Annotated in this window: 41 protein-coding genes and 2 pseudogenes; 7 read left to right on the top strand and 36 right to left on the bottom strand. The window is 41.1% G+C overall.

Features of this window, described 5'->3' with window-relative positions:
* The coding region (locus ABD010_RS05630; RefSeq protein WP_343811026.1) for a hypothetical protein at positions 1-191 on the top strand (191 nt) is incomplete at its 5' end.
* A 40-nt stretch (positions 192-231) separates the two neighbouring features.
* Here ABD010_RS05630 and ABD010_RS05625 read toward each other — a convergent pair.
* Together ABD010_RS05625 and ABD010_RS05620 are read right to left on the bottom strand one after the other, a co-directional pair.
* Positions 232-906, bottom strand: a complete 675-nt coding sequence (locus ABD010_RS05625) for a VOC family protein (RefSeq protein ID WP_343811024.1) — start codon at positions 904-906, stop codon at positions 232-234.
* A gap of 183 nt (positions 907-1,089) precedes the next feature.
* Entirely contained in the window at positions 1,090-2,055 is a 966-nt protein-coding gene (locus ABD010_RS05620) for an HECT domain-containing protein (RefSeq protein WP_343811022.1), read from the bottom strand.
* 402 nt (positions 2,056-2,457) lie between these two features.
* Here ABD010_RS05620 and ABD010_RS05615 point away from each other — a divergent pair, with 402 nt between their 5' ends.
* On the top strand, positions 2,458-2,667 hold the full coding sequence (locus tag ABD010_RS05615; protein ID WP_174615282.1) for a hypothetical protein: 210 nt from the start codon (positions 2,458-2,460) through the stop codon (positions 2,665-2,667).
* Between the two features lie 380 nt (positions 2,668-3,047).
* On the opposite strand, the gene ABD010_RS05610 is transcribed toward ABD010_RS05615, so the two are convergent.
* The 4 genes from ABD010_RS05610 to ABD010_RS05595 all read right to left on the bottom strand — a co-directional run bounded on the left by ABD010_RS05610 (position 3,048) and on the right by ABD010_RS05595 (position 8,745).
* Positions 3,048-4,409 (bottom strand): GntP family permease, encoded by a 1,362-nt coding sequence (locus tag ABD010_RS05610; RefSeq protein ID WP_343811020.1) that lies wholly within the window; start codon positions 4,407-4,409, stop codon positions 3,048-3,050.
* A gap of 7 nt (positions 4,410-4,416) precedes the next feature.
* Entirely contained in the window at positions 4,417-5,547 is a 1,131-nt protein-coding gene (locus ABD010_RS05605; RefSeq protein WP_343811018.1) for a glycerate kinase, read from the bottom strand.
* Positions 5,548-5,790: 243 nt separating this feature from the next.
* Positions 5,791-7,464, bottom strand: coding sequence for a transglutaminase domain-containing protein (locus tag ABD010_RS05600; RefSeq protein ID WP_343811016.1), 1,674 nt, complete (start codon positions 7,462-7,464; stop codon positions 5,791-5,793).
* A 69-nt stretch (positions 7,465-7,533) separates the two neighbouring features.
* A complete protein-coding gene (locus ABD010_RS05595) occupies positions 7,534-8,745 on the bottom strand; it encodes an alanyl-tRNA editing protein (RefSeq protein ID WP_343811014.1) in 1,212 nt (403 codons plus the stop codon).
* Positions 8,746-9,054: 309 nt separating this feature from the next.
* Here ABD010_RS05595 and ABD010_RS05590 point away from each other — a divergent pair, with 309 nt between their 5' ends.
* Positions 9,055-9,702, top strand: a complete 648-nt coding sequence (locus tag ABD010_RS05590; RefSeq protein ID WP_343811012.1) for a GntR family transcriptional regulator — start codon at positions 9,055-9,057, stop codon at positions 9,700-9,702.
* 83 nt (positions 9,703-9,785) lie between these two features.
* Here ABD010_RS05590 and brnQ read toward each other — a convergent pair whose 3' ends face one another.
* The 4 genes from brnQ to ABD010_RS05570 all read right to left on the bottom strand — a co-directional run bounded on the left by brnQ (position 9,786) and on the right by ABD010_RS05570 (position 13,055).
* A complete protein-coding gene (gene brnQ / locus ABD010_RS05585) occupies positions 9,786-11,144 on the bottom strand; it encodes a branched-chain amino acid transport system II carrier protein (RefSeq protein ID WP_343811010.1) in 1,359 nt (452 codons plus the stop codon).
* 271 nt (positions 11,145-11,415) lie between these two features.
* Positions 11,416-11,790 (bottom strand): DoxX family protein, encoded by a 375-nt coding sequence (locus tag ABD010_RS05580; RefSeq protein ID WP_343811008.1) that lies wholly within the window; start codon positions 11,788-11,790, stop codon positions 11,416-11,418.
* Between the two features lie 58 nt (positions 11,791-11,848).
* The gene (locus ABD010_RS05575) at positions 11,849-12,442 is read right to left on the bottom strand and encodes a YdeI/OmpD-associated family protein (protein ID WP_343811006.1); all 594 of its coding nucleotides are present in this window, start codon (positions 12,440-12,442) and stop codon (positions 11,849-11,851) included.
* 133 nt (positions 12,443-12,575) lie between these two features.
* Positions 12,576-13,055, bottom strand: a complete 480-nt coding sequence (locus tag ABD010_RS05570; protein ID WP_343811004.1) for a GNAT family N-acetyltransferase — start codon at positions 13,053-13,055, stop codon at positions 12,576-12,578.
* A gap of 346 nt (positions 13,056-13,401) precedes the next feature.
* On the opposite strand from ABD010_RS05570, the pseudogene ABD010_RS05565 reads away from it, so the two are divergent.
* Positions 13,402-13,641: pseudogene (locus ABD010_RS05565) on the top strand (FMN-binding negative transcriptional regulator); the annotation flags it as partial.
* Here ABD010_RS05565 and ABD010_RS05560 read toward each other — a convergent pair.
* Complete coding sequence (locus ABD010_RS05560) at positions 13,616-14,068, bottom strand: hypothetical protein (RefSeq protein WP_343811002.1); 453 nt, start codon at positions 14,066-14,068, stop codon at positions 13,616-13,618. The pseudogene ABD010_RS05565 and the gene ABD010_RS05560 sit on opposite strands and share 26 nt — an antisense overlap.
* Before the next feature lie 158 nt (positions 14,069-14,226).
* Positions 14,227-14,433 carry a zinc ribbon domain-containing protein gene (locus ABD010_RS05555; protein WP_343811000.1) on the bottom strand — a complete coding sequence of 69 codons (207 nt, stop codon included), beginning with the start codon at positions 14,431-14,433 and terminating at the stop codon, positions 14,227-14,229.
* 429 nt (positions 14,434-14,862) lie between these two features.
* Between ABD010_RS05555 and ABD010_RS05550 the strand changes: the two genes are divergently transcribed.
* Complete coding sequence (locus tag ABD010_RS05550) at positions 14,863-16,056, top strand: Bcr/CflA family efflux MFS transporter (protein WP_343811057.1); 1,194 nt, start codon at positions 14,863-14,865, stop codon at positions 16,054-16,056.
* Positions 16,057-16,244: 188 nt separating this feature from the next.
* Here the strand turns inward: ABD010_RS05550 and ABD010_RS05545 are convergent, their stop codons facing one another.
* From ABD010_RS05545 to ABD010_RS05460, 18 genes and pseudogenes are all read right to left on the bottom strand, one after another.
* Positions 16,245-16,742 carry a GNAT family N-acetyltransferase gene (locus ABD010_RS05545; RefSeq protein WP_343810999.1) on the bottom strand — a complete coding sequence of 166 codons (498 nt, stop codon included), beginning with the start codon at positions 16,740-16,742 and terminating at the stop codon, positions 16,245-16,247.
* Positions 16,743-17,095: 353 nt separating this feature from the next.
* On the bottom strand, positions 17,096-17,938 hold the full coding sequence (locus ABD010_RS05540) for a GNAT family N-acetyltransferase (protein ID WP_343811055.1): 843 nt from the start codon (positions 17,936-17,938) through the stop codon (positions 17,096-17,098).
* An 82-nt stretch (positions 17,939-18,020) separates the two neighbouring features.
* Positions 18,021-18,515 (bottom strand): phosphoribosylanthranilate isomerase, encoded by a 495-nt coding sequence (locus tag ABD010_RS05535; protein ID WP_343810997.1) that lies wholly within the window; start codon positions 18,513-18,515, stop codon positions 18,021-18,023.
* Between the two features lie 294 nt (positions 18,516-18,809).
* A complete protein-coding gene (locus ABD010_RS05530) occupies positions 18,810-19,352 on the bottom strand; it encodes a GNAT family N-acetyltransferase (RefSeq protein ID WP_343810995.1) in 543 nt (180 codons plus the stop codon).
* A gap of 110 nt (positions 19,353-19,462) precedes the next feature.
* Positions 19,463-20,047 carry a GDSL-type esterase/lipase family protein gene (locus ABD010_RS05525; RefSeq protein ID WP_343810993.1) on the bottom strand — a complete coding sequence of 195 codons (585 nt, stop codon included), beginning with the start codon at positions 20,045-20,047 and terminating at the stop codon, positions 19,463-19,465.
* Positions 20,048-20,780: 733 nt separating this feature from the next.
* A complete protein-coding gene (locus tag ABD010_RS05520; RefSeq protein ID WP_343810991.1) occupies positions 20,781-21,380 on the bottom strand; it encodes a GrpB family protein in 600 nt (199 codons plus the stop codon).
* 154 nt (positions 21,381-21,534) lie between these two features.
* A complete protein-coding gene (locus tag ABD010_RS05515) occupies positions 21,535-22,383 on the bottom strand; it encodes a sugar nucleotide-binding protein (RefSeq protein WP_343810990.1) in 849 nt (282 codons plus the stop codon).
* Between the two features lie 156 nt (positions 22,384-22,539).
* On the bottom strand, positions 22,540-23,394 hold the full coding sequence (locus tag ABD010_RS05510) for an alpha/beta fold hydrolase (RefSeq protein ID WP_343810989.1): 855 nt from the start codon (positions 23,392-23,394) through the stop codon (positions 22,540-22,542).
* A gap of 38 nt (positions 23,395-23,432) precedes the next feature.
* On the bottom strand, positions 23,433-23,834 hold the full coding sequence (locus ABD010_RS05505) for an HIT family protein (RefSeq protein WP_343810988.1): 402 nt from the start codon (positions 23,832-23,834) through the stop codon (positions 23,433-23,435).
* Between the two features lie 16 nt (positions 23,835-23,850).
* Positions 23,851-24,012, bottom strand: coding sequence for a hypothetical protein (locus tag ABD010_RS05500; RefSeq protein WP_343810987.1), 162 nt, complete (start codon positions 24,010-24,012; stop codon positions 23,851-23,853).
* Positions 23,999-24,934, bottom strand: coding sequence for a hypothetical protein (locus ABD010_RS05495; protein ID WP_343810986.1), 936 nt, complete (start codon positions 24,932-24,934; stop codon positions 23,999-24,001). The genes ABD010_RS05500 and ABD010_RS05495 overlap by 14 nt, the downstream gene beginning before the upstream one ends.
* Before the next feature lie 5 nt (positions 24,935-24,939).
* Positions 24,940-25,387, bottom strand: a pseudogene (locus tag ABD010_RS05490) (NUDIX hydrolase).
* Between the two features lie 26 nt (positions 25,388-25,413).
* On the bottom strand, positions 25,414-26,139 hold the full coding sequence (locus ABD010_RS05485) for a GNAT family N-acetyltransferase (protein WP_343811053.1): 726 nt from the start codon (positions 26,137-26,139) through the stop codon (positions 25,414-25,416).
* Positions 26,140-26,208: 69 nt separating this feature from the next.
* The gene (locus tag ABD010_RS05480; RefSeq protein WP_390351186.1) at positions 26,209-27,414 is read right to left on the bottom strand and encodes an MFS transporter; all 1,206 of its coding nucleotides are present in this window, start codon (positions 27,412-27,414) and stop codon (positions 26,209-26,211) included.
* A gap of 652 nt (positions 27,415-28,066) precedes the next feature.
* On the bottom strand, positions 28,067-31,786 hold the full coding sequence (gene addA, locus ABD010_RS05475) for a helicase-exonuclease AddAB subunit AddA (protein ID WP_343810984.1): 3,720 nt from the start codon (positions 31,784-31,786) through the stop codon (positions 28,067-28,069).
* Positions 31,786-35,286, bottom strand: coding sequence for a helicase-exonuclease AddAB subunit AddB (gene addB, locus ABD010_RS05470; RefSeq protein ID WP_343810983.1), 3,501 nt, complete (start codon positions 35,284-35,286; stop codon positions 31,786-31,788). The genes addA and addB overlap by 1 nt, the downstream gene beginning before the upstream one ends.
* A gap of 296 nt (positions 35,287-35,582) precedes the next feature.
* Complete coding sequence (gene lepB / locus ABD010_RS05465) at positions 35,583-36,134, bottom strand: signal peptidase I (RefSeq protein WP_343810982.1); 552 nt, start codon at positions 36,132-36,134, stop codon at positions 35,583-35,585.
* A gap of 56 nt (positions 36,135-36,190) precedes the next feature.
* Positions 36,191-36,841: a TVP38/TMEM64 family protein gene (locus ABD010_RS05460; protein ID WP_343810981.1), complete on the bottom strand. Its 651-nt coding sequence runs from the start codon at positions 36,839-36,841 to the stop codon at positions 36,191-36,193.
* A 202-nt stretch (positions 36,842-37,043) separates the two neighbouring features.
* On the opposite strand from ABD010_RS05460, the gene ABD010_RS05455 reads away from it, so the two are divergent.
* Positions 37,044-37,433, top strand: a complete 390-nt coding sequence (locus ABD010_RS05455; RefSeq protein WP_343810980.1) for a YhjD family protein — start codon at positions 37,044-37,046, stop codon at positions 37,431-37,433.
* Here the strand turns inward: ABD010_RS05455 and ABD010_RS05450 are convergent.
* From ABD010_RS05450 to ABD010_RS05425, 6 genes are all read right to left on the bottom strand, one after another.
* Positions 37,381-37,914: a competence protein ComK gene (locus ABD010_RS05450; RefSeq protein ID WP_343810979.1), complete on the bottom strand. Its 534-nt coding sequence runs from the start codon at positions 37,912-37,914 to the stop codon at positions 37,381-37,383. The genes ABD010_RS05455 and ABD010_RS05450 overlap by 53 nt on opposite strands.
* 131 nt (positions 37,915-38,045) lie before the next feature.
* Positions 38,046-38,186, bottom strand: a complete 141-nt coding sequence (locus tag ABD010_RS05445; RefSeq protein ID WP_343810977.1) for a hypothetical protein — start codon at positions 38,184-38,186, stop codon at positions 38,046-38,048.
* Positions 38,187-38,371: 185 nt separating this feature from the next.
* Complete coding sequence (locus ABD010_RS05440) at positions 38,372-39,910, bottom strand: fatty acid--CoA ligase family protein (RefSeq protein ID WP_343810975.1); 1,539 nt, start codon at positions 39,908-39,910, stop codon at positions 38,372-38,374.
* Positions 39,911-40,040: 130 nt separating this feature from the next.
* Entirely contained in the window at positions 40,041-40,250 is a 210-nt protein-coding gene (locus ABD010_RS05435) for a hypothetical protein (RefSeq protein ID WP_343810973.1), read from the bottom strand.
* A 46-nt stretch (positions 40,251-40,296) separates the two neighbouring features.
* On the bottom strand, positions 40,297-41,292 hold the full coding sequence (lplA, locus tag ABD010_RS05430; protein WP_343810971.1) for a lipoate--protein ligase: 996 nt from the start codon (positions 41,290-41,292) through the stop codon (positions 40,297-40,299).
* A gap of 166 nt (positions 41,293-41,458) precedes the next feature.
* Entirely contained in the window at positions 41,459-42,190 is a 732-nt protein-coding gene (locus tag ABD010_RS05425) for an MBL fold metallo-hydrolase (RefSeq protein WP_343810969.1), read from the bottom strand.
* Between the two features lie 110 nt (positions 42,191-42,300).
* On the opposite strand from ABD010_RS05425, the gene yhfH reads away from it, so the two are divergent.
* Positions 42,301-42,429 (top strand): protein YhfH, encoded by a 129-nt coding sequence (yhfH, locus tag ABD010_RS05420; protein ID WP_343810967.1) that lies wholly within the window; start codon positions 42,301-42,303, stop codon positions 42,427-42,429.
* Positions 42,430-42,467 lie beyond the last annotated feature (38 nt).

Here is a 42,467-nt window from a genome sequence, read left to right as displayed (position 1 = left end):
TCCCGCTAATAAAGCACTTACAAACAAAACCATTACAAAAAGAAATATTCTTTTCATTGGTTATATCCCCCGATTCAAAACCTTTTGTAATGTTAAACGAATTGGATTCATTATACAATATGGCTCTTATATGCGGTATGGCACTAATCCTTATTAGGGAAAAGCGCCCGTTTGAGGAACAATTTTTATAAAGCAGTAGATCCACTACACTAAAATCCGATAACTTAACAATTATTGAATTACTAATTCATTTTTATCGTTTAAAGTGATTTGATCACCACTTGCTAGTATGATTTCGAGAGGACAGACAACGGAATCTTTATTTGAAAATATCCACCTCCTACCTGGCTGAATTAACAATATAAAGACACCAGTCGTACTATCTCCCATAAAGTTAAGAGAAGTAGCACTTAAAGGCTCATTGTCACGTTCATGTATCCCCAGTTCAATTAACTGTTGTCCAGCTTTTATTACATCGTCAACCGTTAGGCTAATTTCACTGATGTTTAAAATACTTTTTGGTGAAAAATGTCCCTCTCCTGCTTTAGATATAGAATGTCTTGATATAAACTCTACAATATTACCAGACGGGTCATAAAAATAGAGGGAGTGAGCTGGTAAATGTGAAAAATCAGCTTCATCTTCTCCATCCTCAAGATTCAAACTAACCCTTTCTTTAACCCATGACTTAGCTTCATCAAACTTATTACTTTCAATATTAAAAGCAAAGTGATAATAGGGATTTCCTTTTACATCTCTAGTTGTAAACTCCAATTGACTCGTACCTACCGAGACGCAAAATTTCTCTTCATTTTCGTCAATTAATGATAACCCGAGTGTATTCGTATAAAAGTATTTCATTTCCCGTAAATTATTAGTTTGCAACGTGACTCTCTTTATTTCCAATTGTAATCCCCCTCGTTTGGTTGAAGTGTTATTTTCGCAATCTTATTTTACTATTCTATATCAATTGGTTCAGGTGGATGGTGAATTTTGTTCCGGATTCGCGCCCTTTACTGGAAGACTTATTTTAGAAGGTGCCCTACTGCTTATTGGAAAAGAACCTATAATGATTGGGTAAACCAATAATTAAGATTCCTCATCAAAATCTTCCTTTTCAACCACCCTCAATATAAGGGATGATTTTAACAATTGAAACAGTTTCAGGATATCTGTTTGCCCAATACTATCGTAATCATGGAAACCATGAGCAATTGAGTTTCGGTTCAATTCTGTGTTGAGTTCTTCAGGAATTTTTGTGAATGTATTTTGATGAATTCTAAAAACTGACTGTGCGAAAACTTTTAAGAACTCCCTTTGCTCTTCTGCATTTTCAGTGAAAGGTTCTATTTTCTCTAATCTTCTTCTCACATTTGGCTTAGCATGTACAGATATTTCCTCTTTCTTGATGTTGCCAACATACCACGAAGAGATAAGGTGTTCGAAAATGGAAAATAGAGAGTACGTACACAGCTTATAAAATCCGCTCTTATATGCTTCTAAAGTTTCCCATAACAAAGATTTGTGAATGCTAAACATTGGTTCTTGTAGCAATTCTTCTACATATTCATCTAAGTTTTCGTGAACATAGGTGACCAATTTATCGTTTGAGATTTCTTCCCCCTCAAAAGCATCAAGAATATCGGCATCTAAACACCATAACTCTTCTTCAAAACTTTTAAGTTCTTCAACAGTTTCTTTTATTTTCTCTGCTATCGCCTGATCAATTAAATCCCAGTTAATGTTTTGCAATGGAACCGAGATCTTTTCAAACGTTCTTATCATATCAGTTATGGGTTTTGTTATCTCTTCAAAACGCTCAAAAGCCTGTATGGCAGGTTGAAGGGAAGCGGTTATTTGAGCTTGGGCTTTAATAATGGGTTCGAGTTTTTGATAAGCCTCGGCTTGCATTTTTAGCGCTTGCTTTAAATGAGGGGGTATTTGCGGTTCACTTGTTTTTGAGATATGTATTTTAGAGACACCCCCGTCTCCTTTATCGTTTTGTTCAGTTTGTTTATGCTTATTTTCTTGTTCTTGGTTATGTTTTTCATCCATATAATCACTTCCTATTAATTGAGTGAATAATCTAACATCATTGCCATAATAAATAAAGTTACCATATAACAGTATCAATTATTCCAAAATTACATTAACTACTCAAAGCTATCTACAAACTCAATTTTATTCTATTATATCGAACTCAAGTATTCCATAATCCTGCCCTACAATGGCAAATGGAGTACTACCATTATTCCAGAAGTGCGCCCTTTTGATGAAAATTACAAACCATTTTAGATGTGCAATTGCAGGCTTTCTTTAAGATGTTGATAATGGACAAAGGTCCAAAACCAAGATAAATAGTAATAAAATATCATTTTCAAAAAATACCATGAAACCTTAAATTAACTATGTCATAATTATACAAAGTGGAATATTTCATAGAAAGGTGTGTTTTATATGGATAAAATCAAATTAAACAAGCGAGAAGTTTTTCAATATATAGCCTACGGAATAGTAATGCTCACACTTGTTTCAAAGCTGATTTTAAGTTTTGTTCGGGTGACCGAAAAAATGCCTGCGTCGATTTATTACGCTTATGAACCAGTAGGCCTTACTATCGGACTAATTTTTTTAGGCATATCATTCTTGTTTCCAAAACAGAAATAAATTTGCAAAATAACATCGTTAGTAAACCAAGATTTTTTAATCTTAATCCTCCCCTTTGCCAACGTTATTTCCAATAATAACACAATTGCAAATGTAGGAAACGCCCACATTACAATCCTTATTTATTCCATTAACTGGCCCTTTAACGGAATAACTCAACACAGCAATTGTATCAAACTTTTTTATAAGTTATCAGACTTTATTATAAATTATCAAATCTAATTTTAAAGCCGCAATTGCCACCAACAAATGAGCCAATTTAAAATTCTATTGTATACATTTTCCTAAACACATTATGAACCCGCTCCTTCATACTGAAACGGGTTCATAATAACTCTCTAATTCTATACAATAAGACTCCCCACGAAAGAAAGGAAAATTTAAACCAGCAACACCCAAAGGATGAACGTTACCACAATTGCCACAATTCCTTGCAATAATGTACCTGCAGTTTGCGCTTTATATGCCTGTGTTACCGACATGCCGCTAAATTCCTTTACGACCCAAAAGTAGCTGTCATTTACATGTGAAACAACCATTGCTCCGGCACCCACTGACATGACAACTAATGCAAGTGGCAATGCGCCTGAGATGCCTAACTCGGGAAGCAGCGGCGCAATTAATGTTGATGTGATGACTAGCGCCGCTGTGGACGATCCCTGTGCAGATTTTAAGGCAGCAGCAATCAAAAACGGTATAAATACAAACATTGCACCAGTGAAAAATGCACTCTCACCAAAACTCTGAATGAAATCCACTACAGGGGTTGTTTTAATCACAGTCCCAAATGCTCCTCCCGAGCCAGTGATCAACAGTATTGGGGCTGATTCCTTAATACCGATTCCGACCCATTCAGTTAACGTTTCCTCATTATAATCAGGCATCAGAAGAAATGCGAATAGAACACCAATCAGCAACGCCACTACCGGGGAACCCAGGAACAGGAATATATCAAAAAATGTTCCCGTCCATCCGGCAAATGTAATGACGGAACTGAACCCAATTAACAAAATCGGCACAACAATTGGCGCAAATGATTTTACTGTTGACGGCATTTCACCAAATTCGTTTAAAATCGTATCATAATCGTACGCATTTTCTTCATCATCTTCACCATCTACTTTAATTTTGGTACCTACTTTCATCGCCCAAATATAGCCAGCAATAATTACCGGGATGGATACTATAATACCGATTAAAATAATAGTTCCAAGATAATCTTCGGCACCAATGTTACCTGCTGCAGCAATCGGCCCGGGAGTCGGCGGTACAAGAGTATGGGTTGCGAACAGGCCGGTCGACAAGGCAATCGCCATCGATGCAACCGCAACTTTAGCCTTCTTGGCAAGCGCCTTTTTCAATGAGGATAAAATAACATATCCGGAGTCACAGAATACTGGAATACTGACAATTGCTCCAATCAGACTCATTGCCATTTGTGGACGTTTCTCCCCTACGATTCGCAAAACCACTTCAGCCATCCGAAGTGCTGCTCCTGACTTTTCCAAAATCACCCCGATGATTGTACCGAAAACAATGACAAGACCAATACCTCCCATCAGCCCGCCGAATCCGCCATTTACTGCTTCGACTACATCGGGTAACGGTAATCCTGCAAAAATCCCGATTCCAAATGCGGCCAGTAACAATGACAAAAATGGGTGCAATTTCAGTTTAGCAGTAGCAAAAATTACAAATAATACCCCAACAACAATCAATAAAATAAGACCTATACCTTCCATTCTCTCTTCACCCCTTCATTATATTTTGCAGCAAATGTATTACCTGTTTTGTCTGTTCATAAAGTAATTCATCAGCATTTTCCATACAGGCTTCAAGTGTTAACGGTTTGTTTACAATCGAAAAATACCCCGTAAATCGTTCCCTTAATTTATCCAAGTCACCATCAAGGCTTCCTGAAAGTAATACTACCGGGACATGATGTTTTTGTGCCAGTGACGCAATATAGCCTGGTGCTTTTCCATAAAGAGTTTGCTCATCACTCTGTCCTTCCCCGGTTAACACGAGATCAGCACCTTTAATCGCCGACTCCACATTCATTGCTTCAGCTAACAGTTCTGCACCTGAAACGAGGTCCGCTCCTAGGGTCATTAAAGCAAAACCCAATCCTCCCGCTGCACCTGCTCCAGGGATGTTTTGATAATACCTGCCATGAACGCCTTCCAGCACATCTCCGTACTTGTTTAAGGCAATGTCATATTGTTCTAACTGCTTATCAGTCGCCCCCTTTTGTGGCCCATAGACTTTAGTTGCCCCCCTTTCTCCACAAAGCGGGTTATCCACATCGCACGCAACCTGTATATCCGTGTTCAGCAGCCTTGAATCAATCTTGGAAAAATCAACCATTTCCACACGATGAACGTCTTTTCCAAATGGCCCGACCTTATTTCCATTTTCATCCCATGCCCTCATTCCTAAAGCAATTAACATGCCCAGACCACCATCATTGGTAGCACTTCCTCCAAGTCCAAAAACAAATGATGTACATCCTTTATCCAGTGCATCAATCATGATTTCACCAAGACCGAATGTTGTCGTCAAATCAGGATTTCTTTTCGTATGCGGTACCTGAACCAAACCTGCAACACTGGCACACTCAATGATTGCTGTACTTGAATTAACGATAGCGTAGGCAGTGTCTATTTCATCTCCTAAAGGACCTGTACATGTTATCGGGATTTGCTGTCCTTCTGTTGATAGCAGCAGCGAATGAAGTGTCCCCTCTCCGCCGTCTGCCATTGGCTTTAATGTCACCTCATATGTTGAATCAATGCTTCTAATGGCTTTTTTCATTATTTCTGAAGCTTCAATTGATGTTAGACTACCTTTAAAAGAATCGGGTGCAACGACGATGTTCATAATATACTCCTTTACATTCAATATTTTTGTTTTTATTTAACCTAACTTTGACAGCGTCTTCTAATAAATTAATATGTTTCATAGTCCGATATTATTTTTGTCAAATAAGTGCAAATATCTAATTGAACAGTATAGCATATTTTCAGATAATTAATGCAGCGGCTCAAAATAAACCCCACTCTCAAAAGCCTGCGAACAAAAAAGCCCACCCTATAAAAACAAGGTGGACCAACTTCACACATATCAATAAACAACCTCTTGACGTGTATGTGTCTTTTTAAAATCTTCCATATTCGGGTCGAAATATTTGTCAGTGTAACGGGGGACGAATTTTCCATCCTGCACATAACCGGCACCCCATGTTGGATCCATAAGCAGCCATTCCCCGTTTATGTCTGCTTCCACCCAGGCATGGCGCGCTAGACTCGCACGACCGCCAATATAGTGTGATTCGATACCAGTTGCACGCAACAGGGCAACAGTCAAAAAGGCATAATCCTGACAAACGCCACTCTTTGTTTGGAGCGTTTTTAGTGCGCTGTCACTCAGTTTGAACAAGTCTTTTTCCAGTTTCTCCACATCATAAGAGATATTTTTTGCCACGTATTCATAAATTGCCTTTGCCTTTTTCCGCTCGCCGTTTACCCCTTTTGTCAGGTTGGCAGCCAGATCCTCTATTTTTTGCGAATCAGACTGAATTCCCCGGGACGGCAATAAATTACGTTTATCCTTTGCATCACTTTTGACCGTAAATCTTGCAATGCCGGAATACTTAAAATAGGATTTGTATGCGCCTGGGTCGGTCGGAATATTAACCGTTACGTCATATTTACCGGGACCAAACCGGAGACGAAATTCCCCTTCAAATGTACCATCATTTGCCGGAACGAGGTAACTGGCTTCCAAATCACTCTTTTTCGTTGTTACGATCAATTGTTCAATTTTTTTATTGTCCGACACACTCGGGTCATACGTACCGGCAATGCGAAACGTATTCCCGTCAGCTTTTAACCCCCCTGCTTTCGGGTAATCAAGTTGAAATTCGTGTTCATTATAGTCCTTGTAAAAGTTAATCGGGTCTGTTTTTGCTGTTGATGTATTGTTGACGAAAAATTTAGCAGCTTCCAAATAATAATTTTTCCGGTCCGAATCAGGTACCATGACCGTTACATGATGCTTTCCCCCACCGTAGTGTAAAGGAAATTCTGTTTCGAACTTGCCATTTTTGACAGGTATGATAACTTTCCATGATTCTGAACCTTTCTCACCTTTAACCATAAGATTCCTGCCGTTATACTTGTCGTCGATTGTTCCTGCAAGGTGTAAAAATCCGTCTGCTTCCGTAAACCCGCTGGCAGGCTGGCTTATGGTCAGGCCATTTTCAAGTGCTTTACGCCCCAGAAATATATCACGGGTCTTTTCTGTACTTTCATTTGTTACTTCAAGGGAAGCCATCTCATAAAAATGATTGTCCTGTTCTTTATCCGGCAAGCGAACGGTAATGTTATAGTCTCCTTTTCCTTCAAACAGCATTATTTCCTCACTGAATTTTCCGTCCTGAAGCGGTATATAATACGTAAACTCTCCCCCTTTTGGACCGGATAGTTCCACCCAGATAAAGCGGCCATCCAATCCAGACGTATCATCGATTTGTCCTTCCAGCATAAACGATGACTGAACAGAGAACTCCTTACTTCCCGGACTTGATAGCGTTGCGCCGATTTCTTTGGCATAAGAAGACAATTCAAGCGGCTGACTGGTCTCCGTCTTTGTTTGCTTGGGTTTCGGCTCTTCCGATTCCTCTGCTTCGTTATTTTGACCATCCTGATCAGTAGACCCTTCCGAATCATCAGAACAGCCATTTAATAAAATTACCCCAGATAGTGATATCAACATCAAGCAAAGCAATTTTTTCATTAAAATTTCCCCAATCCGATAAGATATAAAGCAGCTGAATGATAGTTCAGATGCAAAGGTCGCATTTGCTTATCCGGTAAGCAGATCGTCGGCAACACGAACCATTTCGACGATTAATTTTTCCGGAGAAAGCATTTTGTCTCCTCCCCCCTGCGCTATCGTTTTACTGCCGCCACCTTTACCATTTATCATAGGCAGTATTTGCGTGATGAATTCTTTCATATTAATATCAACATCGTTACTTCTCGCACAAACCACCTGAAGTTTGGTTTCACTTTCATTGACAAACAACGTCAGCGTTTTATTAGTGCTTTGCGTGACATTGACTGCCAACTGCTGAAGCTTTTTCACAGGTCTATCCCTGCAGGTTTTCTTTACCAGCTTATATGTATCCTTTACAACTGCCTGCTCGATTAAATTCTGTGCCTCGTACACCAGAAGTTCGGCTTGTAACTGTTCATTTGTTTTTTCAAGATTTTTCTGTTGCTCCAAAATATGACTGGCGCTGGCTTCCAAGTCTTGCTGGGGAGCATTTAGAAACGTGATCAAACCCTGGATGACTCGATGCTTATCCTGCAGTTGCTTCAGTACTCTGCTCCCGCATACAAAATGAACGCGAATATTTTTCTTTTGCCGTTCCCAATGAAGAAGTTTAATAGAGCCCACTTGCCCTGTTTTATTCGGATGGGTCCCACCACAACCATTGTGGTCAAAATCAGGAATAATGACGAGGCGGATGTTTTCTGAAACAGATACTTCCTTTCTTAAAGGGAACTTATGGAGCTCTTCTTCTGTCACCCAACGTATTTGAATGGGACGATTTTCTAAAATAACATCGTTTGCCTTCTCCTCTACCCGGCTGACTTCTTCCTCATGAATCCCCGAAACTTCGAGGTCAATTGTGCAAGTTTCTGTGCCCAGATGAAAACTAACTGTCCTGTACCCGTACATGTTTTCAAATGCTGCTGAGAGGATATGCTGTCCGGCATGCTGCTGCATATGATCAAATCTTCGTTCCCAGTCAATTTCCCCTGTACAATGTTCCGCTTCCAAAAACGTATCAGTATAATGGCGAATCTCACCGTTTTTTTCCTCGACATTATATACACGCACATCATTAAGTGTGCCTGTATCATGCGGCTGTCCTCCGCCTGTCGGATAAAATACTGTTTTATCAAGCACAACGTAAAATCGTCCGTGGTCATCCTGTTCACTGTGAAGAATCTGCGCAGAAAAAGAACGGATGGTTGAATCCTGATAATATAATTTTTCTGTAATCACGCTCTACACGTCCTTTAATAAAACTTTTTCTTTTATTCATAATAGCACAATTGCGTTATATAAAAGAACCTCCACATAGCTAGTGCTACGAAGATGTCCTTCTATTCTAAATAGATTTAACAAACTTTGGCACCAATTTACCAACTATCGGATTTACAACAAGCGTTACCAATAAGATAACAGAAACCAAACAAACGGAATTTCAAGACGAACGCTCTGATGCTTTTTGTTGAATCGATATATTGCATATTCCCACACGGGATATTTTCATGTATACTATATTCATACGAAATGAAAGGCGGGTTTCCCATGCCAATACCTTCAAACCATTCAAAACCTGTTCGTTTGTCTGCTAAGGAAAATGCGTTTAACCAGCTTCAACAGTGGATTATTGATGGCACGCTGCTGCCCGGAGAAAAATTAAATGACACCGAATTGGCCGATGCGTTAGGAATCAGCAGAACACCCATCCGTGAATCACTGCAGCTGCTGGAAGCTCGAGGGTTTGTTAAAATGTATCCCGGTAAAGCAACACAAGTTACTGAAATTGAAAGGGACGCAATTAAAGATCTTCTCCCGCCATTGGCAGCATTGCAATCACTTTCCGCAGAACTGGCAATTGATCATTTAACGGAGGATCACCTTACACAGCTCAGCACCATCAACAACCGCTTTGCAGAAGCAATTCAGTCCAATAACGACTATGCCGCATTGAAAGTGGATGAGGAATTCCACCAGGTGATTGTTGACATCACGGAAAATACTTATATTCAGGGGATAGTTGAATCGTTACAGGCACACGTTCGCAGGCATTTTTTTCATAATTCCATTGTCTTAACCGAAAAATCAATTGATGATCACGAGACCATCATCACTTCCATGAAACATGGCAACAAAGAAAAAGCGGTAGCCGTCATGAAAGAAAACTGGCTGCGTACACTCCAAAAATTTCAATAAAAACAGCAGAAATTATTTATACATTTATAACGCCAAAAAGCCGGCCCTTCAAGGAAAGAAGGCGCCGGCTTATTATATGCAGGTTATGATGCATGAACAGCAGCTGTTTTTTGAAAATGGCTGATGGTACCGGTTGCTGCAATTACAACGACAGCCGGAAGCAGCCAACCGAGTCCCTGACTGTACAAAGGTAACGTTCCTTCATAGAAGGTGATTATAGGCTGCATCCAGTTAAAATACTCAATTCCCAGTGATTCACAAAGCGCCTTGAGTCCATCAAAAATACTGATTAAAAATGTAACAGCAATCGTCGAACTGTAAACCAGGCGAGCATGATTAAACAATGGAGACAAAAATGTCAGCAGCATCAGCACAATCGCCAGTGGATATAACAACATCAAAACTGGTACAGAATAAGTAATGATATTTGACAATCCAAAATTTGCAATAATAAAAGTTAATGTTGCAAAGAAAACAACCAATTTTTTATAACTGAACTGCGGAAAGAGCGTATGGAAATATTCCGCATTGGCGGTCGTCAATCCGATTGCAGTGGTCAAGCATGCCAATATAATGGCAATTGCCAGCAGAATGGATCCAAAGGTGCCAAAATAATACGATGCAGCATTACTTAATACCGGCCCTCCTGTTTTAAAGATTCCAAAAACTTCTGTGCTTGTCGCTCCCAAATAGGCAATGCCAACATAAATCATTCCAAGCAGCAATATCGCAATACTGCCTGCCTTAACGGTTGTTTTGAGAATATCCGTACTGGATGTTACACCCATTGCCCGAATCGCATTAATAACAATAATCCCAAATACCAGCGATGCAAGTGCATCCATTGTATTATAGCCTTCCAGAAAACCGGTTATAAATGCCCCGCTTTCATAGGATTCCTGCGGTGTTTCCATCGCCCCCAGCGGGTTAATAATTGCAGTAATAAGAAGAACTGCAAGCAGAACAACCAGTCCAGGTGCCAACAGTTTTCCAACATTATCCACAAGCTTGGCAGGATTTAATGAAAACCAGAGTACCACAGCGAAAAACAGTAATGTAAAAATAAATAACCCTAATTGTTGTGAAGACTCATTTATAAAAGGCGATATACCAATTTCAAATGCAACGGTTCCTGTACGCGGAGACGCAAAAAAGGGACCGATTGTCAAATAAAGGATCGACGTAAAAAACACTGCATAAACCGGATGCACACGGCTGGACAATTCCTGCAAATTGCGACTTCCCGAAAAACTCATCGCAATAATTCCAAACAGCGGCAGCCCCACTCCTGTAAATAAAAATCCTGTAACTGCCGGCAGAAGGTTCGTACCAGCGTTTTGACCTAGCTGTGCCGGAAAAATCAGATTCCCTGCCCCAAAAAATAATGCAAACAACATGGCGCCAATTGCTGCGTAAGAAGAAAAAGACAGTCTGCCTTTCATGATAGGTTCCTCCAGTAATCTCTGTATTTTTTCTGATATGCAATATATCGATAGCATCAATCATACTATCTGCTGCTGCGAAATGCAATATATTACATGAAGTTTTTTGACGATTTTCAGAAATAAAAAATACCAGCCAATGATTTACATGAAACCATCGGCTGGCATTGCTATATTTGGTTGGTTCTTCTTTCCACCTTCACGCCTGTTCAGCATTCAAGCAGCGAACAATTTCCCCTTTCTTAAGGGTTATGTGGCGCAAAGTTTATGCCTATTCATTTTCTTTCCTCCCAAGCACTAACGCGCCAACAATCAGTGGAAGCTGCAAAGGCAACCGCATCCATAGGACCCATGGATTTGCTTGTTTCCCCGGCCGGAATGATATTCTTTTTGCAGCCATGTACACATTTGCCGGAAAAACAGCCATCATAAAAAATGCCAGGAGTTTCCCAGTGATTTGCTGCCCTTTTTTCACCCAGAGCAGGCCGGAAAAGATAATTTCAAAAACACCCGAAACCAATACAATAGTTCGTCTTAATGGAAGTGTTTTCGGGACAATTCTGCGGAAGCTTTTTTCATGGACAAAATGCAAGACCCCGGCCCCAAATAAGAGAATGGAATAAAGTGTTCGGAAAAACAATTTCATATGTATTCACCCTTTTTTACAATCTGTTTTCCGCGCAATTTCGTGGTTTTCAACATCGCTAATCATTTAACCCCTTTCCATCGAGAATCTTCTGCGTATATTTCTCCACTCTTGAGGTGCGTGTTTTGGATTGTTTGGCTTTGGAAATAAAAATAATGTATGCCCGCTGCCGCCCTGGAGTCAATTTTTCGAAAGCAGTTTTCAAATCAGGTGTCTCATCGAATTTATTTTTCAGTTCTTCCGGGATGACGAGTTCTTTATTTTTCTTAAACGGCACTTCCAAACCCGCTTTTTCAACCTCAATTGCTTCATTAATATAGGCTTTCAAGCTGGTTTTCATTTCTTCTATTTCCTGAACATTCGTGAACCGGATCTGGCGCTGCGCCTGCGAATTCTCCCCGGGTTTTACCAGAACTTCATTGGGGTCCTTCAATAACGATCCCTTGAAAAACATAAGTGCAACGTATTTTTTAAATCCCTGAATGATTGCAATGTTGTTATTCTGAAACGTGTAGCACGGCTTCTTCCATTTCAATTCTTCAGTCAACCCGCAATCAAGAATACTATTTCTCAATTCCTCCATTTCTTCCTGCCATTTTTCAACGTTCCTTAAATATGCCTCAACCTTGGAATTTGTTCTGCTGTTTGCCATGTAGATCACCCACCTTCATTTTGATACACCGACAATTAAGAACGATTTCGCTGCCTTCTTATGAATGTTTTTAGATTGCGTTGCACATGATAGGACCACCCCTATTAAAGATAAGTCCCCCTTTAAGCGATAATTAGTCCAAATCCCCTTTAATCATCGTTATGAAATCAACAGAACCAGCCGCAAATTTATCCCCTTCTTCAAAACCCAGCTTTTCATATAATCGGATGGCCCGTTTATTAAACGTTGCAACCGACAGTCTCATGGGAATTCCTTTATTATTTTCTCTTATGTAATTAATAATAAAGGAACAAAAGTCGTAACCATATCCATTTCCCGCATAATTAGGATTCATCCCAAGACCTATATCTACAAAATTTTCATTATAAACACCATATTTATTCCCAATTGGAATCCGAGCTGTTTCTCCCGTACACAAGAAACCAAATACTTTTCCTTTTTCATCAAGCAAGACTTGATAAGAACCATCAAGTCTCTCTTTAATTCCTTCGTTGTTTACTTCATTATTATAAAAATCATAGGGGCTTTCATATTTCCAACTTAGAATCTGTTTGGCTAGATCTTCATTCATACTTCTGATAGTTAAATTCATTTTTCTCCTCTTCTCTATAAAGAATATCACAAAGATCGATTGAAACCCTGCTGCAAGCTGATTATATGCCATTAAGGTTGTATTGCGGCTTATTTGAAGCTAATCAGTAAGCTGCCGAAGAGAGGACAGTTGTTCATCAGCTTTCACATTGCCTTGTTCTATAAAGGATTTAAATTGCTTGTAAATTTGTATATATTTGGGAGTGCTGTCGTTTAAGCAAAAAGATAATTTTTCATATCCCCCTCTGACATGCTTATATATTTTCAAGTATATCTTTCTAAATGTCAGTTTATATCATACTATATTTTATATAAGCGATGAAATATTATGATGAGGAGTGCTGATAATGTATATTCCCAAACACTTTGAAATCAAAGACAAAGCAGTAATCTATAAGATTATTGATGAAAATAGCTTTGCTACACTATTTTCCCAACATCAGGGTCATCCGTATGCGACCCACCTTCCTTTGGTTTTGGACAACGAAAAAAGATATTTGTACGGCCACTTTGCAAAGCCGAATAACCAGTGGAAAGATATAGATGGGCAGGAGGTACTTGCTACTTTTCAGGGACCGCACTGTTACACAATAGATCATTTGCCCATGATGAATAGTAACAGATAGCCGGTGCAGGTGAGTTTTCCGGTATTGCCTCCGATTTTGGATTGCAATCGGTTGATGTTTGCTCCCGTGCGGTTGATGTTCTCCCGCTTGCGGTTGATGTTTGCTCCCGTGCGGTTGATGTTTCCCTGCTTGCGGTCGATGTTCGGGCACGTGCGGTTGATGTTCTCCCGCTTGCGGTTGATGTTTGCTCCCGTGTGGTTGATGTTTCCCTGCTTGCGGTCGATGTTCGGGCACGTGCGGTTGATGTTCTTCCGCTTGCGGTCGATGTTTGCTCCCGTGCGGTTGATGTTTCCCTGCTTACGGTCGATGTTCGGGCACGTGCGGTTGATGTTCTCCCGCTTGCGGTCGATGTTTGACCCGTGCGGTTGATGTTACTAATGATCACCATGAAAAATAATCCCTCATGCATTATAGCAGGTAGCTGAGGGATCATTTTCTTCAACTGCCAACCTCTCTTGTCACAGGTTCGTCAGGCAACATCGAATATAATACTAATCAAAATTACTTCTCATCCATTTACGCATTCTCTAATTTAATTTCTTCTTATTATCCGAAGAAGAAGTCAAAAACATTGCTCCCTGTTGAACTATTCCTATTATAAAACTCCGAATATCCACAGTTTTTACAGAAAACAACAGTAAACTGATTGTTCTGAACATCGAACATTTTAGATAGGCCGGTCCCAGACATTGCTACATCCTTTTTGTCTGCATCTGTACTTCCACATTTAATACATCCCTTACTGTTTTCCATGACACTTCATCCCTTTCTTTGTTAGTTAGTCGAAAATTACTTGGTACAGTACATTTCTCTACTTGAAAATTATGCCTAGCATCCATAGTTATCTCCCATTTCAGTAGATCATTACAATTTCTATTTTACTCTTCTTACTTATAAAGTTACAACAGACAGTAATGTTATTATTATACACTCCGGAAAAATTCCCATTCGTATTAATAGGATGCCGCTCCCCTTTTACACTTTCATCTTCTTAATACTGAATTTGAACGTGGTACTCTCCCTAACTTTAGGGGCCATTTGAACCAATGTAGAATGCAAGCTTATACATATGGATCACTTTCTTCAAATCCATTTTACTTAACAATATACGGCAACCTACTTATAATGAATGAAGTTAGGGGGGTGTGTCGTATCAATCAACAAGAACAAAAACAAGAATCCATACTTCATAACCCAACAGGAAAAAAGCGTTTCGGGCTTGCTTTGCTGCTGGGTTTGCTCGCCATTATGGGGCCGCTTAACATTGACATGTATTTGCCGAGCTTTCCTGGAATTGCTAAAGATTTAGGGACGAGCCCTTCACTTGTACAAGTCAGCCTGACAGCTTGTTTGCTTGGACTTGCTATTGGCCAGGTAATTATTGGCCCCATCAGTGATGCTCGCGGCAGAAAAAAGCCCTTATTAATATCTATTTCGCTATTTGTCGCATCATCACTTTTCTGTGCAATCGCACCAAACATCACTGTCCTGATTGCAGCACGGTTTTTGCAGGGATTCACTGCTTCAGCGGGGGTTGTTCTTTCCCGTGCAGTTGTACGTGATGTGTTCAGCGGCAGGGAACTAACAAAATTCTTTTCACTTTTAATGGTTATCAATGCAGTGGCACCAATGATTGCACCAATGTCAGGTGGAGCAATCTTGCTTCTGCCTTTTGCAAGCTGGCATACGATTTTCTTTTTCTTAAGTATCCTGGGAATCCTGATTGTTATGATTGTTGCTGTAAGACTTAAGGAAACCTTACCACCCGGCGAGCGTATTCCAAGTTCGATAGGAGCTTCCGTCCAGACAATGGGAAGCTTACTGAAAGACCGATCGTTTATTGGCTATGCAGTAATCGTCGGATTTGTACATGGCGGGAGTTTTGCATATGTATCCGGCACCCCATTTATTTATCAGGAAATCTATGGGGTCTCCCCTCAAGTTTTCAGTGTATTATTTGGTATGAACGGACTGGCGATTATTACAGGCAGTTTCATCATTGGACGTTTTGGTGGCATTATCCAAGAAAAAAGTTTACTGAAGGCAGCGGTCATTATTGCAGTAAGTGCAACATCCATACTGCTAATCATGACCATTATAGAAGGTCCATTAGCCATCATTGTAATACTAATCTTCATTTACATGACCACCATAGGAATGACCATAACAAGTACCTTTACTCTTGGGATGGAGCAACAGGGACGTCGCGCGGGGAGCGCCAGTGCTGTCCTGGGTATGCTGCCGCTATTGCTCGGAGCATTATTCTCCCCGCTTGCCGGCATTAATGAAGCATCTGCCGTCCCAATGGGCGTCATATTATTCAGCACTTCCCTGACCGGTTGTATAGCTTTTTTTAAGCTTACCAAATCGGCTTAAAAAGACAGCAAATGAAGCTCTCATGATTCTAATAAATTATGATGTTGCCCATTGTTTCCAAGAACTCATTAGACCCAATGTTCGGCATGGTTTCTAATTAAAGAAATCATGCTGCTCATAGACGGGATTCGGTCTATTGCGGCTGATCCATGTAGCAGCATGGGCAGGTGAAACTATGTAGTTATTAGTTATCCAACATCCCGTCTATATTTTAATGACACCTGCGTTTCCCCTGAAGCGACCTCCGTCATCTGCTCTCCCTGAAGCACAAAACCACGTGCCTTATAAAATGGAATGCCATGCCAGTTGTCTTTCTCAACCGAAACCCACTGTTCCAGTGCTCCTTCAGCAATCTGCTTATCAGTGAGTGCCCCGAGCAACCGGCGGCCAATCCCTTGGTAACGATACGCTTCATCGACATATAACACATACACATCACCACGTTCAGGCCCAGTCATCGCCCCGCCAATTGTGCCAACAACCTTTGAATCAATTAGTGCCACATGTGAATAATTTCCAGAATCAATATCGCTGCGCACCTTGTCATGATTATACCAATACGCCACATTCTTATCTTGATACGCCTTACTTAGCCTGCCCTCAACCGTTTGTCTCCATCCTGCAGCACAAATCTGAGCAATTTCGGTAATATGTTGGTGGCTAGGCTTTTCTATGACGATATCCAATCGAATCCCTCCTGAAAAATGTTCAGTTCTAATCCCAATAATAAACATTAATTAAAAAATCAACCATTGACTCAGTTGCAATAGCCTGCACGTTGTTACGCAGCGGCATCTGTTAATTCAACAAACCCTGAAGCATAACATCCATCCGCTTCACCATCCTCTCTCTTAAATTATTTTATTTACCTAAATTTCTATTTCCCGCACAAAAATTCCTGCTGGATTCAATAATAGGCAGTATACCGCGAAGGAGAATTGCCATTTTTCTGTTATTAAAGGATATAATGGACGTACTGCATGTTATAAAACCAATTGCCATTTCTATTCATTTTTACACGCTAAAGATCAGTTTTTTCTTAAGCTGAAGGAATGACAACTGCATTACATGCTTTTTCATAAAACTCAATCGGGCCAGCTCCTCCGATAATTGCATATTCGTAACCAATTTCCTTCATATCCTTTAGACAATGATGGAGTAATGAATAGCCAATTCCACTAATTCTATTTGGCTCGGATACGCCCATAGGACCAAAATAACATTTTTTGTTTTTATATACGTCAAAAGCAGCAAAACCAATGATTTCTTCTTCGTTGTTCAAAGCAATGTACATTGAAGGATTTCTTGATTTAAAACCATCTTTTATGGTTTGAGACCATTCGTATGAAAAATTGCGCTCGACATATTTTACTAGTTCATCAACCTGGTTATGTTTAACCTTATGAACACCTTGAAAACTTATAGTTGGAAATATGTAATGACCAAGATGTGTAATCATATCCCGGGATGTTGTGCCAAGTGTTGCTATAATTTCCTTATTGTAATCCGTTAAAAATTCATCAATAAAATTAGCTTTAATTAACGATTTCAGGACATGACCTTCATTTAGGTATACCTGGTTATATCTATTCATAATACCAATGGCAACCTCAAAAACATTTATTACCTCTTCTGTTACACTAACGTTAAATAGGGGACTTTCGGCAATGTTCTGGTTTGAATTATATTTCGTATCCTCCACCTTAGCCCTTAAAGAAGCTGCATCCAAGGAGCATTTTAACGAAACCTCCCCAAGTGCACCTGTTTTTTCATAAAAGCAAGCTATCAATAAATGAATCGGTTTCAAAATTTTATTTGTTGATTGTTGAGCCTCACTTTCCGCATTCCTCATTATTCTTGACAACCTATCCGTGACCTTCATGTTATCCAATTTCACTCCTCCCAATTAGTCATATTACTAATACTTCTTATTCCAGAAAAGCACCGTAATATTGTAATAGAGATCATGCTTTTGCTTTTAAATATTCGATTTTATGAAAATCCTTATAATTATTATTTTCCGCCCGATAACTATCCTTAAACGAGGCTTCATATACATGCAAATATTGATTCAGTGTTAATAGGTAAAAATTTACGTCTTTCTTTTTATGTATTTCTAAATCCTCTAACAATACTCCCGCGAAAGACGGTAAAGTATCAATGATACCAAACTCGACTGATAATCCACTTTTAATAAATTGATGTTCATGTAAATCTACTAAACGATATTTGAGGGAATTCATAATCGCCACAACACAATTCCACTCAGAAATAGCCTTTTCCGCAGGTGCTTTCCATCCCCTTTCATCACCAGGTACATGGATATCCAAATCCTGCGCATCCCAGTTCTCTCCTGTGACAATTTCCAAACCAACTGACCCCATTAGCAATGGTGTAATTTGAATCTCATTTAATCTTCTTGCTATTTTTAAAAACTCACTAAATTTATGATTGTTCATTTCTACTCCCTTATCAACACAGTATCTTATTCCAGAATGGCCATTTTATTATCCGGGATTGACATAACTGTAATAATATTAATGACATAAATAGCCAGCCAAGTCAGTCAATCGTTGTTCAATTCTTGTCTTGTTCCCTTAATATTCTTAACAGTTGCAAACCATCAGAAGGAAAACCACCTAAACCTCCCATCTAATGGGAGATAAGGTACTGGAATTATTGTTACAATGAATTCTCTTTCGTTTCATTAACCCATCTACCCGATACTGCCAAATGTTAGTCCGTTCCTGCCCCTATTTATTTGCCTTATAATTTCTTTTTAAAAGCCCCATAAAAACAACATCATGCCAAGCTCCGTGTCGATATAGTTGTTCCTTTAATTTTCCTTCCTCATGAAAGCCAAGTTTTTGATATAATCTTATCGCACGTTCATTGAAAGAAAATACTCTTAAATACACCTTATGCAAATTTAACTCATTGAAAGCAAAATCCAATAAAAGCGATAAAGCCTCCCGTCCAAACCCCTTATTCCAGTAATCTTTATCCCCAATATCAATGATACATTCGGCGTTACGGTTTCCAAAATCAATGTTAATAAGCGATGTGAGGCCAATTGGCTTATCAGTTTTAACTTCCTCAATCATGTAGCCCTTTGAATTATGGGATTCTGTTATATTTTTGACGAAGTTTTCTGTGTCAGCATATGTAAACACATCTAATGATGGATTGGTAAATTGCATAACCTCTATGTCATTTCTCCACTTATGGTAAGTAGAAACATCGTCATCCTCACTGGACATTTTCCTTAAGCGAATTATTTCCCCATTAAAAAACATTGCATTGCCCCTTTCCTTTTGTTATTCATTTTTTCACCTCTTTACTATCAAAAAATCTTTTCAATCACCTCAGTTGGTTAAAAACGCACACGTCACCCTTTAACGGAAGATCACACGTGACCATTATTTAAGGTTAATTCGTCAATTTTATCCGCTATCAACTGGGAAAGAAATTCGTAGCCTGATTCCCCTATGTGCAACCCATCATTTTTCTGACCCCTTAACAATTCTCGATAATCATTTCTTACAATCATTTTTGAAAATAAGTCTATATGATGGCTTCCTGAATCAAAAGATACCTCTTTTACCTTTTTCGCATATTCATATAATTTCCCATTAGTTCTTGCAAATTGAATATTTTCATCAACTGGGGCAGGAGTAATTAATATTGTCTTTCTTGCTTCTACGCTGTCCGTAATCTGTAAGAGGTTCTCTTTAAACGTATGAAGATCGACCATTTTATGGAAAGCAGCATCATTCGCACCAAATAACACAGTTACGAGGTTAGGATTGTGATTTAAAACATCCGATTCGATTCTATTAAGTGCATCAGATGTGGTCTCTCCTGAAACACCCGAATTAATCACGGTAAAACCATTTAGTTTCGAGGAAAGCTTTGAAGTTAACATAGGTTCTCGATGGCCTTCTGTTCTTGCAGTAATACTATCACCAAAACAAACTAATTTTTTGGACATTCAATCCTTTTAACTCCTTCCCCTTGATGGTATCTTATTCTATATTCAAACAATCCCCCCCCGAAGTTCAGCTCAATAATATGGTCATTTCCCGTAAGATAGGGCGATATCTTTTGTTCCATATAAGCTCCCCGTTGTGGAACAATGCTCTATATTATGTGTTGTTGTTTAAAAAAACAAAAAGTTAGTAATTGCAGTATAAATGATAGCAATATGTTATAATAAAAACAATAGATTGGCTTCGCATGAGGGGTTTAGCAGCACTGTCGCTCGTCGGTAGTCTTCGGTGGGAGACTTCCCGGGGAGGGAGGTGTAGCCTATGGACACTGTTAGTGCGCTAACGCTTATGATATCCTTCTGGATGTTAGTAGCGTTTATCGTTTCTGATAATAACCATAAAAAATAACCCCTCCTATGCGTTTTGCGGGCGCTGAGGGATTATTTTTCCAATAAGCTGCCAGCCCCTCTTGATGGGGTTCAGTCTATTGTGACTGTCCATGCACTAGCATGGGCGGTCTTTATTAGTGTATGAACTTATTATCTTTCTATGTTAATTATACCACGAAATCAATGTTTGTACACATTTTACCTTTTGTTATCAAAAAAATCTTTTCTAATTATGTAAAAAGTATATCCGCTTCTTTAAAATAGTATAATTTGAATCATTTTTATAAAACACTAAGAATCCTTCTCCTAAAAAATTTTCGTTTTTTTTATATAAATAAACGTAATGTCAAACATTCTTCTCATCTGCATTTGCTCGATCCATGATTTCTTGAACTATCGAATCTTTGGCATCAGCGTAATGTTGCACGTGTCGCCATTCACGCTTTGCCAGGCTGCGCTTGACGCGTGCATATTTGTCCCGATCAGAATTGTTTGTACGTAACCAGTCACGAAAACGCAACATACGATCCACCTGTGATGCCCCTTTGCTGAATACGTGCAGATTGATGTCTGTATCAGGCCCCTTGAACATGCGGTGTTCAAACCACTCGGGTTCCCGAATACGTAGTGTGTAACCAGCTTCCTCCAAGTTTGGGACAAAGCTCGATTCATCACCAGAATCTGTTACAACTAAAAGAATATCAATAATTGGCTTAGCACAAAGTCCTGGTACTGAGGTTGATCCTACATGTTCCACTTGCAATGCCCTGTCCCCCAGTTCTGAACATATTCGCTCAGATTCTCTATCAAATAGTTTGGGCCAGCGTGAATCATATTCCAATAGAGTAATGGTGTCATTGTGGGGTTTACGCTCCCCAACCGTAACATTTTGAAGTTCTTCATCACTTGTAGATGTTGAATTTGAAACGTCATCCTTTGGTGGCAATTAATTCATCCCCCTTATCCCGTCTTTTTGTTTAGCACATGAATATAGCACATTTTTGTTGGGACTACAACAGTCCATTTTCTATACCTTTGTTCCTTTTTTTCCATAACTTTATACAATACGCCTCCATTATTAATTCATATGTAAAAGGTTTTTAGTCTGATAAATAGTCAATAAGCTGATCATGGTCGATTTGCAAATGTTTAGGTAAAGTTTTGTTCGATTGCAGTGCAAAATAAAACGTTTCGGGAACAGTGGAAGAAAACGTTTCTTGTTTAGCATCTTCAAACTTTGGATAAGAGTATCCCCATTTATGGATCAACTTTTTTGTAAATTCCGAGTGATTCATAATATCGTTTGTTACCAGGTGAAAAATGCCCGCATAACCCGCATTCATCAGATATTTGATTTGCTTTGCTAGCATGTTGTCCGAATTCCTTGCACCATACAAATTTGTGTAAAGTTTTATAAACTTATCCTCTTCCAAATTTTTTCGGAGCGCTTTAATTCTTGGGGTGTTTCGACCCAATATAGTTGGAATTCTAACAATCGTTAGCTTATCGCCTAAACTTTTCATCATTGTTGTTTCGCATTGAATTTTAAAACGACCATATTCACTTTCGGACATTGGGGTGTCATTTTCATCGTGAGGAGAGTCTGTCAAAGCATCAAACACATTCGTTGTCGAACAGAAAAACATGCGTCCTCCACTGTCCTTCAAAAATTCAGCCACCTTACTATGAAATGTTAACTGTGTTTGAAAGTCTCCGCGCAACGCCATAACCACAAAATCCGGATCAATTTTAGACAAAACTTGGTCTAGTAATTCAGGTTTTTCAATCGGAAGTTTTATTGTATTCTTGGAAGGTAGATTAATTGGTCTTTGATGATTGAAGGTTCCAAAAACCTCATAATCTTCTTTCAACAGCGCTTCTGCCAAAGCACTACCAATGGTACCACTGGCTCCGAAAATTATTACTTTCTTTTTCGTAACTTGTGTCATGTATTTTCCTCCTTTGATCCAAACCCTTTTCCATAAATATAATCGAAGCATCCAGTACTTCATGAAATGCATGACTAATTTTTCGTGTACTGGCAGTATTGATAATATATCCTGATTCTTCAGTATCACAAAAGCTGCCAAGATTTTTTATTTCAGTCAACAATTCACCCCTTCCTTTAAAAACTCCTTATATTCCGCTGCAAACCGCCCCTCCTCTTCCAGAAATGGATAATGGTTACTTCGGTCAAAAACAGCCAATGTCGAATGGGGAATATGCTGATGCATCTCCTCAGAGTACATAACCGGACATTGAACATCATACCGTCCACACATAATCAGTGTTGGAACCGTAACAAGCCGTAATTTTCTGGTAACATCAAACACATGCAATTCCCTGCTGAAAAAATTCAGTCTGACTGCGGATATTTGTTTATGAATTCCCGCATTAAAATAGTCATCATGCTTTGCGGGCTCGTACAATGACAATTTTGTACGTTCCGCTTTCAATTTTTTACGGTTTTCGGCTGACAAATCACCGCGTTTCAAAGCCTCCATCAATTGCTGCATGCGATTAAAATTGGGATGCTTCTCGTTATAAATGCAATCTTTGGAAAAGGTCATATACTCCCTTGCTGCCGCTCCCACAATCACATTAAACTTTAAGCTTGCTGAAAAATAAATTCCGTACATAATGCCCAGCATTCCGCCAGTGGAGTGTCCGGCAAAACCCCATTGATCATATCCCAGTGCTTCACGGATTGCTTCCAGATCAAGTACCGTCTCCAGCATGCTGAGCTGGTATGGATCATACGCTTTCGGTGAGTCACCTGCTTCCCGCAAATTCACAAGATAGATTGTATTTGTCTTCGTGAAAGCTTCAGCAAAATAATCGCCCGTTTCATTAAAAACAGAATAATGATGTGTCACACAAAGGGGCTCACCTTTTCCTTTTACAAACATTTCGAAGGTACCACGCGCTGTCTCAATTAAGCTTCTTTTCCATTTTTGCATAGGACTTTCCTTTCAATAATTAAATAGATAATAATCACCTAATCCATTTGATTGTTTTCGGAACTCTTAAACATATACCGAATTCCTCTGCCTGCCATTGGTTCATCACCATGTCTGGGTAAAACGTGAAGATGGGCATGAAAAATATGCTGTCCGCCAACCTCCCCGCAATTCCAGCCTAGATTATATCCCTGTGGATTATATTGTTGATCTAAATACTGTTTTACTTCCTGCACAAGTGTGTACGTTGCAGTCCACTCTTCAGGTGTTAAATCAAAAACAGTTTCACGGTGTTCTTTTGGAACGATCAGTCCCGCTCCTTCAAGTGTACTCCCTTTGACTCTCGCTTCCCTCATTTGCACAAACATACAATCCTCATTTTGAAAAAGAACTTCCTGCTCCGGTTCCAAATCAGGATGACAAAAAACGCAATTATTCATAAGTCGTTATTCCCTTCTAAAAAAATTCATACAATCCCTGCTCAAAAAACAGAAACTCTTTTATGGATATCCGATTCCAGGTATATCCTTCATAAAAGACTTCCAAATCATCCTCATGCTGCACAAAGTCTCGTATCGCAAGTGACTCGTCATAGCGTTTACCTTCATAAACATCCAAATGACTGAAGCAGCTTATACCTGTCCACAGCCAGTATTCCTTTCCATTGCTGTCTGGCAACCGCATACGCTTCCGGATAGCTTCCCCAGTTCCACGAAATATCCCATATGCCGTCGTCAGATAATTGATCAACATAAAATTGCAGATTGTGTTCCACCAACTTACTAAATTTTTCACACAGCGGATGCTCTGGACCATCAATGAAATCGAGCGGAAGCGGTTTATAACCGATTGACCATTCGGAAACATCTTTTTCAATACAATCCGCTGCAAGTAACATGACCTTTTCCGCAACATTTGCAAATGAGTAATTGAGTTTCCTGTTAAATGATTGCTCGTATGGTTTCATGATTTTCACCAGCTGCTGAAAATTATTGATCTCGTGACTGTCCATTGTTTGGCTGTTCATGAGATGGTTGACGGCATATTCCAAAACCTCCCAACCTATTCTGGAATTTTCGTTTTCTTGGGGCAACCAGTGCACAAGGAATGCGGCCAACTCTACACTGGGATTGTACATCCAGTTCTCCTGTACTCCCTCTTCCCAGTGCCACCATGGCGCATGCGGATAATCATTGGTTTTCGGATGCACCGTTTTCCAGAGACCTGCTTCAAGATCATAAGAGTTTGCCAAATAGGAAAGCAGCGACTGCACAATCTTTTCCTGACTGCTCGCACCGATTTCCATTAAAATTTGTCCAGCTGACCATGTTGCGATGGCTGATGAATGGGGCAGCCAAAAGTCGGGTTCCAGGCCATGTCCAAATCCCCCATCTTCGTTTTGAAACGCAGACAAATAGTGGATTACCTTACCAGCTGAGCCGTTTTCAAAAAAATATTCCCACCTCGCAGTCTCAAGCGGGCGCGCATTACGCTTCATCCACGCAGCGGTTTTTTGAAATGTTTCGTTTGGGATTTTCATTAGGACTACCTCTCCATTCTATTAAAGTAAGAATTTATGTATCGTCTATATTCTTCAGTCAAACCATTTGGCAGTTCATCGTAGTGAAAATACTTTACATCAACAGACTCATCACCAATTTGTTTGCTGCCGTTAATGTCTTTTGATAGATAAACAGCAGTTACTGAGTATAATTCATCCCCATTGGAAACTTGAAAAGTAATCCTGACCTGAAAAAACATCCAGAAGTTCCAACCTGCCAATTTCCAGTCCGGTTTCTTCCTTTACTTCTCTTCTCGCAGTTTCTTCAAGGCTTTCTCCTAACTCCATCAGACCACCCGGTAACCCCCATCCTCCATCCGTTCTTTGCTGCAATAGCAATTCGTCATGCTCATTAACTGCGATAACAACGGATCCGGTTAAAATCAATGGTCGGTGTCCAACTAATTTTCTTAAATTTTTAACATAATCCATCTGGAACCCCCTTTGTATAACGTATTTTACATTTTCCTTTTATAAACTTTATTCCGTTCCAAAACCCTACACCCGTTACGCTCAAAGGTTTTCAACATTGGCTTGTTATTATGACTTGTACTGCCAATATAGTAAGATGCATCAAACTGATTTTTTAAAGAAGCCAATGCCTGTTGATGAAGCGGTTTGCTCTTCCCTTTCCCTCTTTCTTCTGGGATTAGGCCAAAATAAAATATCCTGCCTTCCTCTTTGGTGCCTGGTTCTATATGGGGCATGATGACACCTATTGGATTCTCACCTTCATATGCAACGATGCAGGAATCTTTGTAACCTGGCCCCAGTTCAACTTCTACACTTCGCATCTGCTCATCAATATTTAAAGAGGAGGGGGCATTCAGGGATCCTTCCATCGACTTTTGCCATATAGTCTTAAATTCATTTTCCCGTAACTCATTTAACGTTTTTAGTGGATAAAATTGTTCCACTGTAATATGGGTGTCTAATTCTTTCCGGACGGTGACATTTTCATCGTGTAATTTGAAGCCATTTTGCCGCAACTCTGAATCTACCTGCTCGCTGAATTTACTTTCAACCAGGATATTTATATTCTTCGTATTTTTGACATCTGACTGATTCATTAAATCGTTTATAAGTCGAATGAGTTCATATTCAGCCAGGTTCTTGCTATCCTCAATCGTTACAAAGTTTTCGCCTTTGACAACTTTTATTTTTTTATAAAGGTCAGTTTTCATTTTCACAAACCTCACCTGCTTCAATTAGTATCATGGGAAGAGGACCTTACCAAGAAGGCCCTCTACTAATTATTTACCGATGTTCCGGACAAAAAGTTCTCTGTTTTTGAATACGATTACACAGACCAATGCCAACAGCAATCCTGACAGACCGAAAACCAGCCTGACTCCAACTAAATCTGCTAGAATCCCCATGATGAGCGATCCAATCCCGAAAAATCCAGTTCCAATTGCACCCAGAGATGTATAAACGGTGGAAAGTTTTTCTTTTGGAACACTGGTTTGTATCACGGTTTGCTGTGGGATGTTTTTGATTTGGCCGAATATCCCAACCAATATCGACAGGATCAATGCGATAATCGGAATATTCGTTACACTGAATAGTAATGTAGCAATTACTACGGCCAAACTTCCTGCAAAAATGTATGCACCCGTTTTCTTTTCAATGGTGGAAGAATATGTTATACAATAAACACTGCCGATGATAAGTCCTAGGAAAAAGGAGCCGTTTATAAAGCCCCACCATTTCTCACCGACATTCAGTGCATCACTGACAAATGCGTACAATATAGCCGCTATCCAAACTGTATCAGCGAACGTTTCCAACATTTCCATCCAGGCCATTTTTCGCAGCACCGGGGTGGCTTTTAACGTTTTCCAGCCGGCTTTCATTTGGGCGGCATTTCCTTCCTTTTTGTCAGGCGTTTCCTTCATATTTTCCAAAAAGCATAGCAGACTGCTTGCCACAGCAAACAGGACCGTAACCAGCCAGATTAGCTGCTCCTGTCCCATCATTACCAGCAAAAGACTTCCCGTAAACCACATCGCTGTCTGAATGACCTGTGTTACTGTTTCCGCAAAACTGTTTGCCCGAAGCAGACTATCAGGTTCTACATAATACGGAATCAATGTCTGCCTGATTGGATTGGCACATCCATCCAAACAGGCAATCAGCCCGATCAGAACAAATATAAGATAATAGTTCGATGCAGTTATACCACTTAGCATGAACCCAAGCCCTGTCAGCAAAATGGTTTTTCCCATTTGTGATGCTGTCAGAAGCCATTTTAAATTCACCTTCCCGATCAAAACCGGTGTCAGCAGACTCGACATGAACATGGAAGTTGTTATGGTAAATGGAACAAATGATGCTGCTGTTGCCGAACCTGACAATCCATAAATCACACTGATAATGCTTACGATATACAGGACATCACCTATATTTGCAAGTGACTGCCCCGCAAGCAATAAACGAAAATTACTATTCAATTTTATCCCCCATTAGTTGAAATTTCTTTATTTCAATTAACGGGAATTTTTAAATTGGACAGTTCACCGTTGTTGTCTCCTTTGACTTTCAGATAAACCATGGGGGAAACTGGTTTACCCTCTGTTCTTAAAATATCTGTTTTCATTTTAACACAAATATTCAGAATAGTAATCACGAAAAAAACCGGCTAATCGGCGCGCGGCTTGTCGATCTTTTATGCTATTGATATTCCGAATGGTGCCAATACTTTTTCCGTTCGGCACTTTGCTTTCACTTGCGGGTATTGTTGTTCTATTGATTTTTCTCTTTTCTCCCGTTATATCCGCCGTTCTCCCGTTAAATTCATTCTTCTCCCGATATATCCACTGTTCTCCCTGTTTCGCCTTTTGGTGCAAAAATTATCATTTGAAAAAACTGCGTAGACCGGAATAATGACACCAACCATCAGAAACATCGGGATAAGTGCAATCATCGGTGTCAAAAAGCGTACATCGTCCCATGGCGTTTGAATCCCCCACTCAATTCAGTATAAAAAAGCAGCCAAATCACTTATCACATAAGCGTTTGACTGCCTTTTGTATTAATTATTGTTTGTAATCGTTTTGTCATTCTTTCGGATCAAGTTGCTGGAATCGATTGTCCCTCTAAATATCAGCCTTAAACTTTTACTACCAGCTGACGGGAAAAGAAATACAAATACGTTTGAGTAACTGGTTCGTTCCAGATATGTTCAATCGCATGCCGATACAGATCCATTTGTGTTTCATACCTTTTGACAAGACTTTCCTTGACCTGGTCATCCACTTCCTGATGAATTGCATCTGTTTTATAATCTAAAATGATCCAGCCATCATCAGCAGGAATAACACAGTCAATGACACCCTGAACAAGCACCTGTTCATCCGTATCGCTCGACCAGTTGGCATAAACATCTTTGGCGGACAGTGCCAGGCTGAATGGTACTTCCCGGTGAATCATCGGTGCATCCATGATTGTTTTGGCAATCACCGTTTGAAAAAACTCCTCGATTGTGTCCGTGTCAATGGCTTCTGCTTCCTCAGGGCCCAGAACTTCTTGCGCCACCAGCTTTTCAACAAACTCCTCAATTTCCGCTGCACTCATAGGACTACTCATCGGAATATGCTGCATGACTGTGTGCATGGCGGTGCCGCGTTCTGCCGCTGTTATCGTCCGCTGTTTCTGCATAAATGCCGGCCGTCTGGCTATCGGCGCCCGGAATGGCTGCATAAGCTGGTCTGAACTGTATTCGTCCTTCAGTTCACGCTGTCGTTTAATTTCAGTAACTGTCTGCTTGGCACGTGATGTGGCCGCTTCATGATATGGATAGCTGTATGAAAGCCGTTTATCGACCGCTTCGTCCAGTTCCGGATTATCCAGTTCCATCGGCCGCCATTCGGTGATGTTTTCTTTCCGCTCCAGATCTGCTTCCACATCCGATTCATCCAGATTAGCCAAGGAGCTGCCATGGATAATTTTTACATTCCACTCAGAAGGATCAACGCGAATCGCTTCCAGTACCTTATCTTTCAATTCCTCGCTCCGTAATGCCTGATTGGATTGATGGCGGATTAAGGCGGGCCCGACCCAATCGAGATACGTTTTTGATTCAATCCGGTAGTGAGCCGGCAAAATCCAACCGGAGTGGTCCAATATCTTCTGCCATTTTTCCTGTTTTTTCTCAAATGATGCGACATTCCCGACCATCACCAGTTTTTCCTTCGCACGGGTCATCGCAACATACAACACGCGCATTTCCTCGGCAAGCATTTCACGAAGCTTTTCCTTCTGCAGTGCATGATAATATAATGTCGGATAGGTGACGCGTTTCACCGGATCAATATACTTGCTGGCAAATCCGAGATCTTTATGAAGCAAATAGCGCTGACGCAGATCCTGTAAGTTAAACTGCTTATCCATTGCACCCAAAATAACCGCTGGAAATTCCAGCCCCTTACTTTTATGAATCGTCATAATCCGGACAACGTCTTCCTGTTCACTTAATGCCCGGGCAGCGCCAAGATCATCACCCCGCTCCTCCATCCGCTCGATGAACCGAAGAAAACGGAATAAGCCACGGAATGAGGTCGTTTCATATCCCCGGGCGCGATCGTACAACGCTCTTAGATTAGCCTGACGCTGCCGACCGCCTGGCATACCACCGACAAAATCGTAGTAGCCGGTTTCCCGGAAAATTTGCCAGATTAACTCGGACAATGCACCCTGTCTTGCCGCGAGCCGGAAACGTTCCACCTGTTCCAAAAAACGGCTGATTTTTTCTGCTGTATCATTATGATGTTGCTTGTGATAGGCCTGCAATGCATTAAAATAATTCCCGTGCTTGTCAGCCAGCCTGACTGATGCCAATTGTTCTTCATCCAGACCGACAACCGGTGACTTCAGCACCGAGGCCAGCGGAATATCCTGCCTTGGATTATCGATTACCTTGAGCACATTAATCATGACTTTTACTTCAATGGCTTCAAAATAACCGGTGGAAAGTTCAGCATAAACCGGAATCCCCTGGCGCTTCAATTCATCTACAATCGTCGGCGCCCAGGTCATCGAGCGCATCAGGACGACAATGTCACGGTATTGGACTTCACGCTGTGAGTCGGTGTTTTTATCATAAACCTGCAGCGGCTCTGCACCTTCCCGCCCAATCCAGCCTTTAATTTTTTCCGCATAGACTCGCGCTTCAAGCTGGGCTTTCTCCAGATCCTGATAATTCTCTTCTTCTGGAGCTATATCTTCTTTTTCCTCGGGTGATTCCCGGTCAATTACAATCAATTCCGGCTCTGGTTCAGTATGTTGCAGTGTATCATACATTTTATTCGCATAAATCAGTTCAGCATCTTGATCATACGCAATCTCACCAAGTTCCTCATCAAGAATCTGCCGGAAAATATAATTGGTACCGGTCAGCACTTGTTCACGGCTCCGGAAATTACTGGCCAGGTCAATCCGCTCGGCTGGACTGTCATAGCCGGCAAAACGCTTATATTTATCAATAAACAGCGATGGTTCAGCATGACGAAAACGGTAAATGCTCTGTTTCACGTCACCGACCATGAACATATTGCCGGATCCGGTCTGGTCACTGATTAACGTTAAAATTGTTTCCTGTACAAGATTGGTATCCTGATATTCATCCACAAGCAGTTCAGTGAACTGTTCTTTCAATGCAGCTGCCACACGGGACGGGATAATATGTTCAGGCTCGGAAGTTTCGTCGCATAAAAGTTTCAGACAGTAATGTTCCAAATCGGAAAAGTCAACAATACCCCGTTCCCGTTTTTGCTCGGTAAACTGCTCCTTGAACTGTTTGACCAGTTCAGTCAGCTGTTTGATGACGGGAGCAAGTTCCTGCATATCCGCCACATGCCCTGCCAAATTGCGGCTGAACCAATTATCCTTCATGTCGTTCCAGCGTTTTTTATAACTGTTACGCAGATTTTTTACCTGGTCCTTTTTCGCTTCATCACAGTCCACTCGTTTGCCCGATAATTTCGCGAAGGAACTTCCCACAAAATGATTCTGCAGTTCATTCCACGAATCCACCTTGGCACGTGCTTCCTGCATATTCAGTGCATCAGATTCAATCGCATCCGCATAATGATAGGGGCCATCATTCTCTTTAGTAAGTTCCATGGCCAGATTGATTTCCTCCTGCATTGCCGCCAGCTGGTTCCGCACTTCCCGTTTGATAATGGAAAGCCACGATAATTCCGATTCCTGCCAGTCTGTCGGGATATCATATACATCAGCAAGGTCCTCCAGCCACCGCTCCGGCCACGGATTCTGCATGGCAAATGTATACAAATCAAGGACAAGACTCTCGACATCCGTATCGCTGCGATCACTGGAAAAACGATCGACCACCGCAAAAAACTGCTCCTGCTCCGGTCCCTCTGCGCCGTACCAGTCTTCAAACAAGTCATCCATTACTTCCTGCTTGATCAGGTCTGCTTCCATATCATTGGCAATCCGGAATGCAGGATCGATGTCCAACAGGTATGCATACTGTTTGACCACATCCAGACAGAACGAATGAAGCGTGGAAATGGATGCACGCTGCAATAGGGACAGTTGCTTTTTCAAATGATTGGAAGCCGGGTCCTGGGCCAGTGCTTCCTCAAGTGCCTGCCCGACCCGATTCCGCATTTCCTGTGCGGCCGCATTCGTAAAAGTAACGACCAGCAACGAATCGATATCGACCGGATTTTGTTGATGAAGCAGTTTTTGAATAATCCGTTCCACCAGTACGGCTGTTTTTCCGGATCCGGCTGCCGCAGCCACAAGTATGTCTCTGCCATCCGTGTATATCGCCTGTTCCTGTTCTTTTGTCCACTTAGCCATTACATCTCCCCCTTATGCCGGAGTTTTTCCAGTATTTCATCGTCTTTCATATCGGTCAGCTTACGGTAGTTATTTTCCTCAAGAATCGGATCAAATTGACAGACTGACAGAAACGGACAATAGGTACATGCCGTGTTCTGTTTATGCTGAAATGGGTTTAAATGTACTCCGCCGGATGTCATATCAATCCCCGCCTGCATCATCAAATGATGAATATGATTTTGCAGACTGCTGAATGTTTCATTATCCGCAACTTTTGAATGGCTGTAGAAGCCGCCCTTCCGCTTTACGCCGGCGGGAACAATTCTGCTTGTTCCTGAATCAAGTGATGTATCCATTAATTTAACAATTTCCTCATCCGATAATAATAAACCTTGCATTTTATATTTCTTGAATATTTCTTTTTCAATTTCATCATCCGACATTTTCACTTTGCCGGAAACCATTGGATTGTGAACGTGAAAATAGAGCACTCCTGCTGGTGACGCTTTTACTCCGAGCCACTTCTCGGAATGGGACAGGACGACATCCAGATATGTCAGCATTTGCAAAGCCAAGCCATAATAGACGTCCAGCAGATTGAGTCCTTTTGCACTTGATTTATAGTCAATAATCCTCAAGAAAAGATTGTCCTGGTTCAGCGCCTTGTCAACCCGGTCAATCCGGCCGCGCAGCATCAATTCGAACCCGTTATCAAGCGACAGGGTTACCGGTGGAAGTCCGTCCTTGGTATCATCAAAACCAAAGCCAAGCTCCAGTCCGACCGGCGAAAATTCACTTTGCCTTGATTGTTCACTCAGGATATACGTCGCTCGTGTGATAACTTCCTGCAGCTTTTGTTGAATATATTTGTACCGGTTCGAACTGTGCAAAATCTGATGCTGTAAAATCGGTGCAAGATTATCAACCGCTTTTTTAGCATATCCCGCACTGTCCTGTTTCGTAATTTTAGAAAAGTCTCTGCCCTCATCCTGAATCCATTCGGTAATTTTTTTCAATGCTTCATGAAACAGCTGGCCGATATCCGGTGCATCCAGTTTATACGTTTTCCGCTCATCAAGCTTCAGGCTGTATTTGGCAAAATGCTGATACGAACAGCGGTAATACGTCTCCAATCTTGAGACACTCGCCTTCACCTGTTTCGGATAAAGCTCTTCGGTTGTCTCTTTTGTTAAATTAACCGGCCGATTTCGGTAATACAGACTCTGCAGGATCGTATAGGTCGTACTATACTTTGGATGATTGTTCATATACCAATTCAGCACATGCCACCAGACAGGCCTAACCGGGTATCCTTTCCGGCTGCGGGCCAATTGTGCTGTCAGAGCACCTCTTGTTTTTACAGGCGTCGTAATAAATCGGTCCGCCTCCATCAGTTCATCGGGATCCTGCAATAACAGGTGATTACCTGTTGCAGGAAACAAATCTTCCATCCGTTTAATCAGCTGGGATGGCATTTTCGATTTCCCTTCCTCATCACTTAACGGATAGCTGATCCATAAATAATCGCTCGCTGCGGTAAAGGCTATATACATATAAAACCAATCATCAAGCAGCTGCCGCGTACTTGATTCCGCCAACTGCACTCCATGCCCAGCAAGCAGCTCTCGTTCCTGTTCATTAATAATCCCGTCAGACTGCGGTTTCATTGGCCATGTACCATCATTTACCCCGAGCAGAAACGCACATTTCATACCGCTGATTCGGGAACGGTCAATCGTACCGGCAATCACATGGTCCATGCTTGGCGGAACATGGGCAAATGTCAGCGAATCAAATCCGGCATCAAGTGCAGCACGGAAGGTTTCCAGTGACATCGGTTCATCTCCTGCCATTTCTACCATTTCATCAAACAGCTGAATAACCGCATTCCATACCTGATCCTGCTCGCGCGCCTTTTCAATCTGACCTGCATCATCATAGATTCCACGCATTTTTTCCAGCTGCTGGGGAACACCCAATTTTTCCATGAGCAGATAGACGGTTTCACATAATTCCTGAACCGTTTTGGCTTCGCGTATTTTTTTATCAAACGGCTGGAGCGCCCGCACAACCTGATTCCGGTATGCATTCATCCGTTTCTGTGTTTCTTTCTCCATATCGGTCTGTGCCGTTTGATCAAATCCGCGGAAACGCTGAAACAGCCAGTCCTGCTTACTCATCCACCGCTCACGTGAACGGATACCATACTCGAGCACATAGTTTTCCAGTTCATCAATCGCATCGTCTGTGAGCGGATATTTCCGGTCATCTGCTGGAATGTATCCCGTCTTCAGCACCCGAAAAACTGCATCATAGCGCCAGTTCCCTTCTGCAATATCCAGTACGGAGCGAATCAGCTCAATCAGGGAATGATTCATCATTGTACGCCGTTCATCAATAAACACCGGAATCTCATAATCATTGAAAATCGTTGCAATCAAATCATGATAGATATCAGTTTGCCGGACAAACACTGCCATATCACGGAACTGATAGTTTTCTTCCCGGACAAGCCGAAGTATCTCCTGGGCAGCGCCTTCCACCTCGGCCCTCGGGTGAACCGATTCGGCAATTTGGATTGGAACATCCCCGCTGTACTCCGGAGCAGGACGCACGTCAAAGTTTTGTTCCAAATGCTGAAAATAAGGACGATCCCGGAACTTCCCGTTTTTCGTGTCCATCAAAACCGGATCATCTATGCGGATTCCATTTTCCTGCGCGATTGCCCTAAGATTCTGATACGTTTCCTTCGTCTGGTAGAACAAATCCAGTTCGGAAACACCCTCTGCAGCGGGGATATCAGTCGTCAGGGCGACCGTTACCGAATGACACTTCTTCAACAGTTCCTCCACTACAAGCAATTCCTTGGGGGAAAACCTGTGAAATCCGTCCAGATAGATCTCCGCCTCTTCCAGTACGGATGCCTCCCGTATTTTATCAGCAAGCAGCTGCAGCTGATCCTCACTGTCAATATAATGATTCTTCAGTGCACTTGTCAGCCGTTCATATATGTAAACCAGATCCTGCAGTTTACCGGTTAATGCGGCCTCTCCTGATTCTTTGTGGACAAACTGATTTATCTGTTCAATCTGCCCATCAAGCATGTCAGGGGTTATCCGGTACCGCTTAAATTCCGTTATCATCGCTTCCAATTGCTGCAAAAAACCCTGCTTCTCCAGCGCTTTTTGAAATATATGCCATTCCGATTCTTTTTCTTCAATAATTTTACGGAGCATCATTTGAATGCCGACTGAGCTGATAAACTGCCGTGTTCCGCCGCCGGTTTCCTGCAGTACCCGCCAAGCCAAACGCGAAAAACTCACGACTTGAGCTCTGATACTGCCATCAATAGCATTTTCCTTAAACAACGCATATTCCTGCTGAAATGTCATCTGATCAGGCACGATATAAAAAATGGATCTGCCATGCGGACTATCCGTTAATTTTTCTGTTATTTCATCCAGGATCCGGCCACTCTTCCCAGTACCGGCCCGGCCAAGCAAAAATCGCAGTCCCATGTTTCCCCTCTCCTTCAACATATCTCTCTATCAAACTCGGCTTAACACCAAGCTTTAATGACGAATGCCTTAGCTATACTTATGCAGTAAGAGATTGGAACAAGAGTAGAAAAATCCAACTAACTATAAACTTTAGTTAGAGTATTTAACCCGCTCCGGAAATATACTTCGCTAAAGCATTGCATTGTTTCATCTTTGGGATTAAACGTTTTATTATATCCCAGTTTCTTACTGATAACGAAAAAACCTCTATCCCTATTTTAGCAGAGACAGAGGTTTTCTTATAGTTATTCACGTCAGTTGGCAAACGATAGCTCCAACTGTGAGACCGGCCAGTATGTGATGTCCACTTTTCCGACGAGTCTGTCCATCGAGACAAAACCGAATTTACGGCTGTCCAGACTGTTGTCACGGTTATCTCCCATAACAAACAGTTTACCCTCGGGAACGGTTGTTTTCCCGGTAGTTCCCATTAATGTAAAATCTTTCGTGTATGGTTTAGTGTCAGTGACTTTTTTTAATGGTTCCAAAAACTTTTCTTCGACATATCTACCATTAACATAGAGTTTATCATTTTTATAGGCGATTTTGTCCCCCGGCAAGCCGATAACCCGTTTCACATAATCCGTTTTTCTGGTTGCATGAAACACGATTACGTCAAAACGGTCGACATCAGACATATCATAGACTACTTTATTCACCATCAGCATATTCCCATCGTATAAGGTTGGCTCCATTGATTCACCTTCTACGATATAACTCGCAAACAGATAGGACCTGAATACAAAAGCAAGTGCGGCGGCCAGAATCACGACAGGTATGATTTTAAGAAAAAATTTTTTTATCATATTCTTTTCCTCCAGAATCATTTCTCATTGTCCATCTTACCCAATTCGATAATAAATTAATCCTGGTCGGAAATTTCTTTGATCAAGGCTTTTCGCTGCAATCGCTTTTCAATATATTTTCCAATCAGCCAGAACAAGGTGATACAGACTCCAACAATTATAGTTTTCACCGGCTCTTTGGCAAACTCCATGATACTTGATCCAACATAGGAGATGGAAAAGATCATAACCGATTTTCCAAGTAACACAGCCAGGATAAATTGCTGTTTGCTTATTTTCGATAATCCCGAGACAACATTAATAACGGATGACGGGGAGAACGGAAAACACATCAGCAAAAACAACGGACCGAAGCCATGCCGCTCCACCCAGGCAGTAACTTTACGAACCTGTTTGTTTTTGCGTATCCTTTTAAACACCCGTTTGTCACCAAGTTTTCGGACAAGCAAAAATACTAGAATTGATCCTATACTCGACCCTGCCCATGATAATAGAAAACCTTCGAACAAACCGTATGCCGCTGCATTGGCAGCTACAAACACGAGCAGTGGCAGGAATGGCAGAAATGCCTCCAGAAAAGGAAGCATAATACCCGGAATCGGTCCAAGGCTTTCATACTGGTTCAGTAACTGCATAATATATTCATCAAATTTGTCCTCTTCCAATAATTGTCTCCAATTAGCTATGCTGAGATTAAACAAATACATTTGCCAAGGTCCCCTATTCATCTCGAACAATTAAATATTCCATTGTCTAGTTTGTCTACTTTTATTTTAAAGTAAACCTCACTATCTGCATAGCATTTTTATTTTGGCCTCTTTCTTTTCCGCGAAGTTTTTTATTGTATTTTTTAGCTGGTATATCATATAATAATTTTAGAACAAACGTTCGATAATTGGAGGGATTATCATGCGCTATCTTAGTGAAGAAGAATTCCAGCTAGCGTCACGCTTTCTGTTTCTTTCGATGGCAATGGTTGTCATACAGCAGGATATTCAGCATATCCAAAATGGATCGTTTAAAATAAAGGAGCCGTACATGGACCTTCTGGAAAAAATGAATACGGAAGCAGCGAATGAACGCAGACAACTGCGTAAAAGCATGCAAAAAAACAAACTCAAAGTTCTTACGCTAAACAAAAATGATTCATTTTCATCTTTTCTGTTTTTATCCAACGGCCGCGAGGAAAAACGAAATTACTTTAATCCGGCAATCCGCAAAAAAGTGGAAGTCATTATCCAGGAACTTATGCAAAAGGCTCTGCCACCATATCAGCATTCTGTTTCAGCAAATACTTGATCCGATTATCCAGCAAGTAGCGGAATTGCGCGGTGCGTTGTATTTGGTTCAGAACAGAACCATATGAGACAGAAATCGTTATTTTCTTTCCATTTTTGAAAAGTACTTCCGTGTGGCTGTTGTCCACCTGAGTTACCTGATCAATATGCGAGTGGGCAATCCATGAACATTTTGAGTTTGCGGGTGAAGTTGTCGGGAAAAAATACATGCCGCTGGAAGGATCAACAGCTATCGGCGCTTTGTGGGTAATACCACAGATGTCCCTGGTTCCATCCTGCCTGCCCCGGAGACTGGAGCCGAAAAACTTGCATGCATTGTCGATGATTTTGCTGGAGGAAAACGAAACAAAATATTCAGCTTGTTCCTCAAGCACACACGTATTGGAGTTTCCGTTCTGATCAACTTTTGCCAAAACGGCCAGTGTAAGAGGAGTAACTTCGTGTGTTGGAATATAAAATTCATTAAAAAGTAAATCAGTCATTCGTAAACATCCTTTCCATATTTCAGGAAAAGAAAAAGGCCTACTACTAATTTACCAAATTTTTCACAAAAATGGTATCTATTTTTGTAATTTTCAACACTTTTTTTATTCATTTCGATAACCGGCACAAACTACTGTTCCGGTGCGTTATTTTCACTGTTGGAATTCGTCTCACCTGACGATTCATTAGCTGTTTGATCGACCCGTGCATGAAAATCGGGATTCAGCAGTGTAAAGGTCGCCAATTCCGGCACATTTTGTTCTCTTTCCATAGTAGCCACCATCCTTTTTACTAGAAGTATGCCAGGACAGTGCAGTTTTTATGCAGTAATGTATTCATGGCAATTTCCTTAGCTCACCTGGAATCAGCAAAAGGAACAGACAAATTTTAAGCCCCATTCGTTAGCGAATCGGACTTAAAACGTGCTGATATTTTTGGAGAAAATGTTCTTCCGGGTTATTGATTCACTTTATCGCGAAGACTTTTTCGCAAAATTTTTCCGGTTGTATTTTTGGGCAGCTCATCCAGGAAATCAATCTTTGATGGAACTTTATATTTAGCCAGATGCGCTTTGCAGAATTCCAGCAAAACATCCTCAGTTAATGCCGGATCTTTTGTCACAACGAAACACTTCACTGATTCACCTGTCTCAGGGTGTGGCGCGCCGATAACAGCAGCTTCCGCGATACCCGGATGTTCATATAGCACTTCTTCCACTTCACGCGGATAAACATTATAGCCACCAACGAGAATCATATCCTTTTTACGGTCCACAATATAGAAGTAACCCTCATTGTCCATACGGGCCATATCACCGGTATAAAGCCAGCCGTCCCGCAAAGCCATTTCTGTTTCTTCCTGCAGCTTGTAATAACCTTTCATAACATTCGGCCCACAAACGGCAAGCTCACCGACTTCACCCGTCTCCGCCTCTTCACCAAACTCATTCATGACTTTATTTTCCACATTCAAAATACTTTGTCCGATTGAACCCGGCTTTCTTGGACGGTCCAGCGGATTAAAACAGGTAACAGGTGCTGCCTCGGACAGACCGTACCCCTCTGAAACACGTACATTAAACGCCTCTTCAAAATTTTTCAAAAGAGCAACCGGCATGGATGAACCACCAGAAATACAAAGCCGGATCCTTGAAAAATCAGCGGTAGGTTCAGCAGCACGTTGCAGCAAATAATTATACATGGTTGGCACCCCCGCAAAAATGGTCGCTTTTTGTTCGGAAGCAACCTTGAAAACGTCCTGAGGTGAAAATTTTGGCATAATCAGTACCGTGCCGCCATTCATCAGTGGAGCATTCAATGACACTGTTAAACAAAACACATGGAACATCGGCAAAGCAGCAATAACCCGGTCTTCCCCGTTAATCGTTAAATAATCTGCTGTATCCTTTGCATTGGAGTAGATATTTTGATGAGTCAGCATCGCACCCTTTGGCTTCCCGGTCGTCCCCGAAGTATACAGGATAAGCGCGGTATCGCTATCCCGCAATTGGGGCGTCTCAACACCCAGACTCCCCGCTTTAATCAACTCGGTAAACGATTTCATTTTATTAGCCACTGAGCTGTCGTCAAAAGACCTGCTTGACCCTGTATCACAGCATATGTAATGTTTAACATCCGTCAGCTGATTGGCAATCGCTTCAAATTTTTCCATCAGCATGTCCATCGTGATAATTCCTTTCACATCCCCATTTTTCAGGATGTAATCAAGCTCATGCGGAGTGTACATCGGATTAACCGGAATGACAACTGCACCGACACGCAGCGCACCATACAGCGCAATAACATAATATGGACTGTTACCTAACGCAAGTGCAATATGATCCCCTTTCCTATAACCGAGCTGCTGCAAACTGGAAGCGAACTTAGAAATCATTCCTTCCAACTCCAAATAGGTTGTTTCCGAATCCTGAAAAACATATGCTGTTTTTTGCGGATGTTTCTGAGCTGTCAGTGACAATTGATCGATTATATTCATTCGTTTCCTCCCCTTTACCCAATTGATGAATGAATAGTCATTCATTTTTAAGCAAAAATTCAAAAGGCTCTGCTCTTCCTTGAAAAGTCAGCCTTCCTTATTCAGTAAACTTTATAATTTTTAAACTATTTTAAGTATAAAATACTGTCGAACAGATTACAAGTGGAAGCGCTAGCATTTTTCTGATGAAATGGTTGCGATATGTTGCCATGAGCGGTTGATGTTTTGCCGTGGGCGGTTGATGTTCCGGATTTGCGGTTGATGTTTTGCCGTGGGCGGTTGATGTTCCGGATTTGCGGTTGATGTTTTGCCATGGACGGTTGATGTTTCGGATTTGCAACTATTGAAAAAGCAGCTCACCGGAAATCGGTAAACTGCCTGAAAAGTTAATATAACAGATTAACAAATTCTTCTTTGGAGATTTTCCCAAGATAATGCGGGATATCAACATCGGCGAGTGCTTCTTCAATTGCTTTCCGCTCATGGCGGACATCGATCAGCTTTTGTTCAACATCCTTCACCTCACCAATACCGAAGAAGTCCCCGTAGATTTTACAGTTTTCTATCAGTCCGTTTTTCACATCCAGGCGAACGTCAACAAGCCCCCCATCAAATTTGTGAGACTCCTGAATGTTAAACTTCGGTGATTTTCCGTAGTTCCAATCCCAGTTCTGGTAACGTTCTTTAGAAATCTGCTGGATATTTTCCCAATCTTCATCGGTCAGTTCATACTGCGGAACATCCTTCACGTCTTCCACATCAAAAATGTAACGTAAAATCATTTCCTTAAACTCGTCCATCGTAATTTTTTCATCAAGAAACTCGGAGATATTGGCGACACGGCTGCGGATGGACTTAATCCCTTTTGATTCTATCTTTTCCATTTTTACGTTCAGCGCAGAAACAACGTTCTCGATTTCCGAATCAAGCATCAATGTTCCATGGCTGAACATGCGTCCTTTCGTTGAGAACATCGCATTACCGGAAATCTTACGGCCATTGGCGGCAAGGTCGTTGCGCCCCTGCAGTTCAGCCGGCACACCAAGATTGTTCAACGCTTCCACCATCGGCTTCGTAAACTTGGCAAAGTTCTGGAAGCTTTCCCCGTCGTCCTTCGTAATAAAACTGAAATTAAGGTTTCCTTCATCATGATAAACAGCGCCGCCGCCAGACAAACGACGAACCACTTTAATCCCGTTCTCGTCAACATAATTGGTATTAATTTCTTCAACTGTATTTTGATTCCGGCCGATAATAATGGACGGCTTATTAATATAAAACAGCAGATATGTATCTTTCTCACCGAAATTCTGCAGTACATACTCTTCCAGTGCCAAGTTGATACTTGGATCAGTTATTCCTTTATTATCAATGAATTTCATGTCATGTCCTCCTTGTAATATCGTCCCAAGTCCTATTGTAATGCAAATCCAACACTCCATCAAAAGATATACACCGGGACGTCATACCTATCTGACAACTCATTTCTGGATGGCGGTAGACGGTATCGCGGAAGCTAATATTCCCCAACCAGGAAAAAATGCCAATTCATTTTACCCATGTAAACCCATCGTGTGCCAGTCGAACTTTTCCGGTAAAAATCTGCCGTGCTTCCTCCACTAATTGATTGTTGTTTCCGTATTGCGGCAAATGACTAAGCAAAAGTTCCCCGGCATTCGCTTCCTTAGCAATGGCTGCTCCGTCCAAGCTGTTCATATGTCCGGCTTTGGATCCGTCCTGATTGGCATAAAAATTGCAATCGGTAATGAGCAGGTCCGTATTTTTGGCAAATTCATACCATGATTTGCTGAAAGCGGTGTCCGCTGTATAAACTATCGTGCTGCTCCCATCAGATATACGCATGCCATAGCATGGAACAGGGTGCACCGTTTTCTGGAAGGTAACATGAAACGGGCCAATCCCCAACTGTTCATCGGGATCATATGCGATTCCCTCTGTACATTTGTGTGTCAGTCCCTCAAAACCTTTTTTGTCTTCCGTATGACCGTAGATTGGCAGGATTTTCTTTTCGCCGGTAACATATGAATTCACCAGCCAGGCATACTGTAACACACCGATATCAGCAATATGATCGGCATGATAGTGTGATATAACAACGGCATCCAGATCCATAGCTGCTTTATATTCCTGCAGCTTTGATAACGAACCACTGCCTGCATCCACCAATAATGTAAAATCATCTTTTTCAATTAAATATGCTGATGTAGCACCACCTGGAGCAGGATATCCGCCCCACTGTCCAATTACTGTTAATTTCATAGACATTCACCTCATTAAAATATTTTTTAAATTTGTTGTAACACAGTGTTGACAGTTTGCATACTGTTATAATACAATGTGTTTAATAAATAAATCAGAGGAGGATTCACATGAATAACGTCGTTGAGTTTTTCAGAAATCTGCCTAAAAAGAAGTGTCATAACTGCGGTCAGGCCATGAATGAGAAAGCAGACTGTTATGGAAATTTGTGTGACGAATGTGATCATCCGGCCAGATAAGATTTAAGTGGAGCGTTTTGAAAATCCATTTCTGCATA

This window comes from Virgibacillus siamensis (assembly GCF_039522605.1).
Classification (GTDB): Bacteria; Bacillota; Bacilli; order Bacillales; family Amphibacillaceae; genus Lentibacillus; species Lentibacillus siamensis.
The sequence above is the reverse complement of the archived record's forward strand: the minus strand, read 5'-3'. Positions and strand labels throughout refer to the sequence as shown.

What these genes read in the sequence shown, in the direction of transcription:
- ABD010_RS05440 (WP_343810975.1), bottom strand. Translation starts at nt 39,910, where the DNA reads ATGAATATAATCGATCAATTGTCACTGACAGCTCAGAAACATCCGCAA.
- ABD010_RS05575 (WP_343811006.1), bottom strand. Translation starts at nt 12,442, where the DNA reads ATGGCAAACAGCAGAACAAATTCCAAGGTTGAGGCATATTTAAGGAAC.
- ABD010_RS05615 (WP_174615282.1), top strand. Translation starts at nt 2,458, where the DNA reads ATGGATAAAATCAAATTAAACAAGCGAGAAGTTTTTCAATATATAGCC.
- ABD010_RS05605 (WP_343811018.1), bottom strand. Translation starts at nt 5,547, where the DNA reads ATGAACATCGTCGTTGCACCCGATTCTTTTAAAGGTAGTCTAACATCA.
- ABD010_RS05450 (WP_343810979.1), bottom strand. Translation starts at nt 37,914, where the DNA reads ATGACTGATTTACTTTTTAATGAATTTTATATTCCAACACACGAAGTT.
- ABD010_RS05620 (WP_343811022.1), bottom strand. Translation starts at nt 2,055, where the DNA reads ATGGATGAAAAACATAACCAAGAACAAGAAAATAAGCATAAACAAACT.
- addB (WP_343810983.1), bottom strand. Translation starts at nt 35,286, where the DNA reads ATGGGACTGCGATTTTTGCTTGGCCGGGCCGGTACTGGGAAGAGTGGC.
- ABD010_RS05555 (WP_343811000.1), bottom strand. Translation starts at nt 14,433, where the DNA reads ATGGAAAACAGTAAGGGATGTATTAAATGTGGAAGTACAGATGCAGAC.
- ABD010_RS05495 (WP_343810986.1), bottom strand. Translation starts at nt 24,934, where the DNA reads ATGAAAATCCCAAACGAAACATTTCAAAAAACCGCTGCGTGGATGAAG.
- ABD010_RS05590 (WP_343811012.1), top strand. Translation starts at nt 9,055, where the DNA reads ATGCCAATACCTTCAAACCATTCAAAACCTGTTCGTTTGTCTGCTAAG.
- ABD010_RS05460 (WP_343810981.1), bottom strand. Translation starts at nt 36,841, where the DNA reads ATGTATTTGTTTAATCTCAGCATAGCTAATTGGAGACAATTATTGGAA.
- ABD010_RS05525 (WP_343810993.1), bottom strand. Translation starts at nt 20,047, where the DNA reads ATGTCCAAAAAATTAGTTTGTTTTGGTGATAGTATTACTGCAAGAACA.
- lepB (WP_343810982.1), bottom strand. Translation starts at nt 36,134, where the DNA reads ATGATAAAAAAATTTTTTCTTAAAATCATACCTGTCGTGATTCTGGCC.
- ABD010_RS05485 (WP_343811053.1), bottom strand. Translation starts at nt 26,139, where the DNA reads ATGAAAACTGACCTTTATAAAAAAATAAAAGTTGTCAAAGGCGAAAAC.
- ABD010_RS05445 (WP_343810977.1), bottom strand. Translation starts at nt 38,186, where the DNA reads ATGGAAAGAGAACAAAATGTGCCGGAATTGGCGACCTTTACACTGCTG.
- ABD010_RS05505 (WP_343810988.1), bottom strand. Translation starts at nt 23,834, where the DNA reads ATGAATAATTGCGTTTTTTGTCATCCTGATTTGGAACCGGAGCAGGAA.
- lplA (WP_343810971.1), bottom strand. Translation starts at nt 41,292, where the DNA reads ATGAAATTCATTGATAATAAAGGAATAACTGATCCAAGTATCAACTTG.
- ABD010_RS05580 (WP_343811008.1), bottom strand. Translation starts at nt 11,790, where the DNA reads ATGAAATTGTTTTTCCGAACACTTTATTCCATTCTCTTATTTGGGGCC.
- ABD010_RS05530 (WP_343810995.1), bottom strand. Translation starts at nt 19,352, where the DNA reads ATGTTTTTTAATGGGGAAATAATTCGCTTAAGGAAAATGTCCAGTGAG.
- ABD010_RS05425 (WP_343810969.1), bottom strand. Translation starts at nt 42,190, where the DNA reads ATGAAATTAACAGTAATTGGACAGTGGGGCGGATATCCTGCTCCAGGT.
- yhfH (WP_343810967.1), top strand. Translation starts at nt 42,301, where the DNA reads ATGAATAACGTCGTTGAGTTTTTCAGAAATCTGCCTAAAAAGAAGTGT.
- ABD010_RS05455 (WP_343810980.1), top strand. Translation starts at nt 37,044, where the DNA reads ATGCGCTATCTTAGTGAAGAAGAATTCCAGCTAGCGTCACGCTTTCTG.
- ABD010_RS05570 (WP_343811004.1), bottom strand. Translation starts at nt 13,055, where the DNA reads ATGAATTTAACTATCAGAAGTATGAATGAAGATCTAGCCAAACAGATT.
- ABD010_RS05540 (WP_343811055.1), bottom strand. Translation starts at nt 17,938, where the DNA reads ATGAAGGTCACGGATAGGTTGTCAAGAATAATGAGGAATGCGGAAAGT.
- ABD010_RS05515 (WP_343810990.1), bottom strand. Translation starts at nt 22,383, where the DNA reads ATGACACAAGTTACGAAAAAGAAAGTAATAATTTTCGGAGCCAGTGGT.
- ABD010_RS05600 (WP_343811016.1), bottom strand. Translation starts at nt 7,464, where the DNA reads ATGAAAAAATTGCTTTGCTTGATGTTGATATCACTATCTGGGGTAATT.
- ABD010_RS05610 (WP_343811020.1), bottom strand. Translation starts at nt 4,409, where the DNA reads ATGGAAGGTATAGGTCTTATTTTATTGATTGTTGTTGGGGTATTATTT.
- brnQ (WP_343811010.1), bottom strand. Translation starts at nt 11,144, where the DNA reads ATGAAAGGCAGACTGTCTTTTTCTTCTTACGCAGCAATTGGCGCCATG.
- ABD010_RS05535 (WP_343810997.1), bottom strand. Translation starts at nt 18,515, where the DNA reads ATGAACAATCATAAATTTAGTGAGTTTTTAAAAATAGCAAGAAGATTA.
- addA (WP_343810984.1), bottom strand. Translation starts at nt 31,786, where the DNA reads ATGGCTAAGTGGACAAAAGAACAGGAACAGGCGATATACACGGATGGC.
- ABD010_RS05510 (WP_343810989.1), bottom strand. Translation starts at nt 23,394, where the DNA reads ATGCAAAAATGGAAAAGAAGCTTAATTGAGACAGCGCGTGGTACCTTC.
- ABD010_RS05560 (WP_343811002.1), bottom strand. Translation starts at nt 14,068, where the DNA reads ATGGTGATCATTAGTAACATCAACCGCACGGGTCAAACATCGACCGCA.